Source organism: Acinetobacter sp. YH01024 (assembly GCF_013420195.1).
Classification (GTDB): domain Bacteria; phylum Pseudomonadota; class Gammaproteobacteria; order Pseudomonadales; family Moraxellaceae; genus Acinetobacter; species Acinetobacter amyesii.
In genome coordinates, this window is the sequence record NZ_VOYQ01000004.1 from 1 (window position 1) to 57,671 (window position 57,671).

Genomic DNA, 57,671 nt, shown 5'->3' on the forward strand with positions numbered 1-57,671 from the left:
TAATGGAGAAATCTAATCGGTATGTTATACCTGAGAGAAGAGTGAGGAGTTATCCAAGGGTTGTAAAAGGAAAACCTCAAAAATACCCAAGAAAAAGCCAGTCAATCTCTTAACTGACTGGCATTACTGCATGTGCAGGGCTTTTTTTTATGCTTAATTAACTCTTTTTCGCATTGGCTTTTGGCGCTTTGGCTTGTTCAGCAATCATTTTATCCACGGTTGCCAAAGATTCTTTGGCTTGCGGAATATTTTCTTTGGCTAATGCACTGAATATTTTTTTAGCTTCAGGCAAATTTTGCGGGATGATATTGCCATTTACAAACATATTGCCCACCGCCATCAATGCAGGGACATAACCTTTTTTCGCTAACTCTTGAATGCTATTTAGACCTTGCTGAATAGGCTTTTCATTTTTAGTTTTAAAGCCAGCACTGATATCATAAAGTGCTTTGGCATGAATCGCAGGGTAGTTGCCTTTTTTAATCAGCGGATCAAGTTTACTGAGTGCCAATTTATCTGACTCAGGTTTATTTTCTGCAAAAAGTAAAATGGCATAGTCGATGGAGGCATCTTCAAAACCAGCCGAAGATGCGCGTTCTAAATATTGTTTGGCCTTATTGGTATCTTGTTTTAAACCCAGTGTGCCCGTTGCATAATTTTTACCTAAAACATAGTTAGCAACTGGGTAGCCTTTAGCTGCAGCCTGTTCATAGAGTTGGATGGCTTTTTTCTCATCCTTCGCTACGCCTTGACCTGTTTGAGTAAGATAGCCCAAATTATAAATGGCCTGAGCATTACCTTTTGCTGCAAGCTTGCTTAGTGTTTGGTAGGCGCCATTCATATCTTTGGCCTTGACCATGGCTTCCACTTTAGCAAATTCAGGATCGACGGCATCTGTTTTAGTTTCAGCAAAAGCGAGTTGAGTGCTCATTGCTAAAATGCTTGCGAGTAGGATTTTTTTCATCTTGAAACCTTTTGTAAATCATACACATAATTCCATTTATGTGTTTTGGTGGTTATTTTTGTCGGTTTTTACATCATAGGTAGATTTACGTAAATGTAAAGTGAGGAATTGTGATTTAAAGCGTTTTTATAAAATAATGTTGATTGCCCTTAGCGCTTTAAATGCCATGACTTAATTGCATCAAAAGCCTTTGCAAAAAAGCAGGACTCTGATTTAATCGCGCATTGTTATTTTCTCTGAGGCAGCGCGATGTTTATTAAAGGCATTAAACGCAATTACGATAAAATTAATGCAGATGAATCGATTGCAGATGAAGATAAAATTGATGCGCTTTTGATGAAACTGGGTGCAGAGTTTTTAGTCAGTAAAGAGGATCGTGTTTATATTTTCAAAAAAGGCGATTTGGAAGCTAAATTTGATGCCAAACATGCGCGCGCCTATCATTTTAAAGAATATGTATGCAAAGACATGAATAAGTTGTTTCATGGATTTTGATTAAAATCATGATTTAAAAACGAAGACGTGAGGGGGAATAAAGTTCCTCCTTATTTTTGACTGTTGTGTGCTGCAACAGCATATGTGATTTAAAAAAACCTTTCTTTTCAAAAGTATAATATTTTCTAAAAATATAAATTGAATAAAATAGATACAAGGCATCTATGATGAATACAGATATACATGATTCATTGAGATGTATTTAAATATGATAAAAATAAGCGCCATCTTGATCCTTGGTTTCGTCTGTTCAATGACCAGTTGGGCTCAACAACCCAAGCTTGTACCTCATCCAATCCATTTAAAAAATGGCAAGCAGTTTTCATTAAATTTGCCTGCGCAGTATGAAATTATTCCTGCTGCCGAAGGTCTCAAACGTGTTCGTTTTTTTGCGCAAGCGCCTGATCGCAGAATGTTTGTCACGGATATGTATGATCTAACAGATAATAAAAAAGGTACTGTCTATATATTGGATGATTGGAATGCTGACACAGGTAAATTTGGCAAAATCATTCCTTATCTGACCGGTTTGAGAAATCCAAATTCAGTTCAGTTTTATACCGATGCTCAAGGACAGGATTGGCTTTATTTGGCAGAAACGCACCAACTGACACGGCAAAAATTCAACAGAGGTGAAACTCAGCCTTCGGGTAAGGCTGAGGTTTTAGCGACATTTCCAGATTATGGTTTGAGTTATAAATACGGCGGTTGGCACCTGACTCGGACGATTGCTATTGGTGGGAATGGAAAAGTTTATGTGTCGGTTGGTTCGAGTTGTAACGCCTGTGTAGAAAAAGAAAAAGTGCGAGCATCCGTCATCGAGATGAATCCTGATGGTTCAGAGCAACGGATTTATGCGACAGGTTTGCGTAATGCTGTTGGATTAAAATGGATCGGTAGATTTCTATTTGCGACCAATCAAGGTTCTGATCATTTGGGAAGTAAAAAGCCAGATGAAACTTTTTATGCGTTAAAACAGGATGTCGATTATGGTTGGCCCGCATGTTATTCATGGCAGGGCAAAGTCTTGGCGGATGCTAAATTTAAACGTGCATCTGGCTGTAAAAATGTTCCATCGCCTTATGGATATTTTCCTTCACACTCCTCTGCATTAGGTTTTGATTATTTTGATCATCCAGACACAGATGACACCATCAAAAAATTTTTTTTAGTGGCCTTGCATGGCTCTACCGACGAGGCGATTGGCCATGGCTATCAAATTGCAATTATGCGTAAAGGACAAAAACTTGAAACTTTTATGGATGGCTTTCTCGTTGGTAAAACGGTGCATGGGCGACCTGCTGATATTTATAAGATCGATGAAAAATCTTTTTATTTTTCAGATGATCGAGCAGGGGTGATTTATTATGTGAGGGAAAAAATGAGTGATTAAAAAGCCAAAGTCTTTAGGCTTTGGCTTTGAGTGATTGGATTTTAAAAAATTAATCTTTAATCGTCACGTCGTTTTAGGTATTACCATGAACCCGATGCGCCGCCGCCGCCTGAGCTGCCTCCTGAATCTCGTGAGGAAGATGAGGAAGAACTACTTGAGCTGCTTCCTGATGAAGAACTGCTGCTTGACGATGAAGAGCTGTAACTAGAGGAAGAAGACTGACTTGATTCGCTCGTTTTATTGTAAGGATTTAAAAGCTCATATTGTTCATCCAACATTTTTTGACGTGCTTTTTCTTGTAAATATTGATTATAAAAAGCGGTGAGATAGGTATTTTCAGTCCCTGCTCTGAATCGATATAAAAACACTGCATATCTTAATAAAAGTAAAATAAAACAATTGGTTATGGATGTCAATATAATGAATGATATTTGAGGATAGAATTCGATGAAGTAAAAAATGCCGAAGCCAAATAAAGCAAAAATCTGAAGTGGTAAGCTGTATAAAATAGTTTTAAGTAATCTGTATGGTTCATTGAAGGGAAGAAATATAGTCAACATAAAAGGGGCATAAAGAGGAATAGATGCGCAAAGTAAAAATGCAATTTTTCCAAAATTTAAATAACCAAAAATCAAAAGATGAATAAAAATTTCAAAGATAAGGAGTCCAATAAAAGCACCTGAGGCACCATTAGTACCAAATTTAATAATCACTTTTGTGTAACACCAATAGAGTGGGATACACAATAAGAATGATAGAAATATTCCAGCTATTGTTTTTAGAATGTGATCTATTTTTTGATCTTCGTTTTTAGGTTTACCAAGAGTAATTGATTTATCTAGTAACTTTTTTTGTGTTTCTTTAAAGCCATTAAAATAGTCATTATTTTGGAAATTTGGAGCGAGGGTGTGTCGAATTATGCGCCCAGCTTCTAGATCAGTTAAATCTCCCTCTAAACCATAACCTACCTCGAACCGTATTTTACGATCATCTTTTGCAACCAAAAGTAGTAAGCCGTTATCGAGCTTTTCATTGCCAATTTTAAGTTTATTGAATATCTCAAGTGCATATTGATCAATAGCTTTTCCATTGGTCGAGGGAATCATCAAAATTTTAAAGTCGACATGCTTTTGCTGATAAAGCTGCTCGTTTTGCTTTTTTAACTGGGCAATTTCATCGCGGGAAAGCGAGTTGGTTTGATCGACCACATTGCTATTTTTTAGCTCTTCCAATACCGCTGAATTTATCTCGGCATAAATATTTGGCGATATAAAACAACTGAAGAGAATGAGGCAATTCAATAAGAAAAAGCGAAATGGGAAAGGGATGAGCATTTTTATAAATCTTTATAGTTTGTTGTAATTTTAAATAGTAATCAGAATAAGAGCCAAACAGCTTTTGTAATTTGGCTCTTATTTAAAAATTAAGATGCTTAAGCAGGACGTGCCACATCACCATTTAATGCTTCAGGCAAGGCTAAAACAGTTACATCTAACTCTTCTAAAGCTTCTGGACGAGCAACAACCAATGCTACATAACCATTATCTACAGCCGCGCTATTGACGACTTGTACGCCTTTATTCAGCTGTTCGCCTTGTGCAGGAGCAGTACCCGTGCCTTGAATTGCATGCAACCAAGCTTTTGGTTTGGCTTTAAACCATAAACGTGCAATCACTTCCTGACCCAAATAACAGCCTTTGTCATAGTGGACACCTTCACGCTGATGTAGACGTAACTCTTGTGGTTGGAACACATGTTCAATGGCTTGGTCGATATAGGCCTGACCCGCTTGAATCGCTTGAATTTCCCATGCTGCAACATCCGTCGGTTCCGAAGAAAATGTCGTTTCATCACTGACTAAACTTGGAAAAACTGTACCAGTTTCTTCAAGTTTCATCTTAGAAAATGCACCAAATTTTTTAATATGTTTGGCAAATTCTTCGGCTTGATCTGCCGTAGTGACAATAGAAAAACTTTCAGCACTGTGTTTGGTGAGCCATAAACCAAAGTGAATACGGCCTTTGAGGTCGCAGATTGCAGTATAACGTGTTGCATTTTCTTCAAGGCGTTCAACATGCAAAGTCACTTGCCCTTGTAGAAATTTTTGTGCATCGACACCGTTGAGAGAAAAAGATGTGAATGCCATAGACGTTGTCATGACCAGCCTCAGTATAAATTTTAGATATCATTAATCATGTTATTTTGCAGCAAGCCGCAGTGTTAGGCAAACAAAAAGCCCATATTGATATGGGCTTTTGTACAGCATAGATCGGTCTTAGTGACTGTGTGTCGGCATATCGCTTGCAGTCATATCCATAGTGGAATGATGTGAAGGCGGTTCACTATTACAATCATATTGGTCGCCACAAATACGCACGGTTTCCATCATGCCTTGATCTTCATGGTCTAAAATATGGCAGTGCAGCACGAAGTCGCCTTCAAATTTTTCGTACTTGCTGCGCACAAAGATTTTATAGCCCTGTTTGACGAAGAGCGTATCTTTCCAAACGCCTTTCATTCCATGATATTGCGAGTCAATATTTCCTGCACCATCTTTATCTGAGCTGCCGATGGCACTGACATCGACACCATTTTCATTCAATATTTTCACGACTTGGAATGGATTGACATGGATATGGAAGGGATGACTTGCAACATTACTACTCAACTCCCACTCTTGGGTTTGCCCGATTGGAAGCTTGCGGACATAGCTATGGTGGGTATGGTCTTCATCGTGGTAGGCATCTCCAAAGCTTATCAAGGTGCCTTCATCGGCATGACGAATACCAAATTTAAAGCTGCCATCTGCATTGAACAGAATGTCAAAGTTGGTGATTTGCTTCGCCATTTTTTTGAGCATTTCATCGACTTCAGCAGTCATTAAACTCGCATGAGAGATAAAGGCTGATAAATCACCCTGTTCGAGCTGTGCAATCACTTCTGGTGCCAGTTTCAATTGGGTTGCCTGACTTTTCAAAAAGTTATAAGGCGTTTGCTGCGGTAGTTGGGTTGCTTTTACATTGACCCAACCGAGGAGCTGTGTATTAAGTTTTTCTTCCGGTGCGCGACGCAGTAGCGGACTTGATTCAGGCGCATTAATTTCATCTTCTAGATTCAGCTTGGCATCGTATACACAGTATTTATTGGTGGTCGGGAAAGAGAGCATGGCATCAAAGCGATAACCCGGCTGAAAAATTTCAATCCCTTGCTTTTGGATTTTTCCCATGGTCAAGCCGTCTTGTGCAAGGGTATACAACGGTAATGTTTTCAGCGTTTTAAACTGTGAAGACATCGACTTGCTTTGATACTTTTGACATTCACTAAGGGTTTGCTCTGCGGTAAAGAGCGCAGAATCAGGCAGTTCTTTGATGGTCAAACCAATGGTGTCACGGATACCGCCATGAATCATGCGCCAGCGGTGGTATTGGTTCTGATCCACCTTAATTTCACCAAACATTTTGCCATTGATACTGGTAAAACGATTGTCATCTGCCCATGAGGTCGGTATATCGAGTTTTGAATAATCTTCTAAGCTATAGATACAGGGTGTGCCATTTACTTGGCTTAATTTGCTGTCGCAATCTTCATTGTATTGAATCTGCTGGAACAGCATGATTTTTTCATGGTCATACTGCTGGTTTTTTTGATTTTTCCATAAGATGTCCAAATCTCCAGTCTGCTGAATTTGCCCCTGACGAATGACAGGTTTTCGCTCTCCCTCAATAATCAAAGGGCCAGCCATGCCGCTAGAGACCTGAATCGCGGTTGAACCATGCACATGAGAGTGATACCAAAATGTTCCCGCAGGATGATTCGGTTCGATCTTAAATTCGTAATGAAAATCTTGCTGAGGCTTTAAGCTCAAAAATACGTTGTCACTATTTCCTTGCGGGCTAACCCAAAGACCATGTGTATGTAAATTTGTGGTGTTAAAACAGTTCCCTTGGTTAATATTGGTCACTGGACTTGGACAGGTCTCCGTCGATTCAACAGGGAGATGATTGACCAGATGAATTTTTAAATTGTCACCTTGTTTCGCACGAATTTGTGGGCCGACCAACACATCAGAAACACTGCCATCGCTATTTTTCGAGTTCCAGAGTTCAGGTTTAGTCAGATAGCCTCTGACTTGTAATAGATCATTCTCACCCGTTTCAGGGTCGTATAAGGCTTGGCGTTTATAGGCAATCAGCAGTTCATGTTCACCTTGTGCATTGGCTTTCAAACGTGGTGGATTCGAGACGACAGTCGGTGAGTCTACTTCCTCTTCTTGAATCGTCGAATCTGTTGTCGATTGGTCGTTGTCGCCACAGGCAATGAAGCTGAGACAGCTTAAGAGGCAGCCAGCCCCAATGATGGTTTTAAATTTTGTCATGATCTTTCCCCAAAGCATAATGACGGTAGAACAGTAGTCGCTGATTTTTTAGCTAAGGTTTTGTAAATATTGTGATTATTTTGGTGAATACAGCGAGTTACTGTCCTTGTATGTCGTGCTTTTATTATCTGAGAGAGGGGTGATTCGACGCTATCCCTGCAAATAGGGATAAATTGAGAATTAAGATAAAATAAATAATAAAACCGTGTTTTGATTCATATTATGGCTTTGAGGAGCAATGAGCTAATGAAGTAATTTAATGCCTTGATTATTAAATACTAAAATTGATAAGACTGATTTTTAATCAATTTGGTTGATATTTAGATTAATTATTATGCAGTGCAATTTACCTTAGACTAAAGAATGAGGCAGATTTGCAGCTATTTTTCAAAAAAATTCACATTTAGAGCGAATATTCCAAAGTTAGTGTAACTAAATATTTCAAAAACCCCTATTTTTATATTTAACTCTATGAAATATATGAGATTTGGGAAATGGGTTTTCGGCAGTGTAGTATGCCTATCGAACAAAGATGAATTGTCTATGAAAAAGACAACGCAAAAAAATGAAAGACCGAGGGCAGGAACGCTATGAACAACAACTACCGTAAACCGCTGCAAGGCACCCAGCTAGAATACTTCGATGTACGCCAAGCCGTAGAAGATATTCAGCCAGGCGCATACGCAAAACTCCCATATACATCTAAAGTCCTTGCAGAGCAGTTGGTTCGTAAATGCGACCCTGCAATCTTAGAACAATCTTTAAAAGAACTGATTAATCGCAAACAAGACCACGATTTCCCTTGGTACCCTGCACGTGTGGTGTGCCATGACATCCTAGGTCAAACCGCATTGGTTGACCTTGCAGGCTTGCGTGATGCGATTGCAGACCAAGGCGGCGACCCGTCAAAAGTTAATCCTGTTGTTCCAACGCAGCTGATTGTTGACCATTCTCTAGCTGTAGAGTTTGGCGGTTTTGACCCTGACGCATTTGAGAAAAACCGCGCGATTGAAGACCGCCGCAACGAAGACCGTTTCCATTTCATTGAATGGACCAAAACAGCCTTTGAAAATGTCGATGTGATCCCTGCGGGCAACGGCATCATGCACCAAATCAACTTGGAAAAAATGTCTCCAGTGATTCAAAACCGTGAAGGCGTAGCATTCCCAGATACCTGTGTGGGTACAGACTCACATACGCCGCATACTGATGCCTTGGGCGTGATTTCTGTCGGTGTCGGCGGTCTAGAAGCTGAAAACGTGATGCTGGGACGTGCATCTTGGATGCGTCTGCCAGACATCATTGGTGTAGAACTGGTAGGTCAGCGTCAAGCAGGCATTACCGCAACCGATATCGTATTAGCCCTCACTGAGTTCTTGCGTAAAGAGCGCGTGGTTGGTGCTTATTTAGAGTTCTTCGGTGAAGGCGCAGACAGCATGTCAGTGGGTGACCGTGCAACGATCTCGAACATGACCCCTGAATATGGCGCAACGGCTGCGATGTTCTATATCGACCAAAACACCATTGATTACCTGACTTTGACAGGCCGCGAAGCAGATCAAGTGAAATTGGTTGAAAGCTATGCCAAAGAAATCGGTCTTTGGGCGTCAGATATGACAGCAGCGGAATATCCGCGTGTACTGCGTTTTGATTTGTCGAAAGTGACTCGTAATATTGCAGGTCCATCGAACCCACATGCACGTGTATCGACGGCTGACCTAAAAGCCAAAGGCATTGCAGGCAACTTAGAAGCAGCACGTGCGCAAGAAGCAGAAGGTTTAATTCCAGATGGCGCGGTGATTATTGCTGCCATTACCTCTTGTACCAATACTTCAAACCCACGTAATACTGTGGCTGCAGGTTTGTTAGCACGTAAGGCGAATGAGTTGGGCTTAGTGCGTAAACCTTGGGTGAAATCATCATTTGCACCAGGTTCTAAAGCGGCTGCATTGTATTTGGAAGAAGCAGGCGTACTGAAAGACTTAGAAAAACTTGGTTTTGGTATTGTCGCTTATGCATGTACTACTTGTAACGGTATGTCTGGTGCATTAGACCCAGCGATTCAACAAGAAATTATTGACCGTGATGTGTACGCAACTGCGGTACTTTCTGGTAACCGTAACTTCGATGGTCGTATCCATCCATACGCAAAACAAGCATTCTTGGCTTCTCCACCTTTAGTTGTGGCGTATGCCATTGCAGGGACGATTCGTTTTGATATCGAAACAGATTCACTGGGCAATGACAAAGACGGTAATCCAATTTACCTGAAAGACATTTGGCCGTCTGATGCTGAAATTGATGCATTGGTGAAAGAAGCGGTTAAACCTGAACAGTTTAAGAAAGTGTATATCCCAATGTTTGACTTGGGTGAGCGTGAAAAAGCGGCAAGCCCGTTATACGACTGGCGTCCGCAAAGTACTTATATCCGCCGTCCGCCGTATTGGGAAGGGGCTTTGGCTGCACCGCGTACACTTGCAAATATGCGTCCGCTTGCAATTTTGCCAGACAACATCACCACAGACCATTTGTCACCATCAAATGCAATTATGATGGATTCGGCAGCAGGTGAGTATCTGCATAAAATGGGCGTGCCTGAAGAAGACTTTAACTCATACGCAACTCACCGTGGCGACCATTTAACGGCACAACGTGCAACATTTGCCAACCCGAAATTGTTCAATGAAATGGTGGTTCGATCTGACGGTACGATCAAGCAAGGTTCAAAAGCGCGTGTAGAGCCAGAAGGCGAAGTGATGCGTATGTGGGAAGCGATTGAAACTTATATGAACCGTAAGCAGCCGCTCATCATTATTGCGGGTAAGGACTATGGTCAGGGTTCGAGCCGTGACTGGGCTGCTAAAGGTGTGCGTCTTGCGGGTGTAGAAGTGATCGTGGCAGAAGGTTTTGAACGTATTCACCGTACTAACTTAGTAGGTATGGGCGTGTTACCGCTTGAGTTTAAAGCAGGGACAGACCGTAAAACTTTGAAGCTGGATGGTACTGAGCTTTATAGCGTGATTGGTAATATTGCACCGCGTTCTGACCTGACTTTGGTGGTTGAGCGTTCAACTGCTGATGGTAAAAATGAAATCATTAAAGTGCCTGTGACTTGCCGTTTGGATACCGAAGAAGAAGTGCATGTGTATGAAGCGGGCGGTGTATTGCAGCGTTTTGCACAGGATTTCTTGGAAGGGAATGTGGCTTGATGTAATTCTTTAAATCCTCCCCTTACGGAATATATTCCTCACCTTTGAAAAAGGAGGGAGTTCCCCTTTTTAAAAGATGAGAAGTATTACTTCGCAAGGGGGAGATTAAAGTATTTGATATTGTTTAAAAAAGACCCTACATTGATGTAGGGTTTTTTTGAGTTGGGAATATGAAGTTTACTAAAGAGATAAAAGTTCAATTAGAAAGAATATTTCAAGATTTCAAATTAACAGATCCTTCATCTGAAACTAAATTAGATGAAAAAACAGTAATATCTATTTCTCGTGAAGATTTTCCAGTAGAGTCTATACTCTTATTTACTCTTCATAAAATATGTGGATTTAGAACAATATCCAGATGGGATAAAATGCATTGGGGGATAATTTTTGAATATAAAGGTGCAGTAAATTTAATTAGCTCTCACAAATTTGGTTTAAGATTGTATAGTGAACGAATAGCAGATGTTGAGGCTATTCAGAAAGAATTAATTAATAAATTAAAGAAAAATATTAAGTTTATTGAAAAGAATATTTTGAATCAGTATGCAGAAAATCAAGTTGCATTAAATAATTTTACAATTCCAAATCTTTTCCATAAATTAAGTGGTCAATATTATTATTTTCGCGACCAATCTAAAAAAAATTTTAAAAAAGAAATTGATAACGTTATTAAGAATAAAGACTTTTCTAGCATGTTGAATACATTTTTTGCTAAAAGAGATTTAGAGCAGTACGCAGTGTATAACTCCTTGGCAATGATTGATTCATATTTTAGTCGGTTAGAACATATTTTAGTGCTTGCATTGCCTTTTTCAAAAAATAAGAAGGAATATGATATTAAGAAATTTATTGGTGAGTTTTGGTCTAAAAAATACAGTGAAGTTTTTGACTTAAGTAATCCAAATAGTAAAAGAATACATGATGAACTCACTTTAATTAAAGAGAAGTATAGGAATACTTTTGCTCATGGTGGTTTTGAAAAGAAAGGGCAATCATTTCATTTTCATTTAGAAAATTATGGAGTAGTTCCTGCGACAATGTCAGATTATAAAGATAGTGTTCACTTTAACTTTATACCGCTGAATGAAAGTGAATTTGAAAATATTTGTCTTTTTTTTGATGAAGTAGATAATTTTTTTAAAGAAAACTTAGAGGTTGCATGGATGTTTTGTAATAGTGGCTTAGATCTAGTAATGGATGATAAATCGCTCTCACAACTGCTAAAGAAAGCAGAGGATATAGATGTTTTTGGAGACTGGCTAGATAGTGAGAATGAGCACTTATGTAATTATATCAATGCTAATTATTAACATTAAAAACTCACACTGATTTTTACAAGATATTTATATTTTTGATTGAAAAACACTCAATAAATACCTATCATAAGATATATATCAAAACTGATGGAGTAGCCCTATGACTACCGCAAAAGTTTTTATGACAGGTCGCAGCCAAGCTATTCGCTTACCCAAAGAATTTCGCTTTGAAGGCAAAGAAGTTGAAATCTTCCGCCGTGGTGACGAAGTCATATTGCGTGAAAAACCGGTCACAGCAGATCAATTATTTAAAGTTTTGGCACAAATGCCAGACGACTTTTATGCAGAAACAAGAGTGGATGAACCACCGCAAGAACGAGAAGAGTTCTAATGCCAACACAATATTTATTAGATACCAATATTTGTATTTATATCACCAAGCATCAACCCGAAATTGTCCGTCAGCATTTTGAAAAACATTTACCTGACGGCAATATTTTTATTTCAGTGATTACTTTGGGTGAACTTCGCTTTGGTGCGGAAAAAAGCCAATGGAAAGAAAAAGCTTTCAAAGTGATTGATGAATTAACTTCAATCATTCCTGTTATAGAGTTAGATGAACGAACCGCCGTACACTATGCTCAAATTCGAAAACAGTTAGCGCTTCAGGGGCAAATAATTGGCAATAACGATTTATGGCTAGCTGCTCATGCACGATCAAATAATTGGGTCATGGTCACAAACAATGAAAAAGAATTTCTGCGTGTAGACGAATTGCAAGTAGAGAACTGGCTCAGCAAATCGCTGTAAACCCACCAAAATTTCCTTTCGAAATTATGCTTTGCCTAAATGCCATTATCAATTGTCGAAATGACCAATAGACATTCATCACAAGAGGGTTATACTGAATCTACCATTTCTAAAAACACATGGAGAACAAAAATGGTTACTGCTGGTCAAAAACCCGGAACAGGCTTCTATTTTTGTGTTCAATGCGGACACCGCGTCTACTTAGAAATTGGTACTGATCGTTTACCACCGTGTACCAAATGCCAAGGCAATCAATTTAACAATAAGAATGCCTAAGCTGCAAAACACTAACAGTTATCCGCTGTTTAGAAAGAAAAGCCCTATCACTCGATAGGGCTTTTTGCTAACGTATAACACAGCATATATAAAAACAAATTGTACGTTTGACCATTCGGAGAAGCCCATGGAAACAATATTAGGACTGTGTATTGGTATTGGCTTAAGTGCTGCCTGTGGCTTCCGTGTCTTTGTACCTTTATTGGTGATGAGTGTTGCATCCATTTTAGGACTATTCGAACCAATGAAAGGATTCGAATGGTTGTCTATGCCTGCGGTTTGTATTGGCTTAGCAATTGCGACTGTCTGTGAAATTGCCGCGTACTATATCCCTTGGGTAGACAATGCCCTCGACACCATTTCAACACCTGCAGCCATGATCGCAGGGACCATCGCCACAATGGCAGTAAGCTCAGGTGAAATGTCACAGTTTGCCAGTTGGGCGGCAGCAATTATTGTCGGTGGTGGTACAGCAACAGCAGTACAAATGAGTACCGTCGCAGCGCGTGGCGTATCTACCGCAACCACAGGTGGCGTTGCAAATCCAATCTTATCTACAGGGGAATGGATTGGTGCTGCAGTCTTGTCAGTATTGGCCTTTTTAGTCCCATTTTTCGTGGTGATCTTAGTGATTGCAATCGTGATCTGGTTGGTTCGCCGCATACGCCAAAAACGAACTGTACAGGTCGATACCCCTTTATAAACCAATCAATATTTCACTCTAAAATGAATCCATCTTTTTGTGTGAGTGATCTGCGTTATGTTTAATAAATATAGAAATAAAAATCCGAAACTGAGTATTAGCAAAGTTTGATAAAGATTATAAAAATTATAAGAAGCGCTACTGATACACAGACCATCATACAGTTAGCGACGAGTACTATGGGTTGTCTGATTTGGACGCCGTATTTGTTGATGTCAGTTCGAGTGAAAAATACCTTTACTCAACATTCCAAGCACTCGGCTTAAGCGCAAAAAATGAAATCGAGCAATCCCACCTATCCATCCTAAAAGAGCACATCATTCTGCGTTTAAGTCATCCAAGAGACGGCTAAAAAATCTTTAAAATATGGTTGATTTTTAAACAAAAAAGGCATAATTTTAGTATGTGATTATAAATCACATAATTTTTATATGGATTTATTAATCTTTGAATTTTATAAAAAATAATGAGGGGAATGGTAGATGATTAAATTTATAGTCGATGAAAATGCCTTAACGAATGGCTCGCATTTAATTCACAATGGTTCGCAAGGATGTGTAGACATGCCGCAATTTGACCAGCAAATATTGATTGGTTATTTTGCCAATTTCGAACTCGCTTATAAGCGTGCACGAATGAGCTGGCCAACAGAAAAAGTTGTCGGTTGCGATAAATGCTGTAGTCAAAGCTAGAAATTCAACATGCATTAACCTTGAAATAAAGCTGTATATCCAAGAATAATGGCGCAGAAATTGCTAACTAAAACAGGTAATCGCGTTATTAATAGGATATACAGCATGACCACAGAAACCATCCGTTCTACAAAATATCCAGCAGTGGCACATGCCTATGCAGCATGGCCTTTGATCCTGATCATCATTGGTGGTGCGATTGGACTGGTATATGCCGTGATTGCTTATTTGATCAATCTCAAAATATATGCATCAGACCTCAGTCGAATGAATAAAATTTTGGCCAATTTACTCTGTGGTATGGCGGCATGTAGTGGTTGGTGGTTTAGCGCACAGTGGGTACAAAGCTATTTAGCTCATTGACCAATAATGCATTGAATAGATCATCCATTAAATAACTGATGTTACACACTTAAAAGTAGTTTTGCATTTTTAAAATGATTTTTAATTCTATTCGACGGTGTCTTATATCTAGGGATTGAATAAAAGGATTAGCCTTCGGCTGGAGGTACTCTTACGAAACGTTGTTTCTCATTCGGCAAAATGAGAAGCGAAGCTTCGCAAGGAAACCATCTTGCGGAGCAATGCTCCTCACCGCAAAACTCGCTCATTACCGTCAAATTATTCACAGTATCGCAAAAACATTTTTGATTAAAAATAGCCCTGTCTCAAACACTTGCGGATGACGTTACCGCGTATCGTTCATTTATTTGAAGCAAATTGCGCTTCTGATGTTACTGCGTAACCTCACTTCAATAAGTAGAACAAAGATAGATCTAGATCATTAGTTACTCACTGAGCGGTGTTTTGTGAGTCGTGTTCAACCTAGATGGATGAAGCAAAGGGGATGAATGCTCAGTGGCGATACATTTTAGAATTTGACGCTGTGTTCGGACATTTGGTCTGTTGTGAAAGAAAAATTTCTTATAATTGGGTAAATCTGCAGATAAAAAACGCTGAAATGAGCTGAAAAGATAAAATATCCTGCTAAACCTAAAATGGCTGAAAAAATTTGCTGAATTTGCAGAAAATTAGAAAAACTTAGGAAATTAATCCCGATGCCCTTTGGTTAAAGTATATCTCAAGGGTGTGATAGAGATTGAAAAGAGTAGCATGCTGTCAGTGGTGCAAAACACGCGTACAGTACTCACCCAAAAGGTCTCGATTCAGCTTAGGACGCTATAAACCAGAAGTTTATAGGCTATAAGATCATGACTTACAAAGTGATGATAGTTGAAGTAAACAACATTGTTTTCTCTTATACCACCCCAAAAATTTAAGCCAAAATAAAAAACAATAATTACTCCTTTAATCCACACAAAACAAACCACACCAGTGAAATCAGCACAAGCTCAAAGATCGTCAGGCATCTCTCTTAAAAATAGTCCAAATCTAAGCGGAAATTTAAAAGCAATATTCAATTGCTCGAAAGGGGCATAAACTAAGGATAAAAATACGCTTAGGAGATTTGCCATGAACTTGAGTCATTTAAGCGATTTCTTGCTGTATAGCTTAGTGATTAACTATCTGATTTTAATCATTTGGTTTGTAGTATTTGTCTTTGCTAAAGATTGGATGAAACGCCTGCATGGGCATTGGTTTAAGTTGAGCGATCAGCAGTTTGACGCTATTCATTATGGTGGAATGGCTGTTTATAAAATTGGTATTTTACTTTTGAATTTAACACCCTACATTGCACTGCACTATCTAAAATAGGCTTAAATCATAAAAAATATTGGTGTAAAAGCACAAGCTGCTTGCATTGAATTTAGGCAAAACAGTATGCTCAAAAGAACATAAAATTCAATTGGGCAAGGCAAGAATGAACGGGAAAGTAGAATGCCGTACTTGTTTGGTGTGCAAAAAAAGTTTCCCACTGAAAAATATGATTCCGATGGGAACCGTGCGTAAAGTCATTACAGAAGAAATTGCTCAGGATTTTCCTGAATCCGGTGCTCAGGACTATATTTGCCAAACTGATTTAACCAAATACCGTATGCAATATGTACAGTCAATTTTGAACTCCGAACAAGGCGAAGTCTCCAATTTAGAATATGAAGTGCTGAACAGCATGCAGCAGCATGATCTGATTAGCAAAAATGTTGAAGAAAAGCTGGATCAGCAGTGGAGTTTTGGCGAAAGGCTAGCGGATAAAATTGCAACATTCGGCGGCAGCTGGGCATTTCTTATTTGTTTTACATTGTTTTTAGCGGTGTGGATTTTAGTCAATACGGTAGTGATGGTGAAGCATCCTGCTGATCCTTATCCTTTTATTTTGCTGAATTTGATGTTGTCTTGCCTCGCTGCCATACAAGCGCCCATTATTATGATGAGCCAAAACCGTCAAGAAGCTAAAGACCGCATGCGTTCGGAGAATGATTATCAAGTGAATTTAAAAGCTGAATTAGAAATTCGCCATTTACATGAAAAGATAGATCATTTGTTGATGCATCAATGGGATCGTCTTGCCACGATTCAGGAAATTCAGTTGGATTTACTGTCCGAAATGAGTAAAAAGAAGCAATAGTTTGCTTTGAACAGCATAATTAATTGTTGTTTGAGTACTAAGTTATGGCGGAAATTCTCGTGAAAAGTCATTTATAAGATGGAAAAAATGCTAAAAAACCATAGTTGGGAAAAATATTTTCAATATATCTTTAAATGTGAAAAATATTTTTAAAATAAGCTAAAAACAGTAATTTTCAGGGAAACAATCCCTCATCTATATCACTACTATATATCTCAAGGGTGTTACAGAGATTGAAAAGAGTAGCATGCTGTCAGTGGTGCAAAACACGTGTACAGTACTCACCCAAAAGGTCTCGATTCAGCTTAGGACGCTATAAACCAGAAGTTTATAGGCTATAAGATCATGACTTACAAAGTGATGATAGTTGAAGTAAACAACACTGTTTTCTCTTACACCCTAAAAAATTTTAAAGAATTCAAACGAATAATAAATCCTTCCATCTTTTTCAAAATTCCAAACTTCGCATGTATTCCCAACACACTTTGATCATTGCTGATGTAATAAATATCACGCAGAACAACTCAAACTTAATCTAAGCTTCAGATTGTCCTTTTTCACAAAGTTGTTATGCTTAACTGTCTAAATTTTAAATAATTTTGTTATGGGTTATCTGGATCAATTGATACAGGATTGTCTGCAGGCACAGCAGACTAAAGCTGAGCGTATATTTGAGTTTTCAAGCTTTGATGATCTTGCTCAACATACACTTTATATTTATGTTATAGAGCTAGTCGGTGGCGATATACAGCAGACATATCAAGACTATGCCGCATTTAAGGCATTGAAAACCCATGCCTGTGCCAAGTTAAATCAACCCAATCACATTCTGTATGTTGGATCATCACGAACAGGTATAAAGAGTCGTTTAAAACAGCATTTAGGTTTTGGGCCTAAACGAACCTATGCCTTGCATTTGTCACAGTGGTTTCAGGGCGAATATCGCATCACACTACATCAGTATCCTTCAACCACGAGTGCAAGCATCTTACAGTTACTGGAGGATGATTTATCTCATTCATTAGCACCAGCCTTTGGTAAATTGGGGACCAATAATCGTTAGGGTAGAACCTGATCGGTCAAAGTCGATTGACAGCGAATTAGTCAGTTGTTATTTTGCCGACATTCTCCCAGTACACAGTCTGTCCATGCCTTTAGATCCCAACTTTGTCTATGCGCCGCCTCAAGGTCCTCTACGTATTTTGTATGAAGATGCAGACTTGGTTGTCATCGAAAAACCAGCGGAATTGTTGTCGGTTCCGGGACGTTTGCCTGAGCATCATGACAGTGCCTATCTTCGTGTTTTGGAGCAGTATCCTGCTGCAAAAATTACCCATCGTTTAGACATGGCAACATCAGGCATTTTGATGTTTGCGAAACACCGCGATGCAGAAGTGGCGGTGAGTAAAATGTTCCAAGCGAGGACGGTTCAAAAGCAATATGTGGCTTTGGTTCAAGGCAAACTCGAAGGTGAGGGTAGTGTTGAAGTGCCCCTCATTACGGACTGGGAAAATCGCCCACGACAGATGGTGCATTTTGAATTGGGCAAACCCTCAAAAACCTTGTATCAAGCCATCAGCTATGACGCAAGCAAGGACATTAGCCGAGTATTATTAACACCAGTGACAGGGCGTTCTCATCAGCTACGTGTACACATGATGCATATTGGGCACCCAATTACAGGGGATCAACTGTATCACCCGAATGCAAAACAGAGCTCACTCGGACGGATGGCGTTACATGCTTGCGATCTGGCATTTACCCAGCCTTTAACTCAACAAGCTGTTCATATTCATTGTGCGGCAGAATTTTAAAGCATATTCATGTGAATGCTCATTGTTCATAAAAACTGCTGCATTGAATTAAAACCTTTGGGACTCGTAAAAAGCGCAGAATATCTACAGCTTTAAATAGGTTTTTCTGCTTAAAAATGATTCATGATATACACTATATCCCCAATTCTGGGGATATATAAATAATTTAAATATCTCTATAAAGTATGTGAAAAATTTAGAAATATTGATATTAAATTTCTTTGTAGCTTTTAGTAAATAAACGCCATTTTTAAGGTTTTATTATATTTTCTAATGAATATTGAATGATTACTTTTTTAATATAAAAATATTTTATTAAAATGATTTAAAACAGCATTTTAGTTAAATTGTGTGCAAGTGTGTATTTGGTCAGATAAATACAGTTTTTTGCATTTATTCTGCTAATATGAAATAAATTATTGATTTTAATTTTTATAAATTAGGTTTGTTTTGGGGAATAAACTTAAATTATTGAAGCTTATTTTGAGGATTGGCAAATGATCAATATTGCTTTAATCGTCCTTATCATCCTATTAATTGTGGCTCTCCTTTTTGTTTATAACCGCAAATTGAAAAATGATAAAACCCTACGTTCACTGCAGGAAAACTTCGATCGTGCGCGGTTAAAACTGGCTAAAACAGAGTCGCAGCAAGATGAATTGAATTATGCAATCAGTCAATTACGTATTCAAAACAGTGGGCTAAAAATCCAAGTCGATAAAGTAGCAAAATATCAACATATTGTAGAGATTGAACAATATGTTGAGTATCGAACTTTACAGGCTGATGGTTTGGTAGAAGTCACCAAGGCCAATGCCGATATCATGTTGAATGATATTCGCGCACAGATCGAAGAAGTGCGTCAGTATTTAAGCAAATATCAAGAAAAAGCCAAATCACAAATACAGGAACAAGCCCGTGCCGAGTTAAAGGGTTTATATACTCAAGCGCTGGATCAGCAGTATTTGGAAAACATCAACCGTGCTTTGGAAAACAAAATACGGGGCTATCAGTCAGCATTCTTTTTACCTTTACAGAGTATTTTAGATCAGCTGATGGATGGCATGAATGAATCTGCGGCAAAGCAAAATTTGACTGCGGTGCGCTGCAAAATGATTGATGCGATGGAGCAGCAATCGACTGCAAACTGTAACTATGTCGATGAAGAGCGTCGTTTGGCAGCAATGCAATTATTCACATTGGTGTTTAATAGTCGTGCTGACTTGTATTTGGCTCAATTAAATACCGAAAACTTAGGTGAATTATTGCAGGCTTTGGCGGATGATTTCACCTTGCTCAATGCGCATGGTGTACATTTTAGCCAGGCACAGGTACTCGACAGTTATCTTCAGTTACGCTTAGAAGAATTGAAAATGGCTGCTTTGGTTTTACATCTCAAAGAAACTCAGGCCAATATGGACTTTGCGGTTTAATTTGAATTGTTATCAGAAAGATCGCTTCGGCGGTCTTTTTTTATGATTAAAGAGATTTCGCTAATGCAAATTGCAACAATTATCCGTTAATCTAAGTCAACAGAATAAAATTCATAAACGATAAGGAAACGCACAATGACTCGTGATTTTAAACAATTTCCAGATGATGATAATGGCAATGTGCTGTGGCAGATGCAGCAAGATGGTGATGATTTATCTGTGCCGCACGAAATCGAATATTCAATTGCCTTTTCGAACGAAGCGCAGGCTGAACAGTGTGCATTGTATTTATTGAAAGAAGAGCAAAAAATTTCGTTGTTCCAAGATGAAGAATCAGATCGCGAGGAATGGATTATCACGGTCTATGTCTATATGGAACCTGATTATGAAGATATCGTTGATTTAGAGCAGTGGTTTATTAAAATTGCGGAACAACATTCGGGCGAATATGATGGCTGGGGTTGTATGGCTTATATCTATGAAGATGATGATCTGGAAGAAGATGAAGCACAATTGAGCTAAGTCTCACTATTGCATCTTTAGCAACAAGAACCCAGTCTTTCAACTGGGTTTTTTATTATTTAAATTTTAGAGAAATTGTGTAAAATTTTGATTTTTCAATATTTTTATAAAAAAATCAATATGAATGCAGCTCACAAAACATAACACGGCATTGCGTTAAAGTGATGGGATCAATCTGTAGGATTCGCTATAGTATTGAACAGTAATACACCTTTCTCATACGTCGTAACACTGTTTCGCTTAGATCGTTTCAGTGTGATAAAAATGGACGATAAAGCGAGGGTGAATGCATGTGGATGATTCAGTGAAAACAATGACAAAAGGACATCATCATGAGTAATACTGTTCGATTACATCGTGTTTTTAGTGCACCTGTAGAGCGCGTTTATCGTGCCTTTGTGGAGCCAGATGCTTTGGTGAAATGGATGGCACCGTATGGATTTACCGCCCATGTGGAACATTCGGATGTGCGTGTAGGTGGCTCGTACCGCATGTCGTTTCAAAATTTTTCAACCGGAACCACACACGCTTTTCATGGTGATTATCATGAAGTCGTGCCGAATCATTTACTGCGCTATACAGACCAATTTGATATGCCAGAGTTAGCCGGTGAAATCGAGGTCACTGTTGAGTTTAAAGCGGTATCAGTAGGAACCGAAGTGACGATTGTACAGGCAGGGTTGCCGAGCGTTATTCCACCTGATGCCTGTTATTTGGGTTGGCAGGAGTCTTTACAGTTGCTGGCTTTTTTAGTGAATCCAGCGATGCCCGATGAATAATTTGAAGAATGATCGAAAAACTGTAAATAGATGATGGAGGGCTTAATGACCGTACATATTAAACGTATTTATGATGAGATAAGCCCAGATGACGGTAAACGCATATTGGTCGATCGCTTGTGGCCGCGTGGTATCAGTAAAGTGAGCGCAGAGCTAGATTTGTGGCCGAAGGCATTGACGCCATCGACAGATTTACGTCGTTGGTATCATCAAGACGAGGCAATGGCTTCTCGTTGGGACGAGTTTAAACAGCGCTATTTGCAAGAAATACAGCCGCATCAAGCCGAGTTAGAACAACTGCGCGCATGGGAAAAAGAGGAGCCGCTGACCTTACTCACAGCGGCCAAACATATGGATAAAAATCATGCGCATATCTTAAAAGCGTTGATATTAAACACCTCATTAGAGATCTAAAATTTAAACCGATTAGTGCTGTGGCGTTGTGTTATTTAAATCGTCATAACTTCACTAAACCATACGATATTTATGGTTTTTAAGTTTATGAAATACATAAAAATGTTATATTAAGTTTTTATGGATTTTTGCGTCCATCTTTTTTGAGGTCTTTTATGTCTTTACCCAATTGTCCCCAATGTAATTCTGAATATACCTATAATGATGGTGACTTACTGATTTGTCCTGAATGCTCACACGAATGGCGTGAAGGCGAAAGCGCTGCTGATGAGCAGGTGCTGATTAAAGATGCCAATGGCAATGTATTGACCGATGGTGACACGGTTACTGTGGTGAAAGACCTTAAAATTAAAGGTTCATCTTCAGTGGTGAAAGTGGGCACCAAAGTTAAAAATATCCGTCTTTTAGCCGATGCAACAGATGGTCATGACATTGATTGTAAAATTGATGGTATAGGAGCAATGAAACTCAAATCTGAATACGTGAAAAAAGTTTAAGTTTCGTTTTTGTTCGCTCCAAAGCAACTTTCAATTATCCTAAGCGAAGGCCACACTTGGCTTGGGATGTCTACTTAAACATGAAATAGATAACTAATCCGCTATAGATTTTACTTTTCAGCCTGCATAATAGACGCATTACGGGTTTGAAATGTCTTTACTATGCCGCATATTCATTTGGAATATTCCAATAACCTTGAGCTGGAGCCTCGTCCTTTACTTAAAGCGCTGAACGCTGCCTTATTTGAATCAGGTCATGTCAGTGCCATCAATGATATTAAGAGCCGTGCTGTCGCTCAGCAAGATTTTGTTGTGGGTTTGGATGAACACGCCCAACATGCGTATATGCATGCCAAAGTTTCATTATTGACGGGTCGAACGATCGAAGTGCAAAAGCAAATTTCATTGTTGTTATTGGACGTGTTGAAACAACATGTCACAGCTTCAGCAGTAGAAGTGCAACTTTGTGTTGAAATTTTAGAAATGAATAAAGCGACCTATTCGAAGCAGATCGTCAGTCCTTAAGGCCTTTATTCATGCGTTGAGTAATGCGCCTCTATTCACAAATACAGCATGATGAAAGAATGATGAAATCCGACTTCGGTCGGATTATTTTTTATTGGAATTATTTATTGAAAATCATTTTCTTAGTGATTAAATTTTAAGCCTTTACTCTGATCAAAAAAGACATTGAAAAATGTGACCGAGTTCATTTATATTCTGTAGATCAGGTTGAATTTCCAACAACAAATCCTGATCGAATAATAGATAAAACAATGAAAATGAAGGGGTAACATATGTCGGGATGGTACGAGATCAGTCATTCTAATGATCAGCAGTTTCGTTTTGTATTAAAAGCAGGGAACGGTGAAATCATTTTAACGAGTGAATTATATAAAGCGAAAGCATCAGCCCAAAACGGGATTGAGTCTGTACAAAAGAACAGTTCAGATGACAGTCGTTTTGAACGACTGACGGCCAAAAATGGCAAACCATATTTTAATTTGAAAGCGGCAAACCATCAAATTATTGGGACCAGCCAATTTTATGCCAGTGAGCAATCACGCGATAAAGGCATTGAATCAGTTAAAACCAATGGTGCAAGTACCCAAATTAAAGATCTAACTGCTTAAATTTGAAACAACCTGATCGAGACAGTCAACGCGGGATAAACAAAACCTGAAGGCTCGTCAAAATCACAAGATCAAAAGCAATATGGTTCTCAAATAAGCGCTGTTGGGTTGGATGCTCTTAAATCTAGATCAGGCTTATTTGACGGTACAAGGAAGTACCACAACTTCACTGGCTAGAGTGGTGAACGATGAATAAGCAGAATCATATTTTGTATTATGGGCTCATTACGATTTTGATCATCGTCATGGGTTGGATGATTGCGTCTCCGTATTGGGTGTTGTATCAAATACGTCAAGCCTATGAGCACAATCAACCTGAAAAAATTGCTCAATATATCGATTTTGCGGCAGTCAAATCGAGTCTAAAACCACAAGTTGAAGACCTCATTCAACAGAAAACTGGGCTACAGCATTTACCCGAATTTGCCCAGTCTTGGGGTGGGCAGCTCAGCACAGTCCTCAGTGCAACGCTAGTCGACAGTCTGGTCAATCCAACCAGTATCATGCTGCTTTTACAAGGCAAAGCATTAAAAGAGTCGATCCAACTACCAGAAATAACCAAACTGACCAATCCGAGCATGATTAGCCCAGGGATTGAACTATTCACGCATGCTGAAAATAAGGTCGCAGAACAACCTTATGCGTCAACACTATCCAAAAATGACGAAACTGCAACCGCTGTTGCTTTAAAGCAAAGCCAGCCACTTGAACCCAAAGCCAGCTATAGCGCTTGGAATCGATTTGATCTGTATGTGCCGCTCCAAGGCCTAAGCGAAGAAAAATATACCGTATTTAGTATGCAACGCCGCGGTTGGAGCTGGAAGATCGTTAAAATTCAACTTCCAAACGCCGCCCAGAACAATGCTTCATAAAAAATAAAATAAATAGGTGCCAGAGATGCAAGATAAAATCAAAATAGTTGGTGACCAACAGGCCGCTGACGAAATTCTGCAATTTTTAGCCAATTGGGATGAGGTCATCTGCCAATTGAAAATTGAAAATATTGCTGAATCCTGCGCAGCAGATGTGTACTTTTTTGATGCCAGTTGTGAAATGCGTGGCTTAATGGCATATCAAAAAATGTGGGAATTTTATCGGGAGTATTTTCGTGAAGGCTTAAAGGTATTTAGGCGGGAATTGGTCATCCATGCAGATCCTGATATTGCCTTTCTGCACTGTTATTCCAAAATTGATGATCAGAGCGGAATACCAACGCCGGGGATCTCGTGGTGTCGTAATACCATTGGGATGAAAAAAACGCAGTCTCAATGGAAGATCGTTCATCAACATATTTCTGTTCCCGTGGATATTGTGACTCATCAAAGTAAAGTGATTACCTTTTAATTCCTCTCGAAACGCAGTATGAAAAACAGAGCTATAAAGCTCTGTTTTTTTCTTTGCAAATCATTACATGAAATGCGTATGCAGCCCTAAAACTTCAGCCTAAATTAAAAAATAATGACCATCGTTCAGGATAAGAAAATGGATCATAAAAATAATAAATTAGCGCAAGAATTTGAATCATCACCATCAGGTCAAAAGCAAGGCTTGCAAGACCTGAACGCATCGAAGCAAATGCCCCCTGCAGATTTACATAAAGTGATTCGAATCACGGCAGGATTTATCATCGGCAGTTTGCTGATTGCCGCCTTATATCTTGGCAAAGATATTTTTATTCCATTGGCACTCGCAATTTTATTGGCTTTTTTAGTTGATCCTTTGGTGATGAAACTACGCGGTTGGGGACTTCCGCAGATGCCATCTATATTTATTGTGGTTGGTTTGGCTTTGGCGATTTTATCCGGCGCGGCCTCTTATTTGGGTTATCAACTGGGGCAATTAAGCCAAGAATTACCGCAATATCAGGGCACGATTCAAAAGAAAATGGATTCTATTCGTCAATTTGCACGCGGCCCGAGTGTTTGGGATGGCGCAAAAACCACCATAGATACCGTTGAAAATTCGATAGATGATGTGGTGCCAGAAGAGAAAAATCCTAAAGTGCAACAAGTGAAAGTGGTGGGGCAACAACAAACCACGGCTGAAGCGGTCATGGCTTGGAGCGAGCGGGTGCTCAATCCCTTGGCAACTGCGGGTATTGTTTTTTTGTTTGTGATTCTGATTTTGGTTAATCGGAAAGATTTGCATGATCGTTTCCTTAAGCTGCTGGGCGGTAATTTAAATATTGGAACTGACGCACTAGATGAAGCGGCCAATCGTATCGGTAAATATTTACGTATGCAGCTGATGGTGAATGTGACCTACGGTATTCCGATGGCTTTGGGACTTTGGTTTATTGGGGTGCCGGCAGCAATTATGTGGGGAATGGTGGCGATTGTGATGCGCTTTGTTCCCTATGTCGGCCCGATGATTTCTGCGATTTTCCCCATTGCACTGGCTTTTGCGGTAGATCCCACATGGAATATGGTGCTGTGGACAGTCGGCTTAATCCTGCTCTTAGAGTTGGTCAGTAATAATATTATTGAGCCTTGGTTGTATGGGGAAAGTACTGGACTTTCAACTTTAGCCATTATCATCGCAGCCATGTTTTGGACGGCGGTGTGGGGGCCAATTGGTTTAATTTTATCGACGCCTTTAACCGCGTGTTTATTGGTGCTTTCAAGCTATGTACCATCCTTAGGTTTTATTAAAACCCTGATCGGTAGTACGCCTGCATTGGCACCGCATGAGCGCTTCTATCAAAGATTAGTCGCTGATGATGTGCAAGATGCCATGGATGTTGCACAGACTTTTATTGCTGAAAAGTTACCGAAGGATGCGACGGATGAAATCAAGGCACGGCGGGTTAATGCGTTTTATGCCAAAGTCGCGATTCCAGCCATACGGATTTTTTCGAGAGGCCACAACACCGAGGCCAGTGCTGAACATCGACTACGTTTACATCAGGGATTAAAACTGTTTACTCATAGTTTTCAACGGGCATATCCAGTTGCACAGCAGGATCAGAAAGCAGCGGTGTTATGTATCGGGGCACGTTGGGAAATTGATGTTCAAGTATCGGCTATGTTGGCGCATAGCCTAAGCTTAAGCAGTATTCCGGCTCAGGCTTTTAGCGACGTATTGATACAAAATCAGCATCAAAGTATAGATGATATCCAAGAGGATATTCAGATCGTATGTATTTCGATTTTCCATACGGCACCAGAAGCTCAAATTCGCCTTTTAAGCCATGTTTTTAAGGCACAGTTTCCAGATAAAAAACTGATTTTTGCACTGTGGAGCTGTGATGAGATATCCCAATTAGATGCGATCAAAGAAAATTTCACCGTCGATGCAGTGGTCAATAATATGAATGACTTGTTATTAACCATTGAAGCTTTTCAATTGAAGCAGGGTGAATCTTGGTTGGATGAGCCTGATCCTAGCGTTGAAGCACAGCGCTTAAAAGCATTAGAAGAACTGAATGTTTTGGATGATCGGAATTTACCGATTTATGAACAATATATTGAAGAAGCCCGACAAGCCTTCGATGTGAAATATGCACAAATCTCTTGGGTCAAGCAAGACTGGGTCTATACCCCAGGTAGCCCTTTGGCTCAGGCTACCGAGCAACCGATGCAGGTGCGCCAGTCCAAGCAAGACTCGATCTGCAGCCATTTGGTGTATCAAAATGAACGCTTGATTATTGAAGACCTACAACGTGACCCACGCTTTGCGCATTTACCTGAATTGATGCATAACCGCATTCGCTTTTATGCAGGCGTTGCACTTAGAGACCGTAATGGGGTGGCCCTGGGAAGTTTCTGTGTTTTAGATCGGCAGCCGAATCAAATGACCGATGATGATATGAGTCTTTTAAAAGGCCTAGCGGCAGATTTGATGAATACGCTCAGTGATGAAAATGCGAAACGAAAAAAATGTGAAGAGATACAGCAACTGAATGATTCATCTCTATAAATTTAAATCATGTAGCAGATCCATTTAAACTGGAGTTTCAGTGAAAAGCATTCTAAGATGGCTCTAATATAATTATTCGAGCCAAAGACATGAACAAAAATAATGTCATCTGGCAACTTTTATTGGGCTACGTTGCTGCATTGGGTTGTAGTGTGAGTTTTGCTCAAATTCAAGGAAATTATTTTTCACATAAGGATTGGGAAATCGCTTGTGATAATACGGGGACTTGTCGCGTTGCAGGTTATCAGGCGGAGGGCAATCAGCCCGCTATTTCTGTATTATTACAACGTGCTGCGGGCGCTCAAGCGCAAGTCAGCGCACGAGTGAAACTCGATCCTGAAACGTTAAGTGCGGCAAATAAACCACTTCAACTTTACACTTTAGGTAAAAATCAGGGAACTGTGCAGCTTGATGCCAAAACTGCGGAAGGTCAGTTAAGTGCAGCTCAAACTCAAAAACTGATTCAAGCCTTACAAGCCAACCAACCAATTGTGTGGAAAGGCAACAACAAAACATGGTTATTGTCTGTGCAGGGCGCTAGTGCAGTTTTACTCCGTATGGATGATTTTCAAAAGCGCATAGGGACAAATTCGGCATTATTGCGTAAAGCCAATAGTAGTTCGGCCAATGTACTCAAACCGAAAAGTATTCCGAAAGTGAATATTCAAAATTACAGTAAGGGCTTACAAACACGGTATGCCGTCAATGCGCCCACAGCCAAACAATTGTTTGGATTGATAAAGAAGAAAACGACAGTAGAAGATTGTCCTCAACTCTTTGATGCAAATTTCTTAGAGGATGATCGGGTCGTGGTGTTTCCAATCAATGGGAAAAATGCCTTGGTCGAAGTGCCATGTTGGCGTGGGGCATATAACAGTGGTAATGGCTATTGGCTGATGGATCGAAATTTAAAGCAAATCAAACAATCCGTGACCTTTTCCGGAAGTGGTTTTAGCGAAGGGCAGATTTTCTCCAATCAACGTGGACGAGGCATTGGCGACTGTCATAGTACGGGGGAGTGGTCATGGAATGGTCAGCGTTTTATCCAAACCTATATGGCAAAAACCACACAGTGCAAAGGATTTGCTGGTGGTGCGTGGGAAATTCCAACCTTGGTCTATCGCGTTCAACTCGACTCTTAATTTGAAAAAGCCCTGATATTCAGGGCTTTAAATGATGCAGCGTTTTATTCTATCGGGTTTAAATAAATAACCGAGTACTTTAAAAACGTTTTGGAATTTTCTGTCCTCCGACAACTGGTGATTCAGCGATTTTCAACACACCAAATAGCCATGTTTCGGCATGATGAACAGCCGTTTTGAGCTCATCACCTAAGGCTAAACGCCCTGCAATAAAACTCGCCAATGAACAGCCCGAACCATGATATTCCCCATCCAGTCGTGGACAACGGGTTTCAGAGACTAATTCACCCTGAACGTACAACGAGTTTTGGATATAGTCAGGCGTATTTTCATGCCCACCTTTTACTAATACCGCTTGAGCACCCATCGCAAAAAGTTGCGCAGTTGCTTTAGAAATATCCTCTTCACCTGTGAGCGCACGTAATTCTACGGTATTGGGTGTAAGCACAGTGGCAAGTGGAATCAGTTCTGCAAAGGCTTTGACCAAAGTTGCTTGATCGCCCAAAGAACCACCACTATTGGCAACTAAAACGGGGTCGAGAACATAATGATATTCGGGATGTTCACGTAAAAACTCAGCGAGAGCCGCGATATTTTCAGTCGTTCCTAACATTCCTGATTTTACACAGCGAATAGGGAGGTCACCGACGACGGCATGTGCTTGAGCCAGCAATAACTCACGAGAGGTCGCTTCAAACGAATACACTTGTTGTGAGTTTTGAACGGTTAATGCTGTACACGCAATGGCAGCATGTGCGCCACTTTGACCAATGGCTTCAATGTCCGCTTGCAGTCCTGCACCACCTGAAGGGTCAAGACCTGAAAAGCACAGTACAGTAGGGCGCACAATGATGTCCTTATTACACAAAATTTGCGATAGTATAGGCAACTTTGAGCGAACACTCGATAGTATTTTTGCAGAAGTGAATGGATAAGGTACAAGCTGTGATTAAGAATATATTGATCGATCTCGATGGAACATTAACAGATCCAAAAGTTGGCATTACTACTTCAGCACGCTATGGACTGGCGAAAATTGGACATCCCATTTCGGATGAGACCAATATCGATTGGATCATTGGGCCACCTTTGAAAGCCTCTTTGGCCAAAATCCTCAATGTCGATGTGCATAATGTACTTGCAGATCAGGCTTTACTAGGCTATCGCGAGCGCTTTGCAGTGACTGGCTTATTTGAAAATAAAGTCTATCCTGCCGTTGCCGACACTCTAGCAACTTTACAACAGCAAGGCTTTCACTTGTACGTCGCTACAGCAAAGCCGACGGTCTATGCCCGCCAAATTTTAGAACATTTTGATTTGGCAAAATATTTTACTGTGATCTATGGCAGTGAACTGAACGGTGAGCGAACCAACAAAGGCGATTTAATTGAATACATTTTGCAGCAAGAACAGTTGGATGCGAAGGAATGTGTGATGGTGGGAGACCGTGAGTACGATATTTTAGGCGCGCGCCGTAATGCTGTGCCGAGTATTGCTGTGAGCTATGGTTATGGTAGTACAGAAGAAATTCAAATGGCTGCACCAGCGCTAGTAATTGACGGTTTTAACGATTTGATTTCGAGTATTGAGCAATTGCAGCAGCAGAAAGTGTCGTAGTTGCACCGAACCTAATGAATGATGCTGATTATTTAAAGATAATCAGCAAAATGAGCAAGATCACCCCACAGAAAAGCCATTTGAGCAAAGGAGACTCATCATTTTTGATGGTTTCTGCTTCGAGTGCGATACCATGTTTGTCGTAAACAAATACAAAATGTGCATTTGCGCTTAGAGCCATTTCTTGAATGGCTTGTAGCTCGAGTGCGCTGACTTCTTCACTTAAGCGTTCTTTTAACTGAATAAAAATAACCGGCTGTCCAAACTCATACCACTTGAAGTGGATCTGTTGTATGAGTTGGTTGAAGCACTGTTCTGCAACATGATAGTTTCGGACAAAACTTCCACGTTCTATAAAAGCCAGAGGGCAGTTTTGTTCAGCTACAATTTGATGATCACGCGTTAAAACTTGCATTTGATCATAATGAATCTGTACCCAAACTGCGTCAGGAAAAGACGCTAATTTTTCTTCTAACATTACTTTTAGGTTTCATTATTATTTTAGTGGATAGCAGTATGTCATTAAAATTTAGAGAAAAATATAGCTGAGATATAAAAAACACATCGATCTATCGAGTTTTTATCTTAAAACGTCTTTCGCAGTTTTGTCACTTTGAATTTTTAACTTCTACAATTGAAATATCTAAATCTTAAGTGTGTTTTTAAAGCCATTATCCTTTTTCTAGAAAACTGTTTCTCATCTGATTTATGTAATCGATCTTGTAACTGTTTCAGGCTTTTGAAAAAATTCAGACAGAAAACAATAAAGCTGAATGCTATGTCCAAATCATTTTTATTCCCTAGTCAGTGGCTCAAACCTTTGCACCCACGTGATCCACATGAGCATCATCGTGTCGCGACCTCTTTAGAATTGCTTTTTGACTTGATCTTTGTCGTGGCGATCGCAACAGCAGGGCAGCAACTGCATCATGCCATTGTTGAAAATCATTTAGCTCAGGGTTTAACGCTGTATGGCATGGTGTTTTTTGCCTTGTGGTGGGCGTGGATGAACTTTAGTTGGTTTGCTTCGGCGTATGATAATGATGATGCGCTCTATCGAATCTTAACTTTTGTTCAGATTATTGGCTCTTTGGTCATTGCTGCTGGTATTCCAAGCGCTTTTCAAAAGCAGGATTTTGACGTAATTGTGATTGGTTATGCCATTATGCGTCTCGGCTTAGTTACGCAGTGGTTTCGCGTTGCAAAGCATGATCTGTCCCGTCGGAAAACTGCATTACGCTATGCTTTTGGCATCATACTGGTACAAGTCGGGTGGCTGTTCTTTCATTTTTCACCGCTGCATTTCACCGTTTATCTTTTCATTTTGCTCGCAATTGCTGAACTGTCTGTGCCAGTTTTTGCAGAAGCTGCAAGCCGTACACCGTGGCATGCGCATCATATTGCAGAGCGATATTCACTGCTCACCATTATCGTTTTAGGCGAATCTATTGTCGGCTGTTCGATTGCGATGACTGATGCATTAACGAATCAACGTTTTAGTACTGAACTGATCTTTTTGATGGTAGGCGGCCTGATGATGATGTTCACCATGTGGTGGTCTTATTTTGATACCAGTATTGCAGAGCGTCTAAATAGCCGAAAAATGGCATTTACTTGGGGTTATGGACATTTCTTTGTCTTTATTAGTATTGCGGCGATTGGTGCTAGTTTAGCTGCCGCAGTCGATGTGGTTTCGCATGAGGCACTGATTAGTTCTGAAAAAGAAAGCTACTTTGTGGCGATCAGCCTCGTGATTTATACGACAAGTTTATATTTACTCCATGAATTGCATCATCAAAGTGGCTTTAGAAAACTTTTATATCCTTTAACCGTGGTGATTGTTTTGTGTATTCCGTTGTTTATTACTCCTGCGGGTTATGCAATATTTGCGATGGCAGTGGTATATGCATTGAGATTGATGTTTACAAAATGCTATTTGGCAAGATAAGTTAATGATATGATATTCATCAATAATTCGTTATATTGCTGATGAAAATAACGTCCAAGAATCATCAAATAAAGATAAAACATAGAGGATTATATGAAAGGGCAAATACTAGATTTTTCTGTTCAAAATAATACAGGCATCATCAGCGGAGATGATCAGAATCGTTATCAATTTTCTGGAAGCGATTGGAAAGGGCAAACTGTTCCTGCTCGTGGACAATTTGTTGATTTTGAGACAAGTGGAATGGGTTACGCAACCGATATTTACTTAGTCGCTGTGCCGAATGCTTTAGGCACGCAATACGGTCAAAAGAGTCGAATTGTTGCTGCACTCTTAGCATTCTTCCTTGGTGGATTTGGTATCCATAAATTCTATTTGGGTCGTATTGGATGGGGGATTGTGTATCTACTATTCTGTTGGACCTTTATTCCATCCATTGTTGCTTTTATTGAATTTATTATTTATCTATGCACTTCAGATGAAGATTTTGCACGTAAATATGGCTAAATTTTTGTGTTAAAAGATAAGGCGCATTGTGCGCCTTATTTTATTGTTGCAGATCTCTAGCGGGTTGCCCCCATTGGTTGTTCTCGGCTTTGGTGTCTGTAGCCCACCAGATAATCAGTGGGATGATCCCAATGATTGTGAGCATTAAAAGTTGCCACCAACCTGAACGTCCTGTGTCATGTAGTCGACGTGCGCCAACAGCTAAGCTAGGAATGAGTAAAACGATATTAGTAATATTTTCTAGCCAAGGTTCACTGCCAATAACGAAATCGCAAACAGAGGCAAGTATAATGACCAATATACAAAATAGCCAAAAGAACCAGAACTCTTTACGTCGAGCACGTCCTTCAAATTCAGCAAACTTTTTCAGTGGTTTGAATGACCACGCGAAAAAGTCATAGTTTTCCTCTTCTTCACTGTAGTTTGTTCGCGTATTGGTGGAAAAACTTTGTTGGCGTAATGCAATATAGACTTGAATCGCTTGCCCACTTTCATCCAAAGCAAAATCAACCTGTTCTCCACGTGTAGGTGGTCTTTGACCTCGCCATTCATGACCAGCAAATTGATAGTGTTTTCCATCTTCAGCACTAATCACCCCAGTATTAGTTTGAATCGAAAAATCTAGTATTTGTCCTTTCATATTTTTCCTGAGTTAATGTGCTGTTGATAGGGTGGCTACATAAATAGTAGCCACGATTTTTTATTTATTTTGCAGGTTGTCCCCATTGGTTTACTTCAGGTTTAGTTTCCGTTGCAAGCCAAATTAGGACTAAAATCGGTCCAACGAGTGGAATCATTTGTATTAACCAATACCAACCGGATTTATTAATATCATGTAAACGACGTACTGCAACAGAAAGGGACGGAATAACCATTGCTAAGATGAAAATACCTGTGAATATTCCTCTGGTTCTAAGCACTGAATCGACAATCAGAGTAATAATCATTGCGATAAGATAGACCAAAACAAAAAACCAATATTCTTTACGGCGTGCACGTCCAGTAAAGTTGGCATAATTTTTTAGACATTTGACAAACCAATCAATCATGTTGAATTTTGATTCAGCTTGGTCTTGGTTTGAAATTTTATCGAGGTGCTGTGAAATTTGTTGAATAGGATTACTGCTGCCAAGAGCATTGAATACTTGAACAGCTTGACCTTCTGGACTGATATCGAAATCTACATGATCGCCACGTTTAGGTGAGTTCTGGCCACGCCATTCTGCACCTGTAAACTCATAACGGTTTTGATCATCTCCACTGATGATGCCTGAATTGGTTTGTACTGAATAATCTAATATCTGACCTTTCATTCTGTCCTCTTTTTTTATGTGATTTTTATTAATTGATGTATTTTTATACCGTTTTATATTAGCAGAATATGAATTAAATTAAATGCATAGATTTGCTTGGGTGAATGAAATTCTTCATAAAAAAAGCGGAACACTTGGTTCCGCTTTTGATATTTCGCTGAAAAATTTATTACCAGCTTAACGCACCACCAGTTTGGTAGTCAGTTACGCGAGTTTCAAAGAAGTTCTTCTCTTTACGTAAGTCCATCATTTCTGACATCCACTGGAATGGGTTATTAACACCAGCAAATTGTTCAGGCAAGCCCAATTGGCTCAAACGACGGTTACAGATGAACTTCAAGTATTCTTCCATCATGCCTGCATTCATACCCAATACACCGCGTGGCATCGTGTCACGTGCATATTCGATTTCAAGCATTGTGCCTTCAAGAATCATTTGAATGATTTCTTCTTGGAACTCAGCAGTCCATAGGTGAGGGTTCTCGATCTTGATTTGGTTGATCATGTCGATACCAAAGTTCAAGTGCATAGATTCATCACGTAAGATGTATTGGAATTGCTCAGCAACACCATTCATCTTGTTACGACGACCCATAGACAAGATTTGGCTGAAACCACAGTAGAAGAAGATACCTTCAAGTACGCAGTAGAACGCGATCAAGTTGCGAAGCAAGATTTGGTCGTTTTCAGGTGTACCTGTTTTGAACGTAGGATCACTTAAAGATTGTGTATATTTCAGACCCCAAGCTGCTTTACGAGCCACTGAAGGAATCTCACGGTACATGTTGAAGACTTCGCCTTCGTCCATGCCTAAAGATTCGATACAGTATTGGTAAGCGTGCGTGTGAATCGCTTCTTCAAATGATTGACGTAAGATGTACTGACGGCATTCAGGGTTGGTGATGTGACGGTAGATTGCAAGAACCAAGTTGTTTGCAACCAATGAATCCGCAGTCGAGAAGAAACCTAAAGAACGCATAACAATGGTACGTTCATCTTCGGTTAAGCCATTTTCAGACTTCCAAAGTGCGATGTCATGGTTCATGTTCACTTCTTGCGGCATCCAGTGGTTTGCACAACCGTCTAGATATTTTTGCCAAGCCCATTCGTATTTGAATGGTACAAGTTGGTTTAAGTCAGCGCGGCAGTTGATCATCGCTTTATCGTCAACTTGAACACGCTGAGCACCCATTTCTAGCTCCTCTAAGCCAGGTGCAACGTCTAGATTTTCTAGAGCGTTAGATGCTCTTGCCAACGGATCGGTTGGATCTGTTGGTCGATTTGTACTGGTTCGAGCGGGTTGTGCAGCTGCCAAATTCGGCGATGAGTGCTGTGCATTAGATACCACTTGCGAATCAGTCGTTTTTTGCGGTTCGACGGGCGCAGGCTGGTGAGCTTGTGCAGCTTGTTTCGGTTCATCATCTTCGAAATCGTCCCAACTTAGGATAGACATATCAATTCTCACAAATTATACGCTTCACTTATTTACAAAGCATGAATGAGTGTGTGAAAAACAATCAAGCATTTGTAAAGTTAGGCGATTTAGTTATTTAATAAATTTGGGAGCTATTGTAGTTTTTATTGGCCTAATTTGATAGATGAAATAGTTGTTTAATTAACCATTGAGGTAGTAATTGTCATCTAATTTTTTGATTTTAATAATATTAATATTTGTTAATAATTAATTGAAAAAAACAATAAAAATCATTTGGTTATATATTTTAAATACGATTAAAAACCTCGGAATTAGAGGCCTTGTTTTAAATGTAGACTGTGATGAAATGGTCTGTTTTATCAGTTTTTGAACACTTAGCAGGTTTTTTTAAATTTAAATAAATGGACAAAAATATTATTTATTTTGATTACGCGATTTATATGCCTTGAACCAGAAATAGGCGATCGGGACATAAAAAGTCAAAATAAAGGAAACCACCAAGGCAATTAACCCTAACTGATAGTTATGCGTCATATGTGGCATGGTGGTGTCCTTGATTGTTAAATATTAAATCCTCCCCAAACCCCTCCTTTAATAAAGGAGGGGATTTCCGTGAATTATTTTGTTTTCACGGAAGTCCCCCTTTGGAAAAGGGGGATTTAGGGGGATTAGAAATATAATTTGTTGAATTATATTTCCTTGTGAGATTTAGCAACTTGAGTCACTAATGTCTCTTCAATATCTTGAGCTTGAATATCTGAGGAGTGTCCAGCGCTTCCACTTGTCATTAAGTAACAAACTAGAAGTACTCGGTATATAACTCTTTCAGACTCTTCAATAACTACACGCACTTTCTTCCGAAAATCTTTCAACTTCTTCGACATGTTCGCTCCTAAACGGAATCAATCAATACGAAGTAGCAAGAGTGAGTTCTTATGCTAACCACTCATAAGAATCAACCATTGCTAGATCGCAATGATGAGATAAATCCCGGTTGATTCCTAATTCAGTTAACTTACTGACAAGCCTCACAATCAGGGTTGTCAATTGAACATGCTTGTGGCACTGGCGCTGCATTTGCAAAACCGTCTTCCTCTGCAGGAACTTCTGGTTTTGCTTCAGGTGCTGCGACCGCGGCAACAGGAGCTGCTACAGTTGCAGGTTTAACTGCATTTAACGCACCTGTGTTAATGGTTGATTTCTCAGCAGAAGTCGCACCCAATGCACGTAGGTAGTAAGTGGTTTTTAGACCACGTAACCATGCCATTTTGTACGTCATATCAAGTTTCTTACCGTTTGCACCAGAGATGTAAAGGTTAAGAGACTGAGCTTGGTCGATCCATTTTTGACGACGTGATGCAGCATCAACAATCCAACGTGGCTCAACTTCGAACGCAGTCGCGAAGATTGCTTTAAGCTCTTCAGGAATACGTGCAATTTTTTGAACCGAACCTTCGAAGTGTTTCAGGTCGTTCACCATTACAGAATCCCAAAGACCGCGATCTTTTAACGCACGTACTAGGTACGGGTTGATCACTGTGAATTCACCAGAAAGGTTAGATTTCACATACAAGTTTTGGAATGTTGGTTCGATTGATTGCGATACGCCACAAATGTTCGAAATGGTTGCAGTCGGTGCAATCGCCATCACGTTTGAGTTACGCATACCGTCTTTTTGAACTTTAGTACGTAAAGTATCCCAGTCCAAACGTGTTGTACGGTCAACTTCGAACATACGGTCAGGACGTGCTTTTTGTACGATATCTAAAGAGTCAATTGGCAAGATACCTTGATCCCAAAGTGAACCTTTAAATGTCTCGTAAGTACCACGTTCAAGTGCCAAGTCGCTAGACGTTTGGATTGCGTAGTAAGAAATCACTTCCATAGATTCGTCAGCGAACTCAACCGCAGCATCAGAACCATAAGCCAATTTCATTTCGTATAAAGCATCTTGGAAGCCCATGATACCCATACCCACTGGACGGTGTTTCAAGTTCGAGTTACGAGCTTGAGGAACAGCGTAGTAGTTGATGTCAATCACGTTGTCGAGCATACGAACAGCAGTTTTTACTGTACGAGCAAGTTTTTCACGATCTAACACACCGCCTTGAACGTGTTGTACAAGGTTGATTGAACCTAAGTTACATACTGCGATTTCATCTTCGTTAGTGTTCAGCGTAATTTCTGTACACAAGTTAGAAGAGTGAACTACACCCACGTGTTGTTGTGGTGAACGTAAGTTACATACGTCTTTGAATGTGATCCAAGGGTGGCCAGTTTCAAACAACATAGACAACATTTTGCGCCATAAGTCTTTCGCACGGACTTTCTTATGTAGCATGTTGGTTTCTTTCGCAATGCCTTCGTAGTAAGCATAGCGTTCAGCAAATTCTGCACCTGTTAGGTCATGCAAATCAGGTGTTTCAGATGGTGTGAACAGTGTCCATTCAGCATCTTCGAATACACGTTGCATAAACAAATCAGGAACCCAGTTCGCTGTGTTCATGTCGTGTGTACGACGACGATCATCACCCGTGTTCTTACGAAGTTCTAGGAATTCTTCGATGTCCAAGTGCCAAGTTTCAAGGTATGCACATACTGCACCTTTACGTTTACCACCTTGGTTAACTGCAACAGCAGTATCGTTGGCAACTTTAAGGAACGGTACAACACCTTGTGACTTACCATTCGTACCTTTGATGTACGAGTTAAGCGCACGAACAGGCGTCCAGTCATTACCTAAACCACCCGCCCATTTAGACAACATTGCGTTATCACGCATTGCGCCATAAATGTTGTAAAGGTCATCTGAAATCGTTGTTAAGTAACAGCTAGATAACTGTGGACGTAAAGTACCCGAGTTAAATAGAGTAGGCGTAGACGCCATGTAATCGAAGCTAGACAATAAGTTATAGAATTCGATTGCACGTTCTTCACGGTTGTCTTCGTTCAATGAAAGACCCATTGAAACACGCATGAAGAATAATTGTGGTAATTCGAAACGTACGCCATCTGAGTGGATGAAGTAACGGTCAAATAAGGTTTGTAGACCTAAATAAGTAAATTGGTTTGAGCGTTCTGGTTGAATCGCAGCAGCCAATTTTGCAAGGTCAAAGTTAAGTAGTTCTGGAGAAAGAAGATCAAGCTCGATACCTTTCTTCAAGAAAGTTTCTAAAGCGTCGCCTTCATTCGTGTCAGTATCTAAACCTAAGAACTCTAAACCTGTAGCAACAAGGTCATTACGCAATAAACGCGCAGTCACATATGTATAGTTTGGTTCTTGTTCGATACGTGTACGAGTAGCCATCATCATGGTCGTTGAGATGTCTGACTCTTTTACGCCGTTATAAAGGTTTTTTACAGTCTCATCGATAATCGCTCGAACATCGATGCCTTCTAAACCTTCAGCTGCTTTAACAATATTTGCCTCAAGCGCGCCAAGATCAAGCGGTTTAAGCTGACCGTTTGAACCTGTCACTTGTAAAGTAGGGTGGTGGTGAGCACCAGTTTGTTTACGAGCTTCGGCACGTTGTTCGCGGTAAATCACGTAAGAGCGAGCAACTTTTTGCTCACCTGTACGCATAAGCGCAAGTTCAACCTGATCCTGAATTTCTTCAATATGAATGGTACCGCCAGAAGGTAAACGACGGTTAAAGGTATTCAATACCATCTCAGTTAATTGAGAGATACGGTCATGAATACGGCTGGAGTCAGCGCTTTGCTGGCCTTCAACGGCCAAGAACGCTTTACCAATCGCCACAGAGATTTTTTCTGCATCAAAAGGTGCAACGTCACCGGTGCGTTTAATCACCTGAATTTGACCAGGGGTTGAATTCGTTACGCTCATGCTAGCATAGCTCCATTTGTCATCTATTTTTATGTTAGGACCGTTTGAACTGGGCAATTTTTATGCCACAGTGTTTGAGGTTTAAACACAAGACCTAGTGGTTTAAAAATTTATTGAACACAAGATACGGGAAAATTCAGGGTATATCAATATTGACATTTTACTAAATGCTTTGAACTTTTCTGGCAGAAATCCATCTCAAAAAATCCCTATTTTTTATCTTTGTTATATATGCCTTATCCGACAAGGGCATAGCATAGCAAAGTCGAAAAAGAGTGCTTATAGATAACATTGTGGATAACTTCAGAAAGCCTAAAAAGTTGTGAATTAATCAGTCAGTTTTTATTCGATGAAAATGTATCCAAATTTATAATTGTTGCTATTGTGAGCAATAGGTCATGGAAATGATTGGTAAATACGGCTGCAAAAATGTAGCAGGTTAAAATTTATTACAAAATACGATATTGATGTATCAGTTTGGTGAATGCCATCTTGTTTACAATGTAAACGTGTGTATATTGCAAACTATGTTTAAGCGTATCTATCGGATTTCAAATAGGATACGCCCAATCAAATAAGGGGCAATCAATGAGCCAAGAAGAAAAGTTACCTAAAATTTTAATTGTTGAAGACGATGAGCGTCTTGCTCGTTTAACTCAAGAATACTTAATCCGTAACGGACTTGAAGTTGGGGTAGAACCAGACGGTAATCGTGCGATTCGCCGTATTATCGCTGAACAACCAGATATGGTATTACTCGACGTGATGCTTCCGGGTGCAGATGGTTTAACCATTTGTCGTGAAGTTCGTCCACACTACCATCAACCAATTTTAATGTTGACTGCACGTACCGAAGACATGGACCAAGTGTTGGGTCTAGAAATGGGTGCAGATGACTATGTTGCAAAACCTGTTCAACCTCGCGTTTTACTTGCGCGTATTCGTGCATTATTACGTCGTACAGACAAAGCACCAGAAGATGAGGTTGCACAGCGCATCGAATTTGATGATCTTGTAATTGATAATGGTGGTCGTTCTGTCACACTCAATAATGAGTTGGTTGACTTTACTAGTGCGGAATATGACCTTTTATGGTTGTTGGCATCTAATGCGGGTCGCATTCTTTCTCGTGAAGATATCTTTGAGCGTCTTCGTGGTATTGAATACGATGGTCAAGACCGTTCAATCGACGTGCGTATCTCGCGAATTCGTCCAAAAATTGGCGATGATCCAGAAAACCCGAAACGCATTAAGACAGTACGTAGTAAAGGTTATTTATTCGTAAAAGAAACCAACGGCATTTAATGTAAAATACCGTCCCTCAGTTTGGCAAAGTAGGACACTTTTACGTGTTTAAACACAGTATATTTTTGCGCGTTTATGCGGGGCTACTGATTTTAGTCTTTTTAGTCGCTACATTTGGCTATTTGCTGGTGCAAATCATTAACTACCAGCGCGCGCAAGAATATCGTGAATCGCTTACTGACGGTTTGGCTTTCATTATAAGTGAAGGTATTGCACGTCAGCCAAATGAACAACAAAAGTCAGATTGGGTGTCAGATGCATCCGATCTACTTGAGTTGCCTATTTATTATGTAAAAGCTAATCAGGTTGATTTAACCCGAGCGGAAACCAAACGTATAGAAGAGCGTAAAGCTGTAGTGCGTTGGGACGCACAAACCACAGCAGCTTATATTATTATTGGCTTAAAAGATGACCCTTCACATCTACTGTATATAAAAGCTGATAATATTTCAGAACGCCAAATGAAAGCATTGCCTGTATTTATACTGGATTATTTGGTGTATTACCCTGGTCAAGAAAAACAATATCTTGAAAAAATCCAGCACCATTTTTCATATCCAATTTCAATTCAAAATGTTCAGAGTTTACCTTTAGATTCTGAGCAAATCGGCCGACTGCGCTTAGATCACAGCATTATTTTGTATCGTGATAGTGCGACGGAGCGCGGCACGACCATTTCGATCGTATCGCCAATTCCAAGCTCAACTTCAGAAGTCTTGGTCATGGGGCCGGTACCGCTATTTAATTGGATGCCTTTTCAGTTGGCAGCTGGTATTACGCTACTGAGCTTGTTTGTCTTGAGCTTGGGTGTTTATGGCCTATTGGTGCCGATGCAACGTAAGCTGCGTGCTGTAAATTATGCGTTAAATAAAATGAAGGGCGGGGACTTATCTGTACGTCTGCCTGTCGAAAGTACCGATGAATTTGGTACTTTAGCATCGAGCTATAACTCCATGTCAGATCATATTGAGCGTTTAATTGAAGCACAGCGTGAGTTGATGCGCGCGGTATCGCATGAATTGCGAACACCTGTGGCGCGAATTCGCTTTGGTGTAGAAATGATGGCGGATGAAGATGACTACGACTACCGTCAGCAGCAAGTTGAACAAATCGACAAAGATATCGAAGCGCTTAATACCTTGATTGATGAAATCATGACTTATGCCAAGCTCGAACAAGGCATGCCATCTTTAGAGTTTGAAGATGTCAGCTTGTTTGAAGTTTTAGATCAGGTCTTGATTGAAACCGAAGCCTTAAAGACAGGGAAAACCTTGGAATTGCAAGCACCACCAATTGGAGTGATTGTGGAAACCGAGCGTCGCTATTTACATCGCGTTGTACAAAACTTAGTGGGCAACGCAGTGCGTTATTGTGATGATAAAGTGCTGATCAGTGGTGGTGTGAATGATGAAGGCATGGCCTATATCTGTGTTGAAGATGATGGCCCTGGTATTCCGGAAGAGGATCGTAAGCGTATTTTTGATGCCTTTGCACGCTTAGATGATAGTCGTACCCGTGCTTCAGGGGGCTATGGTTTAGGTTTATCGATTGTCAGCCGTATTGCTTACTGGTTTGGTGGAACAGTTGGTATTGATGAAAGTCCAACTTTAGGTGGGGCGCGTTTTACCATGACATGGCCTGCGACACGTTTTAAGAAAAATAAACCGAAGCTAGATGGTAAAGAGCTTAGTGCCAATGACAGCTAAGCGAGCTAAGAAATCTAGCTCAGCTGCATTTAGCGAATGATACATATAAAAAAGCCATTCAATTTGAATGGCTTTTTGATATCAGGTTTTTACTTATTCGGTAATCGTTGCATCAGGTTCAATAATGGGTTTGCCATTTTTCAGAGCAGAAAGGGCATCTGTATTGAAATCGATGAGTAAAGAGTTGTTTTTTGCATCGATAGAATAATTGCTAATGAGTTTTTGGTCGCCGTTTAGGGTTTCAAGTTTATATTCATCTGCAATATTCATAATCCCGTTAAGGTTGGTGGTTGCAGAAGCTAAATCTTGACGTAATAATTCATAGATATCACGTAAATCAAAAATGGCATTTTGAGCATCAGGGTGCTTATCTAAGTAGTTTTTAATATGGTGAATCACCAATTGCGCAGATAGAAAATAATCAGGTTTATGCGTAAATTCTAAAGTCATTATTGTCTCTCCGTTGTGATTGCTTTTTGTGTTTTAACTACAAATATCACACTCTTTATAGGTCGTGTCAAAGAATTGCAAAAAAGCCACAAGAAGCTAAAAAAATGTCTTTTTACATAGAACCAATACAGCTGGCTTTTCATTTGAAGAAAAGATCAAAAGCAAAAGAAGTGAATAAAGAAACAACAAAGTTGAGGTGGGGGAGTATTTATTTAATAAATGACACAGTTGATAAAAATACGCCAATTTGAACGTGTATGCTGAGAAATGAAGGGTTTGTTGATGAAACTGAACAGTCATAATTTTCTGATAAAATCACATAAATGTAATAATTAATAAAAAAATGCAATCTAATCTAATTAAGCGATTAATCCTAATTTTAAGGGAGTAAACCCAATTTAAATGCTGAAATGATTAAAAAATCATCCTAAAGACGAATACCGATAAGCTAGCAAGAAGCCTCCTCAATCAGGTACAATTGGCGGGATTAATTTTGTGTTTGGTGTATTTGAAGGCCAATACATACATTCTTTGTTAATAAATAGGCCTGCCAGGAGTTATCCCCGCATGAGTGCCATTACTCCATACGATTGGGCAATTATTGCCTTCGTGATCGGCGTTACATTCCTTTGCGTCTTTATGCTGACCGTCCCTTTACTCCTTGGGGGTAAATCATGGGGTCGTGCTAAGCAAGAGCAGTTTGAGTCAGGTGTAGTAGGTGCTGGTGGTGCACGTATTCGCTTGTCTGCGAAATTCTATTTAGTTGCAATTTTCTTCGTCGTGTTTGATATCGAAGCACTTTATCTATATGCATGGTCTACTTCTGTTCGTGAAGCAGGCTGGTTTGGTTTTACTACCGTGGTTATTTTTGTGGTCGATTTATTGATTGCTTTAATTTACGCGGTAAAAGTAGGTGCATTAGATTGGGCGCCTTCTGATAAGCGTAAAGCTGCAGGTAAAGCGTTGAAAATTGGTTCACCAAATATGGACATCGCAGAAATCACACGCTTTAACTCTATTGAAGAGTTGGTTATGGACCCTACAGGTCAAATTCCAGCGCAATCATCTGGTCGTGTGAAATCTAAGTCACCGACTGCATCATCTGACAAGGAGTAAGACGGGATGAAATATACATTAACCCGTGCGAATCCGGATGCTGATCAATATCCACTTCAAGAGCGTCAAATCGTTACCGATCCGCTTGAAGAAGAAGTGAATAAAAATGTGTTCATGACTCGTTTAGAGGATGTTGCACATACAGCAGTAAACTGGGGTCGTAAAAACTCAGTTTGGCCGTTTAACTTTGGTACATCTTGCTGCTACGTAGAGTATGCAACGACTTTAACAGGCGTGCATGACTTGTCACGTTTCGGTGCCGAGGTTATTCGTGCTTCACCACGTCAGGCTGACTTGATGATTGTTGCAGGTACATGCTTCATGAAAATGGCGCCTGTAATTCAACGTTTGTACGAGCAAATGCTTGAGCCTAAATGGGTAATCTCAATGGGCGCATGTGCAAACTCTGGTGGTATGTACGACATTTATTCAGTTGTACAAGGTGTGGATAAAATCATCCCTGTCGATGTGTATATCCCGGGTTGCCCACCACGTCCTGAAGCTTTAATTCAGGCATTGATGTTATTGCAAGACCAGATTCAACTTGAGCGCCGTCCTTTATCGGCCGTGATTGGTGATGATCTTAAGCCAGTGTATAAGCCAAAGATGATGCCAGAACGTGACCGTAAGAACGCACAGCGTATTGCAGTGAAAAACTTACGCTCAATGGATGAAATTAAATAATCACTGCGACGAAATATTGATACACCCGGACTGGGTGTAATTGTCGTTTTGATTGACTGAATTTGTATTAAATAGGAAGCCAAGCCAATGGCTGAAACTGACATTGCTATGCCAGAATCAACTCCAGTTGATTCCCGCCCTGCATTTGCAATTGTAGAAGAGCTCAAAACCAAATTTGGTGAGAACTTCTACGTGCAAACGACTTTTGAAGACTTTCCAACAGTCTGGGTTGAGCGCGCACGTGTACAAGAAGTTTTAATGTTCTTGCGTACGGTGTCACGTCCATACGTGATGCTGTTTGACTTGTCTGCGGTTGATGAGCGTTTACGTACACACCGCGATGGTCTGCCTGCATCTGACTTCACTGTGTTCTATCACTTGTTATCGTTAGAGCGTAACAGTGATATTCGTATCAAGGTTGCATTAGCTGAGAATGATGTAAACATTCCAACGGCAACCAATATTTGGCCGAATGCCAACTGGTACGAGCGTGAAGCTTACGACATGTTTGGTATCAACTTCGAAGGGCATCCAATGCTCCGTCGTATCTTGTTGCCAACATATTGGGAAGGTCACCCGTTACGTAAAGAATATTCTGCACGTGCGACTGAATACACGCCTTATCGCCAAAACCAAGCGAAACAGGATTACGAACAAGAACATCTTCGTTTCGTACCTGAAGATTGGGGTATGAAGCGTGGGAACGATGATGAAGACTTCATGTTCCTAAACTTGGGTCCTAACCATCCATCTGCGCACGGTGCCTTCCGTGTAATCTTGCAGTTGGACGGTGAAGAAGTGAAAGACTGTGTTCCTGACATCGGCTATCACCACCGTGGAGTGGAAAAAATGGCTGAGCGTCAAACATGGCACTCATTCATTCCATATACAGACCGTGTTGACTACTTAGGTGGTTGTGCGCAAAACATGCCTTACGTTCTTGGCGTAGAGCAAATGGCAGGGATTACCGTTCCTGATCGTGCACAATGTATCCGTGTCATGATGTCTGAATTGTTCCGTATCAATAACCACTTATTGTTCATTGGTACTGCGATTCAGGATGCCGGCGGTATGACCCCAGTATTCTATATGTTCGCTGACCGTCAAAAAATCTATGACGCGATCGAAGCGATCACGGGTTACCGTATGCACCCAGCATGGTTCCGTATCGGTGGTACAGCGCACGACTTGCCAAACAACTGGCAGCACCTCATTCGCGAAATCCTAGATTGGATGCCGAAGCGTATGAACGAGTACTACACTGCGGCACTGAAAAACTCAGTGTTTATCGGTCGTACCCGTAATGTTGCTCAGTATGATGCTAAATCTGCATTGGCTTGGGGTGTAACGGGTACTGGTCTACGTGCTACAGGTATTGATTTCGATGTTCGTAAATACCGTCCTTATAGCGGCTACGAAAACTACGACTTCGATGTGCCTTTAGAGTACGAAGGCGATGCTTATGCACGTGTTCTTGTTCACTTCCGTGAAATTGAAGAATCGCTGAAAATCATCAAGCAATGTTTAGACAACATGCCTTCTGGTGCATACAAAGCAGACCATCCACTGGCTGTTCCACCACCAAAAGATAAAACTTTACAAGACATCGAAACATTGATTACGCACTTCTTGAGCGTGTCATGGGGTCCTGTAATGCCAGCAGGCGAAAGCTCTGTAATGGCGGAAGTGGTAAAAGGTGCGTCGAACTACTACTTGACTTCAGATAAGTCAACGATGAGTTACCGTACACGTATCCGTACACCAACCTTCACGCACTTACAGCAAATGCCTTCTGTGATTAACGGCAGCTTAATGTCTGACTTAATCATTTATTTAGCGACAATTGACGTCGTAATGGCTGACGTGGATCGCTAAGGGGTAATCGCATTATGATGATTTTGACTGACAAAAAACCACGTGTGAATGTTGAAGGGATTTTAACTGCGGAAGAAATCCACGATATCGAACATCACATTGGTCACTATCCGTACCCACGCGCAGCATGTCTTGATGCTTTGAAGTGTGTACAACGCCGTAATGGCTGGGTAGATGATGCACAGATGAATGCTATTGCTCAATTGCTTAGCATGAGCCTTGCAGACCTAGAAGGTGTTGCTACTTTCTATAACCGTATTTACCGTCAACCAGTTGGTCGCCACGTAATTTTATTATGTGACTCGATTGCTTGCTTCTTGATGGGTGCGGAAACACTTGCTGAAGCATTCCAGCGTGAATTAGGCATTTCATTTGGTCAAACGACTGCAGATGGTCGCTTTACTTTATTGCCAATTTGCTGCCTAGGTAACTGTGACAAAGGTCCGACGTTAATGATTGACGAAGACACTCACGGTCTAGTTGAAGTGACTTCAATTAAACAGTTATTGGAGAAGTATGTATGAATACTGAACCAAAACCAATTTATGGCGACGGTAACCCAGAAACTCACCCACTCACATGGCGTTTGAGCAAACAGGAACACGTTCGCAGTGCAGATGATTACGAAGCACTTGAAGGGTATGCAGGCTTTAAGAAAGCTGTTGGCATGCAACCGAAAGAAGTGCTTGAAGTGATTAAAGCTGCGACTGTAAAAGGTCGTGGTGGTGCGGGCTTCCCTGCAGGGATCAAATGGTCGCTTATGGCGCCAAATGATAACTCAGGCCCTCGTTACCTCATCTGTAATGCCGATGAAATGGAACCAGGTACCTTTAAAGACCGTCTGTTGATGGAAAAACTTCCTCATCAGTTGATCGAAGGTATGTTGATTGCTGCTTATACATTAGAAGCAACACAGGGTTATATCTTCATCCGTGGTGAATACATCGAAGCGGCTCAATACTTAAATGAAGCATTGGACCAAATTCGTGCCAAAGGTTACTTGGGTGAAAACATCTTAGGTACAGGTTGGAACTTCGAGTTACACGTGCATACTGGTGCGGGTCGTTATATCTGTGGTGAAGAAACTGCATTGATTAACTCGCTTGAAGGTCGCCGTGCGAACCCTCGTACTAAACCGCCATTCCCACAAGTTGCAGGTGCTTGGGGTCGTCCTACGATTGTTAACAACGTAGAGACTTACAACAACTTACCCGCAATTATGCTTCGTGGTCCTGAATGGTATATCGGTTTATCTGAAGGTAAGTCGAAAGATCCAGGTACTAAAATTTATGGCGCTTCAGGCAAAGTAAAATTCCCAGGTCTTTGGGAACTTCCATTTGGTACAACTGCGCGTGAAGTGATTGAAGATCATGCCGGTGGTATGCGTGATGGTTTAAAACTCAAAGCATGGTTACCGGGTGGTGCTTCTACAGACTTCCTTGCTGCTGAACACATTGACCTTCCTATGGATGCTGAAAGCATCATGAAAGCAGGTTCACGTTTAGGTACCTGTTTGCTCATGGTGGTTGATGAAACTCAGTGTATGGTTTCTGCGACACGTAACTTAGAAGAATTCTTTGCGCGTGAATCTTGCGGTTGGTGTACACCATGCCGTGATGGCTTACCTTGGGCGGTTAAAGCGCTTAAAGCCTTGGAAGATGGCACAGGTAAGAAAGAAGATATCGATCACTTACAAGAACTGACTCGTAAGCTTTGGATTGGTAAAACTTTCTGTGCGCATGCTCCAGGTGCGATGGAACCGTTAATGGGCGCACTCAAACATTTCCGTGGCGAGTTTGAAGCTAAAGTCGTAAATGCGGCAGCTCAAACTAGCAACGTAGAACAAGCTTAAGGAATTCGACTATGGCTACAATTCATGTCGATGGAAAATCGTATGAAGTCAACGGCTCAGAGAACTTGCTACAAGCATGTCTTAGCCTTGGCATCGACATCCCATACTTTTGTTGGCATCCATCCTTAGGTTCTGTCGGTTCTTGCCGTCAATGTGCTGTGACTCAATACGCGAATCCTGAAGATACTCGCGGTCGTTTAGTTATGTCATGTATGACGCCTGCATCTGACAATACCTACATCTCGATTGAAGATGACGAAGCAAAAAATTTCCGTGCTTCTGTTGTTGAATTCTTGATGACCAACCACCCACACGACTGCCCAGTCTGTGAAGAGGGTGGTCATTGTCATTTACAAGATATGACTGTAATGACTCAGCATGACCGTCGTCGTTACCGCTTCACAAAACGTACGCATTACAACCAAGAGCTAGGCTCTTTCATTTCTCATGAAATGAACCGTTGTATTGCGTGCTACCGTTGTGTGCGTTACTACAAAGATTATGCAGGTGGTACAGACTTTGGTGTGTATGCAAACGCTTCGCGTGTTTACTTTGGTCGTCCAGAATCAGGTACTTTAGAATCTGAATTCTCTGGTAACTTGACTGAAGTGTGCCCAACAGGTGTATTCACAGATAAAACTCACTCTGAACGCTATAACCGTAAATGGGACATGCAGTATGCGCCAAGCGTATGCCAAGGCTGTTCTTCAGGTTGTAACATCTCTCCAGGTGAACGTTATGGCGAACTACGTCGTGTAGAAAACCGCTTTAACGGTGACGTGAACCAATACTTCCTTTGCGATAAAGGTCGTTTCGGTACAGGTTATGTGAACCGTGAAGATCGTCCACGTCAACCACAATTCCGTTCTGGTGCAAATGTAACTACAGTTTCTGTAGACCAAGCATTGGATACCGTAATTGAAAATATCCAAGGCAAAAAAGTATTGGGTATCGGTTCACCACGTGCATCACTTGAATCAAACTTCGCGCTTCGCGAACTTGTAGGTCAAGACAACTTCTCAACGGGTATGTCTCAAAAAGAGCAAAAACTTGTTGAACTTGCAGCTTCTATTATGCAAACCGAAGGTGTTTATAACCCTGGTATGCGTGAAATCGAAAGCTACGATGCTGTGTTGATTTTGGGTGAAGATCTGACTCAAACTGCGCCTCGTATGGCTCTATCTGTTCGCCAAGCTGCGAAAAATAAAGCCAAAGAAATGGCTGCAGAGCGCCGTACGCAAGAGTGGTTGGCTGAACCTGTACAACGTATTGCTCAAGATGCCAAATCTCCGATTTACATCCTTGCTGCAACTCAAACACGTTTAGCTGATGTTGCAACAGGTGAAGTTGTTGCATCACCTAACGACATTGCACGTTTAGGTTTTGCGGTCGCTGCTGCTGTCAAAGGTGAAGTGATCTTAGGTTTGGATGACGATGCAAAAGCATTTGCACAAACCATTGCTGACACTTTAAAAGCTGCGAAAAAACCATTAATCATCTCTGGTACAAGCTTGCAAGACCCATCAATCATGGAAGCTGCTGCACAAGTTGCACAGAACCTTGGTAATGCGGGCTTAACATTGACTGTTCCTGAAGTGAACTCAATGGGCTTAGCGATCTTTGGTGGTCAAAGCTTAGAACAAGCATTTGCACAAGATTACGATACCGTGATCGTGGTGGAAAATGACCTTTATCGTCGTTTACCAGCCGCTCAGGTGAATGCTGCACTTTCTGGTAAAGAAGTGATTGTACTTGATCATTCTGAAACTGAAACTGTGAAGAAAGCCAACATCGTACTTTCTGCTGCTTCATTTGCTGAAGGTGACGGTACTGTTGTCTCTCAAGAAGGCCGTGCACAACGTTTCTACCAAGTGTATGACCCAAGCTACTATAAACCTGAACTTGCGATCAAAGAATCTTGGCGCTGGTTACATGCCATTGAAACTGGCGTGAAAGGCAAAGCCATTTCTTGGACACTTCTTGATGACGTGATCGAGTCAGTAGCGAAAAACGTTCCTGCACTTGAAGCGATTCAAGATGTCGCACCAGATGCTGGCTTCCGTGTACATGGTCTGAAAGTGGCACGTGAACCACGTCGTTACTCAGGTCGTACAGCGATGCGCGCACCACTTTCTATTCATGAACCAAAACAACCAGTCGATAAAGACTCTGCGTTGACGTTCTCTATGGAAGGTTATGTAGGTAACCAAACTCCAGCTTCACTTGTACCATTTGCTTGGTCTGCAGGTTGGAACTCTCCACAAGCTTGGAACAAATTCCAAGACAACGTGGGTGGTCACTTAAAAGGTGGTGATGCAGGCGTTCGTTTATTCGATCGTTTAGCGAAACGTCCAGCACGTACTTTCGTTGCACCTGCACCTGTTGCGGTTAATGGTGAAAGCTTCCGTCTTGTACCGATGCATCACATCTTCGCTTCTGGTGAATTTACAGTGAAAACACCTGCGATGGAATCACGTATTCCTGAAGCAATGTTTGCTGTGGGTGAGCAAGATGCAGTACGCTTAAATATTCAAGATGGTCAACGTATCGCTGTGAAAGCAGGGGATGCAGAAATCATCCTTCCAGTTCAAGTGATTGAATACTTACCTACAGGTTATATCGGTTACCCAGTGGGTCTAGCACCTACAGTATCGCTTGCAGAACCTGTTTCAGTCGCGGTAGGAGTGTAATTCATGGAACAAGAATTAATCCGTCAAACGCCGCTGTGGGCTGAAAACTGGCCAATCGCCTATTCAGTTCTTCAAGCAATTGTGATCTTACTGGTTGTGGTATTGATTGCTGCGTTGATGTCTTTTATTGAACGTCGTTTACTCGGCTTGTGGCAAGACCGTTACGGTCCGAACCGTGTAGGTCCGGGCGGTATGTTCCAGATTGTTGCCGACATGCTGAAAATCATGTTCAAAGAAGACTGGACACCAAAATTTGCTGACAAATTGACTTTCCGTATGGCTCCAGCAGTTGCGATGGCAACTGCGGTGCTATCGTTCATGGTTATTCCTGTTTCACCTTATCTAGGTGTTTCAGACATGAGCATCGGTCTATTGTTCTTTATGGCAATGGCTGGTATTGCGGTATACGCAGTATTGTTCGGTGGTTGGTCATCAAATAACAAATACGCATTACTTGGTGGTTTACGTTCTGCCGCTCAAACCATTTCTTATGAAGTGTTCTTGGGTATTTCACTGATGGGTGTGGTTGCGATTGCAGGCTCATTCAACATGCGTGAAATTGTTGAAGCTCAACGTGATGTTTGGTTTGTTATTCCTCAGTTCTTAGGTTTCTTGATCTTCGTGGTTGCGGGTGTTGCGGTAACTCACCGTCATCCATTTGACCAACCAGAAGCAGAACAAGAATTGGCGGAAGGTTACCATGTCGAATACGGCGGTATGAAATGGGGTATGTTCTTCGTTGCCGAATACGTCAACGTCGTACTGATCTCTGCATTAATCGTGACTTTATTCTTCGGTGGTTGGTTAGCGCCTTTCAACCTAGATATTCCATTCATTCCAGCTGCGTTCTGGTTCATTATTAAAACAGCATTCTTTGTCATGATGTTTGTCTTGGCTCGTGGTTCTTTAATGCGTCCACGTTATGACCAAGTCATGAACTTTGGTTGGAAAATTTGCTTGCCATTGGCGTTGGTTAACCTTCTGGTAACTGGTGCTGTGATTCTGATGAATCAGGCCTAAGACAGCAGGGAGAATAAAATGTTTAAATTTCTAGCTGGATTTGGGTCAATTGTACGTTCGTTGTGGATGGTATTCTCACACGCGACACGTAAACGTGACACCATTTTATATCCAGAGGTTAAAGCGGAAGACATCGTACCACCACGTTTCCGTGGTCGTATCGTGTTAACGCGTGACCCTGATGGTGAAGAGCGCTGCGTTGCATGTAACCTTTGTGCGGTTGCATGTCCAGTCGGCTGTATTTCACTACAAAAAGCTGAAAAAGAAGATGGTCGTTGGTATCCGGAATTTTTCCGTATCAACTTCTCACGTTGTATTTTCTGCGGTATGTGTGAAGAAGCATGTCCTACGACTGCGATTCAAATGACACCTGACTTTGAGTTAGGTGAGTATGTTCGTCAGGACTTAGTATATGAGAAAGAAAACCTTCTTATCTCAGGTCCTGGTAAATACCCAGACTATAACTTCTACCGCGTAACAGGTATGGCTGTTGCTGGTAAAGATAAAGGTCAGGCTCAACGCGAAAGCACACCAGTTGATGTACGGAGTCTATTACCATGATGTGGCCATTTTATTTGATGGCGCTTGTGGCCATCGTCTCTACCGTTCGTGTTGTAACTAACACGAACCCAGTACATGCTTTATTAAGCTTGATTATCTCTTTACTTGCAGTTGCAGGTATCTTCATGATCGTGGGTGCGCCGTTTGCCGGTGCCCTCGAAATTATCGTTTACGCTGGCGCAATCATGGTGCTATTCGTATTCGTCGTGATGATGCTGAATCTTGGTCAAAATACTGTTGAACAAGAAAGCAAATGGCTGACTTCTTCAGCGTGGGCATATCCTGCGTTGATGAGCTTCCTGATGGGTCTAATCCTTGTTTGGATGTTGAAGTCAGACTACACAACTGCTGGCACTGTCATGGGTGCTCAAGTTGTCGGTCCGAAAGAAGTGGGTACTTCACTCTTTACTCAGTACTTATTGCTGGTTGAAGTTGCTGCGATGTTATTGCTTGGCGCACTTGTCGCTGCATTCCATCTTGGCAAACGTGAGCCAGGTGCAGAAGAGGACAAAGAATAATGGGCAACATCCCTTTAGAACATGGTTTGATCGTTGCAACCATTCTTTTTGCACTGGGTTTTTACGGTGTGATGGTTCGACGCAACCTACTATTTATTTTAATGAGCCTTGAAATCATGATGAACGCTGCTGCTTTAGCGTTCGTTTTGGCAGGAAGCGCATGGGCACAGCCAGATGGTCAAGTGATGTTTATCTTGATCTTAACGCTTGCTGCAGCAGAGGCGTGTATCGGTCTTGCGATCGTCCTTCAGTTCTATCATCGCTTCCATCATCTGGATGTGGATGCTGCTAGTGAGATGCGCGGATGAGTTATTTATATTTAACAGTACTTTTCCCGCTAATTGGTTTTATCCTGTTGGCGGCAGGTCGTAAAAACCTTCCTGAATCAGTTGCTGCAATTATTGGTGCAGGTTCAGTGGGTCTTTCAGCTTTATTTGCATTAATTGCCGGTATCGACTTTGTTAATAATGGTTCAGTTGCAACAACTCAGCATCTTTGGACTTGGTTCAGTGCAGGTAACTTAGCACCGGGCTTCACGCTTCATTTAGATGGCTTATCATTATTGATGATGGGCATGATCACAGGTGTGGGTTTCTTAATTCACATCTTTGCAACATGGTACATGCGTGGCGAAGAAGACTTTGCACGTTTCTTCTCATACTTCAACCTATTCGTGGCAAGCATGCTGCTTTTAGTGTTGGGTGACAACTTAGCGTTGTTATTCCTCGGTTGGGAAGGTGTAGGTCTATGTTCATACCTATTAATTGGTTACTACTACCAAACACCTGCAAACGGTTTTGCTGCAATTAAAGCATTCACTGTGACACGTGTGGGTGACGTATTCTTACTGATTGCATTGTTCTTGATCTACCAACAATTCGGCACTTTAAACATTGCAGAAGTTGTGGCTGCTGCGCCAACAGTTTTGGCTCAGAGTTCTTCGATTGCAATTTGGACTGCATTGATGTTGTTCTTGGGTGCTGCAGGTAAATCTGCTCAGATCCCATTACAAACATGGTTAGCAGATGCGATGGCTGGTCCTACACCAGTATCTGCATTGATCCACGCAGCAACAATGGTAACAGCAGGTGTTTACCTATGTAGCCGTATGTTCAGCGTGTTTGAACAAGCGCCAGAAGTGATGATGTTCATCTCAATCACAGGTGCGGTGACATTGTTAGTTGCAGGCTTTGCTGCATTGGTACAAACAGACATCAAACGTATTCTTGCTTACTCAACTATGAGTCAGTTGGGTTATATGTTTATGGCTGTAGGTGCTGAAGCTTACCAAGCTGGTCTATTCCACATGCTGACTCACGCATTCTTCAAGGCATTATTATTCTTGTCTTCTGGTGCAGTGATTTTGGCTTACCATCACGAACAAAACATCTTCAAGATGGGTGGTCTATTCCACAAAAACAAATTCTTGTTTGCTTGTTTCGCGATTGGTGGCGGTGCATTGGCTGCGATTCCATTCATCACGATCGGCTTCTTCTCGAAAGATGCGATTCTTGGTGCGGTATGGGTGAAAGGTCAAGCGATTGCAGTTTATGACTGCTTGTACTGGACTGGTGTAGCAGGTGCGTTCTTAACTTCAATTTATACATTCCGTCTTATTTGGGTTGTATTCTTTGGTAAAGAAAACACGCCTTACCACGAAATCAAAGGTGTTACTTACTGGGGTCCATTGGCGATTCTTGCAGTGCTTTCAACTGGTTTAGCTTATGTATTAAAAGCACCAGTAACGAATATTTTAAATGCTGCACAAATCCCAGCGTTTAATATTCCAGAAGCACTAGAACACGGTATGCATAGCGCTGAATACACAGCTGTTGGTATTGCACTTGCAGGTCTTGCAGTTGGTGTGGTGTTATTTGCCTTTGCTTATGGTGCAGTGAAATCGTTCGCGAAAACTTCACTGGGCGCGGGTCTTGCAAATATCTGTCGTAATGCACTTGGTTTCGATGCTTTGTATAACATTGTTTTCGTTAAGCCTTATTTGCTACTGGCTAAAATCTTTGGTCGTGATCCAATTGACGGCTTATGGCTTGTATTGCCTGCACTTGTTAAAGGCGGTAATAGCTTTACAAGTTCACGTCAAACAGGTTCATTGCGTGAATACGCATCTAGTATGGCATTCGGTACGTTTGCATTACTATTGATCCTGGTCGTGATTCAGGTCGTGGGGAAATAAAATGGAAACTCCAAACAATTTAATTCTACCCGCTCTGATCCTTATTCCGTTCATTGCAGGTTTTGTATGCTGGCTTGTCGATAAACTCGACAAGCACTTACCACGCTATATTGCCTTAATTGGTATGCTATTAACGTTGGTGTTAACCGTCGTTTTATGGCAAAGCGGTACTTATAACTACGAGTTGGGTACACAAGCTCCACAGTGGGCTGCTCAATTTAACCTACCGTGGATTACCACTTTAGGGATTAACATTCACCTTGCGGTGGATGGTCTTTCACTGCTTATGGTGGGTTTAACTGCATTACTGGGTGTACTTGCGGTCGGCTGTTCATGGGGTGAGATTCAAAAGAACGTTGGTTTCTTCCACTTAAACCTACTTTGGTCTTTAGGTGGTGTGATCGGTGTATTCTTAGCGATTGACATGTTCCTATTCTTCTTCTTCTGGGAGATGATGCTAGTACCAATCTACTTCTTGATCGCACTTTGGGGTCATAAAGGGGCAGAAGGTAAGTCACGCGTTTACGCTGCAACTAAATTCTTTATCTATACTCAGGTTGCGGGTCTGATCATGTTGATCGGTATCTTGGGTCTAGTGGTTGTTGGCTTCCAACTTCACGGTCAAATCAGCTTTAACTACGACTTCTTGATGAGTGTTGCACACACTGTTGAGGCAAAAGCTCCAGCACTTGCGTATGCATTCATGATCTGTATGTTTATTGGTTTTGCGGTAAAACTTCCAGTTTTCCCATTACACGGCTGGTTACCAGATGCACATGCGCAAGCACCTACAGCGGGTTCTGTCGACCTTGCAGGTATCTTGATTAAAACTGCGGCTTATGGTCTTTTACGTTTCGTTATTCCATTCTTCCCAGTAGCATCTGCTCAGTTTGCTGACATCGCGATCATTCTTGGTCTAATCGGTATTTTCTACGGTGCATGGTGTGCATTCCAACAAACAGACATGAAACGTCTGCTTGCGTACACATCTATTTCGCACATGGGCTTCGTACTTCTTGCCTTGTATGCAGGTAACATCCTGACATTCCAAGGCTTGATGATTATGATGCTGGCTCACGGTCTATCTTCTGCTGCATTGTTCATTATGTGTGGTCAGGTTTATGAACGTCTGCATACACGTGACATGCGTTTGATGGGCGGTATCCGTGGTCAGTTCCAATACCTTTCATTCTTCTTAATGTTCTTTGTTGCGGCACTTGTAGGTATTCCGGGTCTAGGTAACTTCATCGGTGAATTCCTGATCTTGATGGGTTCTTATGACAAGTTCCCTGTGTACACAATCCTTGCTGCAGTAAGCTTAGTATTTGCCGGTCTTTACGGTTTAATCCTGATCCACAAAGCATTGTTTGGTACACCAAACGAAGAACAAAAACAGCATTACGCAAATCCGTTGAAAGACTTAAATGCGCGTGAAGTTGTGATTCTTTTAATCTGTGCTCTTGGTCTAGTATGGCTTGGTCTATTCCCACAAACTTTCCTTGATATTTCAAATTCAAGCATGGCGTGGATTGCAAATAGCTATATCCCAGTTCAAGAAGTCGTTGATGTTGTGCAGCAGATTGCTGTACAACCTGAAAATGTGGAGATGCAATAAGCCATGGACTTCACAATGTCATTTTCTGAGCTTATGCCATTAGCTCCTGTGATGATCGTGGCTTTAACTGCGATCGTCGTGATGTTGCTAATTGCAATCAAGCGTAACCACAATTTAGTTGCAACGACTTCCGTTATCGGTCTGAACCTTGCAGCCTTTTATATTATTTTTGTTTTCGTTGCAGGGCAGTATGCACCTGCAAACGTAATGAATTTGTTCATCGTAGATCCATTTACGATGTTGTACCAATTCGTGATTTTGATTGCAGCACTTGCTTGCTGCACATTGTCACATGCGTATATCGAAACCTATAAAGATAACCGTGAAGAACTTTATATCTTGATGCTGTGCTCTGTAACGGGTGCATTGTTAATGGTTGCAAGTTCGCACTATGCGTCTTTCTTTATCAGCCTTGAACTAATGTCGATTCCTGTATACGGCCTATTGGCTTATACACACCAACGTTCACAGTCGCTTGAAGCGGGTGTGAAATACTTGGTGCTTTCAGCAACTGCTTCTGCGATGTTGTTGATGGGTATGGCTTATGTATATGCGTACACAGGTACAATGGCATTCGTTGCTGAACCAGGCAAAATGTTCACAACATTCAGCCAACCGGGTGTAGTCCTTGGTCTTGCACTGATTGTTTTTGCTGTTGCATTTAAATTGTCTCTTGCGCCATTCCACAAATGGACACCAGACGTGTATGCAGGTGCGCCAGCGCCAATCGCGACATTCTTAGCGACTGTGGCTAAAGTGGCAATGATCGGTCTATTCGTTCGTTACTTCTTGGCTTCTGGCTTAATCCTTTCTGACAGCTTCATCACGATCGTGACCATCATTGCAGTATTGTCTATCCTTGCGGGTAACTTACTAGCAGTACGTCAAGTGAACTTGAAACGTATCCTTGCATACTCTTCAATCGCTCACTTTGGTTACTTACTTGTTGCGATTGTCAGTGCACGTAATACTGACTTTGTTCAAGTACAAGGCTTTGCAACATTCAGCAGCGTCAACGTCTATGTGATTACTTATGTATTAACAACGATTGGTGCGTTCGGTGTTG

General features: G+C 41.0%; 57 protein-coding genes (1 of these 57 running past the window's edge). 44 read left to right on the forward strand and 13 right to left on the reverse strand.

The genetic code is table 11. From position 1 onward, the window contains the following. Positions 1-157: 157 nt before the first annotated feature. Entirely contained in the window at positions 158-964 is an 807-nt protein-coding gene (locus FTT88_RS03030; RefSeq protein ID WP_180004718.1) for a tetratricopeptide repeat protein, read from the reverse strand. A gap of 249 nt (positions 965-1,213) precedes the next feature. Here FTT88_RS03030 and FTT88_RS03035 point away from each other — a divergent pair, with 249 nt between their 5' ends. Together FTT88_RS03035 and FTT88_RS03040 are read left to right on the forward strand one after the other, a co-directional pair. After that, complete coding sequence (locus FTT88_RS03035) at positions 1,214-1,459, forward strand: hypothetical protein (protein ID WP_078191141.1); 246 nt, start codon at positions 1,214-1,216, stop codon at positions 1,457-1,459. A 208-nt stretch (positions 1,460-1,667) separates the two neighbouring features. Continuing rightward, on the forward strand, positions 1,668-2,852 hold the full coding sequence (locus FTT88_RS03040; RefSeq protein ID WP_180004719.1) for a sorbosone dehydrogenase family protein: 1,185 nt from the start codon (positions 1,668-1,670) through the stop codon (positions 2,850-2,852). Between the two features lie 80 nt (positions 2,853-2,932). On the opposite strand, the gene FTT88_RS03045 is transcribed toward FTT88_RS03040, so the two are convergent. From FTT88_RS03045 to FTT88_RS03055, 3 genes are all read right to left on the reverse strand, one after another. Continuing rightward, on the reverse strand, positions 2,933-4,186 hold the full coding sequence (locus tag FTT88_RS03045; RefSeq protein ID WP_180004720.1) for a YgcG family protein: 1,254 nt from the start codon (positions 4,184-4,186) through the stop codon (positions 2,933-2,935). 98 nt (positions 4,187-4,284) lie between these two features. After that, complete coding sequence (locus tag FTT88_RS03050; RefSeq protein WP_257220772.1) at positions 4,285-5,010, reverse strand: folate-binding protein YgfZ; 726 nt, start codon at positions 5,008-5,010, stop codon at positions 4,285-4,287. 117 nt (positions 5,011-5,127) lie between these two features. Beyond that, a complete protein-coding gene (locus FTT88_RS03055) occupies positions 5,128-7,227 on the reverse strand; it encodes a multicopper oxidase family protein (protein ID WP_180004721.1) in 2,100 nt (699 codons plus the stop codon). A gap of 590 nt (positions 7,228-7,817) precedes the next feature. Between FTT88_RS03055 and acnD the strand changes: the two genes are divergently transcribed. From acnD to FTT88_RS03175, 24 genes are all read left to right on the forward strand, one after another. After that, positions 7,818-10,436, forward strand: a complete 2,619-nt coding sequence (gene acnD, locus FTT88_RS03060; RefSeq protein WP_180004722.1) for a Fe/S-dependent 2-methylisocitrate dehydratase AcnD — start codon at positions 7,818-7,820, stop codon at positions 10,434-10,436. 170 nt (positions 10,437-10,606) lie between these two features. Further along, complete coding sequence (locus FTT88_RS17265; protein ID WP_257223070.1) at positions 10,607-11,746, forward strand: hypothetical protein; 1,140 nt, start codon at positions 10,607-10,609, stop codon at positions 11,744-11,746. A gap of 106 nt (positions 11,747-11,852) precedes the next feature. Beyond that, a complete protein-coding gene (locus tag FTT88_RS03070; RefSeq protein WP_078191134.1) occupies positions 11,853-12,083 on the forward strand; it encodes an antitoxin in 231 nt (76 codons plus the stop codon). Continuing rightward, on the forward strand, positions 12,083-12,502 hold the full coding sequence (locus FTT88_RS03075; protein ID WP_180004723.1) for a type II toxin-antitoxin system VapC family toxin: 420 nt from the start codon (positions 12,083-12,085) through the stop codon (positions 12,500-12,502). The genes FTT88_RS03070 and FTT88_RS03075 overlap by 1 nt, the downstream gene beginning before the upstream one ends. Before the next feature lie 60 nt (positions 12,503-12,562). After that, positions 12,563-12,778 carry a hypothetical protein gene (locus FTT88_RS03080; RefSeq protein WP_111884814.1) on the forward strand — a complete coding sequence of 72 codons (216 nt, stop codon included), beginning with the start codon at positions 12,563-12,565 and terminating at the stop codon, positions 12,776-12,778. A gap of 127 nt (positions 12,779-12,905) precedes the next feature. Continuing rightward, positions 12,906-13,481, forward strand: coding sequence for a DUF4126 domain-containing protein (locus FTT88_RS03085; RefSeq protein WP_111884815.1), 576 nt, complete (start codon positions 12,906-12,908; stop codon positions 13,479-13,481). A 107-nt stretch (positions 13,482-13,588) separates the two neighbouring features. After that, positions 13,589-13,747, forward strand: coding sequence for a DUF2569 family protein (locus FTT88_RS17490; protein WP_168378547.1), 159 nt, complete (start codon positions 13,589-13,591; stop codon positions 13,745-13,747). A 216-nt stretch (positions 13,748-13,963) separates the two neighbouring features. Next, positions 13,964-14,173, forward strand: coding sequence for a hypothetical protein (locus FTT88_RS03095; protein WP_180004724.1), 210 nt, complete (start codon positions 13,964-13,966; stop codon positions 14,171-14,173). Positions 14,174-14,278: 105 nt separating this feature from the next. Then, the gene (locus tag FTT88_RS03100) at positions 14,279-14,536 is read left to right on the forward strand and encodes a hypothetical protein (RefSeq protein WP_180004725.1); all 258 of its coding nucleotides are present in this window, start codon (positions 14,279-14,281) and stop codon (positions 14,534-14,536) included. Positions 14,537-15,646: 1,110 nt separating this feature from the next. Then, positions 15,647-15,889 (forward strand): DUF6868 family protein, encoded by a 243-nt coding sequence (locus FTT88_RS03105; protein ID WP_180004726.1) that lies wholly within the window; start codon positions 15,647-15,649, stop codon positions 15,887-15,889. 106 nt (positions 15,890-15,995) lie between these two features. Then, entirely contained in the window at positions 15,996-16,700 is a 705-nt protein-coding gene (locus FTT88_RS03110; RefSeq protein ID WP_180004727.1) for a DUF1003 domain-containing protein, read from the forward strand. 604 nt (positions 16,701-17,304) lie between these two features. Beyond that, positions 17,305-17,763, forward strand: a complete 459-nt coding sequence (locus FTT88_RS03115; RefSeq protein WP_180004728.1) for a GIY-YIG nuclease family protein — start codon at positions 17,305-17,307, stop codon at positions 17,761-17,763. Between the two features lie 85 nt (positions 17,764-17,848). After that, positions 17,849-18,514, forward strand: coding sequence for a pseudouridine synthase (locus tag FTT88_RS03120; protein ID WP_078191125.1), 666 nt, complete (start codon positions 17,849-17,851; stop codon positions 18,512-18,514). 497 nt (positions 18,515-19,011) lie between these two features. Further along, a complete protein-coding gene (locus FTT88_RS03125; RefSeq protein ID WP_180004729.1) occupies positions 19,012-19,947 on the forward strand; it encodes a hypothetical protein in 936 nt (311 codons plus the stop codon). A 135-nt stretch (positions 19,948-20,082) separates the two neighbouring features. After that, entirely contained in the window at positions 20,083-20,469 is a 387-nt protein-coding gene (locus FTT88_RS03130) for a ribonuclease E inhibitor RraB (protein WP_180004730.1), read from the forward strand. A gap of 332 nt (positions 20,470-20,801) precedes the next feature. Next, the gene (locus FTT88_RS03135) at positions 20,802-21,248 is read left to right on the forward strand and encodes an SRPBCC family protein (RefSeq protein WP_180004731.1); all 447 of its coding nucleotides are present in this window, start codon (positions 20,802-20,804) and stop codon (positions 21,246-21,248) included. A gap of 45 nt (positions 21,249-21,293) precedes the next feature. After that, complete coding sequence (locus tag FTT88_RS03140) at positions 21,294-21,662, forward strand: DUF488 domain-containing protein (protein WP_180004732.1); 369 nt, start codon at positions 21,294-21,296, stop codon at positions 21,660-21,662. Between the two features lie 155 nt (positions 21,663-21,817). After that, positions 21,818-22,159 (forward strand): zinc ribbon domain-containing protein YjdM, encoded by a 342-nt coding sequence (locus FTT88_RS03145; protein WP_078192316.1) that lies wholly within the window; start codon positions 21,818-21,820, stop codon positions 22,157-22,159. Between the two features lie 162 nt (positions 22,160-22,321). Then, positions 22,322-22,684 (forward strand): 5-carboxymethyl-2-hydroxymuconate Delta-isomerase, encoded by a 363-nt coding sequence (locus FTT88_RS03150; RefSeq protein ID WP_180004733.1) that lies wholly within the window; start codon positions 22,322-22,324, stop codon positions 22,682-22,684. Between the two features lie 272 nt (positions 22,685-22,956). Further along, on the forward strand, positions 22,957-23,292 hold the full coding sequence (locus FTT88_RS03155; RefSeq protein WP_168378556.1) for a YegP family protein: 336 nt from the start codon (positions 22,957-22,959) through the stop codon (positions 23,290-23,292). A gap of 188 nt (positions 23,293-23,480) precedes the next feature. Beyond that, positions 23,481-24,164 carry a DUF2939 domain-containing protein gene (locus tag FTT88_RS03160; RefSeq protein WP_180004734.1) on the forward strand — a complete coding sequence of 228 codons (684 nt, stop codon included), beginning with the start codon at positions 23,481-23,483 and terminating at the stop codon, positions 24,162-24,164. Between the two features lie 25 nt (positions 24,165-24,189). Further along, positions 24,190-24,636, forward strand: a complete 447-nt coding sequence (locus FTT88_RS03165) for a nuclear transport factor 2 family protein (RefSeq protein WP_218946117.1) — start codon at positions 24,190-24,192, stop codon at positions 24,634-24,636. A gap of 138 nt (positions 24,637-24,774) precedes the next feature. Continuing rightward, positions 24,775-27,210 (forward strand): AI-2E family transporter, encoded by a 2,436-nt coding sequence (locus FTT88_RS03170; protein ID WP_257223072.1) that lies wholly within the window; start codon positions 24,775-24,777, stop codon positions 27,208-27,210. Between the two features lie 89 nt (positions 27,211-27,299). Further along, the gene (locus tag FTT88_RS03175; protein WP_180004735.1) at positions 27,300-28,352 is read left to right on the forward strand and encodes a DUF1176 domain-containing protein; all 1,053 of its coding nucleotides are present in this window, start codon (positions 27,300-27,302) and stop codon (positions 28,350-28,352) included. 79 nt (positions 28,353-28,431) lie between these two features. On the opposite strand, the gene FTT88_RS03180 is transcribed toward FTT88_RS03175, so the two are convergent. Beyond that, positions 28,432-29,199 (reverse strand): hydroxymethylpyrimidine/phosphomethylpyrimidine kinase, encoded by a 768-nt coding sequence (locus FTT88_RS03180; protein WP_078191115.1) that lies wholly within the window; start codon positions 29,197-29,199, stop codon positions 28,432-28,434. Positions 29,200-29,297: 98 nt separating this feature from the next. On the opposite strand from FTT88_RS03180, the gene FTT88_RS03185 reads away from it, so the two are divergent. Then, positions 29,298-29,969 carry an HAD-IA family hydrolase gene (locus tag FTT88_RS03185; RefSeq protein WP_180004759.1) on the forward strand — a complete coding sequence of 224 codons (672 nt, stop codon included), beginning with the start codon at positions 29,298-29,300 and terminating at the stop codon, positions 29,967-29,969. A 28-nt stretch (positions 29,970-29,997) separates the two neighbouring features. Here FTT88_RS03185 and FTT88_RS03190 read toward each other — a convergent pair whose 3' ends face one another. Further along, positions 29,998-30,447: a hypothetical protein gene (locus tag FTT88_RS03190; protein WP_180004736.1), complete on the reverse strand. Its 450-nt coding sequence runs from the start codon at positions 30,445-30,447 to the stop codon at positions 29,998-30,000. 300 nt (positions 30,448-30,747) lie between these two features. On the opposite strand from FTT88_RS03190, the gene FTT88_RS03195 reads away from it, so the two are divergent. Both FTT88_RS03195 and FTT88_RS17275 read left to right on the forward strand, forming a co-directional pair. Further along, complete coding sequence (locus FTT88_RS03195; protein WP_180004737.1) at positions 30,748-31,917, forward strand: low temperature requirement protein A; 1,170 nt, start codon at positions 30,748-30,750, stop codon at positions 31,915-31,917. A 93-nt stretch (positions 31,918-32,010) separates the two neighbouring features. Continuing rightward, positions 32,011-32,424 carry a TM2 domain-containing protein gene (locus FTT88_RS17275; protein ID WP_228144741.1) on the forward strand — a complete coding sequence of 138 codons (414 nt, stop codon included), beginning with the start codon at positions 32,011-32,013 and terminating at the stop codon, positions 32,422-32,424. 40 nt (positions 32,425-32,464) lie between these two features. On the opposite strand, the gene FTT88_RS03205 is transcribed toward FTT88_RS17275, so the two are convergent. From FTT88_RS03205 to FTT88_RS03225, 6 genes are all read right to left on the reverse strand, one after another. Beyond that, positions 32,465-33,064 (reverse strand): DUF805 domain-containing protein, encoded by a 600-nt coding sequence (locus FTT88_RS03205; protein ID WP_180004738.1) that lies wholly within the window; start codon positions 33,062-33,064, stop codon positions 32,465-32,467. A gap of 64 nt (positions 33,065-33,128) precedes the next feature. Continuing rightward, positions 33,129-33,737, reverse strand: a complete 609-nt coding sequence (locus tag FTT88_RS03210; protein WP_180004739.1) for a DUF805 domain-containing protein — start codon at positions 33,735-33,737, stop codon at positions 33,129-33,131. Between the two features lie 169 nt (positions 33,738-33,906). Next, on the reverse strand, positions 33,907-35,190 hold the full coding sequence (locus tag FTT88_RS03215; protein WP_078191110.1) for a ribonucleotide-diphosphate reductase subunit beta: 1,284 nt from the start codon (positions 35,188-35,190) through the stop codon (positions 33,907-33,909). A 396-nt stretch (positions 35,191-35,586) separates the two neighbouring features. After that, positions 35,587-35,715 carry a hypothetical protein gene (locus tag FTT88_RS17280; RefSeq protein WP_257220656.1) on the reverse strand — a complete coding sequence of 43 codons (129 nt, stop codon included), beginning with the start codon at positions 35,713-35,715 and terminating at the stop codon, positions 35,587-35,589. Between the two features lie 146 nt (positions 35,716-35,861). Then, complete coding sequence (locus FTT88_RS03220; protein ID WP_180004740.1) at positions 35,862-36,056, reverse strand: hypothetical protein; 195 nt, start codon at positions 36,054-36,056, stop codon at positions 35,862-35,864. Positions 36,057-36,187: 131 nt separating this feature from the next. Continuing rightward, on the reverse strand, positions 36,188-39,019 hold the full coding sequence (locus FTT88_RS03225; RefSeq protein WP_180004741.1) for a ribonucleoside-diphosphate reductase subunit alpha: 2,832 nt from the start codon (positions 39,017-39,019) through the stop codon (positions 36,188-36,190). Between the two features lie 588 nt (positions 39,020-39,607). Between FTT88_RS03225 and bfmR the strand changes: the two genes are divergently transcribed. Both bfmR and bfmS read left to right on the forward strand, forming a co-directional pair. Further along, positions 39,608-40,324, forward strand: coding sequence for a response regulator transcription factor BfmR (gene bfmR / locus FTT88_RS03230; protein WP_067764711.1), 717 nt, complete (start codon positions 39,608-39,610; stop codon positions 40,322-40,324). 44 nt (positions 40,325-40,368) lie between these two features. Then, on the forward strand, positions 40,369-42,030 hold the full coding sequence (bfmS, locus tag FTT88_RS03235; RefSeq protein WP_180004742.1) for a sensor histidine kinase BfmS: 1,662 nt from the start codon (positions 40,369-40,371) through the stop codon (positions 42,028-42,030). A 93-nt stretch (positions 42,031-42,123) separates the two neighbouring features. Here bfmS and FTT88_RS03240 read toward each other — a convergent pair whose 3' ends face one another. Beyond that, entirely contained in the window at positions 42,124-42,480 is a 357-nt protein-coding gene (locus FTT88_RS03240) for a hypothetical protein (RefSeq protein WP_078191107.1), read from the reverse strand. Between the two features lie 567 nt (positions 42,481-43,047). Here FTT88_RS03240 and ndhC point away from each other — a divergent pair. The 13 genes from ndhC to nuoN all read left to right on the forward strand — a co-directional run. Then, positions 43,048-43,596 carry an NADH-quinone oxidoreductase subunit A gene (ndhC, locus tag FTT88_RS03245; RefSeq protein ID WP_078191106.1) on the forward strand — a complete coding sequence of 183 codons (549 nt, stop codon included), beginning with the start codon at positions 43,048-43,050 and terminating at the stop codon, positions 43,594-43,596. Positions 43,597-43,602: 6 nt separating this feature from the next. Then, the gene (locus FTT88_RS03250; RefSeq protein WP_078191105.1) at positions 43,603-44,280 is read left to right on the forward strand and encodes an NADH-quinone oxidoreductase subunit B family protein; all 678 of its coding nucleotides are present in this window, start codon (positions 43,603-43,605) and stop codon (positions 44,278-44,280) included. Positions 44,281-44,367: 87 nt separating this feature from the next. After that, positions 44,368-46,155, forward strand: coding sequence for an NADH-quinone oxidoreductase subunit C/D (nuoC, locus tag FTT88_RS03255; protein ID WP_078191104.1), 1,788 nt, complete (start codon positions 44,368-44,370; stop codon positions 46,153-46,155). 14 nt (positions 46,156-46,169) lie between these two features. After that, positions 46,170-46,679, forward strand: a complete 510-nt coding sequence (gene nuoE, locus FTT88_RS03260) for an NADH-quinone oxidoreductase subunit NuoE (protein WP_078191103.1) — start codon at positions 46,170-46,172, stop codon at positions 46,677-46,679. Continuing rightward, positions 46,676-48,007 carry an NADH-quinone oxidoreductase subunit NuoF gene (nuoF, locus tag FTT88_RS03265; RefSeq protein ID WP_111884890.1) on the forward strand — a complete coding sequence of 444 codons (1,332 nt, stop codon included), beginning with the start codon at positions 46,676-46,678 and terminating at the stop codon, positions 48,005-48,007. Before nuoE ends, nuoF begins: the two co-directional genes overlap by 4 nt. Positions 48,008-48,018: 11 nt before the next feature. After that, positions 48,019-50,697 carry an NADH-quinone oxidoreductase subunit NuoG gene (gene nuoG / locus FTT88_RS03270; protein ID WP_180173668.1) on the forward strand — a complete coding sequence of 893 codons (2,679 nt, stop codon included), beginning with the start codon at positions 48,019-48,021 and terminating at the stop codon, positions 50,695-50,697. A 3-nt stretch (positions 50,698-50,700) separates the two neighbouring features. After that, positions 50,701-51,717 carry an NADH-quinone oxidoreductase subunit NuoH gene (gene nuoH, locus FTT88_RS03275; RefSeq protein WP_078191100.1) on the forward strand — a complete coding sequence of 339 codons (1,017 nt, stop codon included), beginning with the start codon at positions 50,701-50,703 and terminating at the stop codon, positions 51,715-51,717. A gap of 18 nt (positions 51,718-51,735) precedes the next feature. After that, a complete protein-coding gene (gene nuoI, locus FTT88_RS03280; protein WP_078191099.1) occupies positions 51,736-52,278 on the forward strand; it encodes an NADH-quinone oxidoreductase subunit NuoI in 543 nt (180 codons plus the stop codon). Continuing rightward, positions 52,278-52,796 (forward strand): NADH-quinone oxidoreductase subunit J, encoded by a 519-nt coding sequence (gene nuoJ, locus FTT88_RS03285; protein ID WP_171262661.1) that lies wholly within the window; start codon positions 52,278-52,280, stop codon positions 52,794-52,796. Before nuoI ends, nuoJ begins: the two co-directional genes overlap by 1 nt. Further along, positions 52,796-53,104, forward strand: coding sequence for an NADH-quinone oxidoreductase subunit NuoK (gene nuoK, locus FTT88_RS03290; protein ID WP_067665227.1), 309 nt, complete (start codon positions 52,796-52,798; stop codon positions 53,102-53,104). The genes nuoJ and nuoK overlap by 1 nt, the downstream gene beginning before the upstream one ends. Then, positions 53,101-54,990 (forward strand): NADH-quinone oxidoreductase subunit L, encoded by a 1,890-nt coding sequence (gene nuoL / locus FTT88_RS03295; protein WP_078191097.1) that lies wholly within the window; start codon positions 53,101-53,103, stop codon positions 54,988-54,990. Before nuoK ends, nuoL begins: the two co-directional genes overlap by 4 nt. 1 nt (position 54,991) lies before the next feature. Continuing rightward, a complete protein-coding gene (gene nuoM, locus FTT88_RS03300; protein WP_078191096.1) occupies positions 54,992-56,605 on the forward strand; it encodes an NADH-quinone oxidoreductase subunit M in 1,614 nt (537 codons plus the stop codon). A 3-nt stretch (positions 56,606-56,608) separates the two neighbouring features. After that, a protein-coding gene (gene nuoN, locus FTT88_RS03305) for an NADH-quinone oxidoreductase subunit NuoN (RefSeq protein ID WP_180004744.1) crosses the window boundary here: on the forward strand, positions 56,609-57,671 show its 5' portion. It continues 482 nt past the right edge of the window; only the first 1,063 of its 1,545 coding nucleotides appear in the window; the start codon lies at positions 56,609-56,611; its stop codon lies beyond the right edge, outside the window.

Excerpts from the sequence above, each read along its gene's own strand:
- FTT88_RS03030 (WP_180004718.1), bottom strand. The coding sequence starts at position 964 with ATGAAAAAAATCCTACTCGCAAGCATTTTAGCAATGAGCACTCAACTC.
- FTT88_RS03035 (WP_078191141.1), top strand. The coding sequence starts at position 1,214 with ATGTTTATTAAAGGCATTAAACGCAATTACGATAAAATTAATGCAGAT.
- FTT88_RS03040 (WP_180004719.1), top strand. The coding sequence starts at position 1,668 with ATGATAAAAATAAGCGCCATCTTGATCCTTGGTTTCGTCTGTTCAATG.
- FTT88_RS03045 (WP_180004720.1), bottom strand. The coding sequence starts at position 4,186 with ATGCTCATCCCTTTCCCATTTCGCTTTTTCTTATTGAATTGCCTCATT.
- FTT88_RS03050 (WP_257220772.1), bottom strand. The coding sequence starts at position 5,010 with ATGACAACGTCTATGGCATTCACATCTTTTTCTCTCAACGGTGTCGAT.
- FTT88_RS03055 (WP_180004721.1), bottom strand. The coding sequence starts at position 7,227 with ATGACAAAATTTAAAACCATCATTGGGGCTGGCTGCCTCTTAAGCTGT.
- acnD (WP_180004722.1), top strand. The coding sequence starts at position 7,818 with ATGAACAACAACTACCGTAAACCGCTGCAAGGCACCCAGCTAGAATAC.
- FTT88_RS17265 (WP_257223070.1), top strand. The coding sequence starts at position 10,607 with ATGAAGTTTACTAAAGAGATAAAAGTTCAATTAGAAAGAATATTTCAA.
- FTT88_RS03070 (WP_078191134.1), top strand. The coding sequence starts at position 11,853 with ATGACTACCGCAAAAGTTTTTATGACAGGTCGCAGCCAAGCTATTCGC.
- FTT88_RS03075 (WP_180004723.1), top strand. The coding sequence starts at position 12,083 with ATGCCAACACAATATTTATTAGATACCAATATTTGTATTTATATCACC.
- FTT88_RS03080 (WP_111884814.1), top strand. The coding sequence starts at position 12,563 with ATGACCAATAGACATTCATCACAAGAGGGTTATACTGAATCTACCATT.
- FTT88_RS03085 (WP_111884815.1), top strand. The coding sequence starts at position 12,906 with ATGGAAACAATATTAGGACTGTGTATTGGTATTGGCTTAAGTGCTGCC.
- FTT88_RS03095 (WP_180004724.1), top strand. The coding sequence starts at position 13,964 with ATGATTAAATTTATAGTCGATGAAAATGCCTTAACGAATGGCTCGCAT.
- FTT88_RS03100 (WP_180004725.1), top strand. The coding sequence starts at position 14,279 with ATGACCACAGAAACCATCCGTTCTACAAAATATCCAGCAGTGGCACAT.
- FTT88_RS03105 (WP_180004726.1), top strand. The coding sequence starts at position 15,647 with ATGAACTTGAGTCATTTAAGCGATTTCTTGCTGTATAGCTTAGTGATT.
- FTT88_RS03110 (WP_180004727.1), top strand. The coding sequence starts at position 15,996 with ATGAACGGGAAAGTAGAATGCCGTACTTGTTTGGTGTGCAAAAAAAGT.
- FTT88_RS03115 (WP_180004728.1), top strand. The coding sequence starts at position 17,305 with ATGGGTTATCTGGATCAATTGATACAGGATTGTCTGCAGGCACAGCAG.
- FTT88_RS03120 (WP_078191125.1), top strand. The coding sequence starts at position 17,849 with ATGCCTTTAGATCCCAACTTTGTCTATGCGCCGCCTCAAGGTCCTCTA.
- FTT88_RS03125 (WP_180004729.1), top strand. The coding sequence starts at position 19,012 with ATGATCAATATTGCTTTAATCGTCCTTATCATCCTATTAATTGTGGCT.
- FTT88_RS03130 (WP_180004730.1), top strand. The coding sequence starts at position 20,083 with ATGACTCGTGATTTTAAACAATTTCCAGATGATGATAATGGCAATGTG.
- FTT88_RS03135 (WP_180004731.1), top strand. The coding sequence starts at position 20,802 with ATGAGTAATACTGTTCGATTACATCGTGTTTTTAGTGCACCTGTAGAG.
- FTT88_RS03140 (WP_180004732.1), top strand. The coding sequence starts at position 21,294 with ATGACCGTACATATTAAACGTATTTATGATGAGATAAGCCCAGATGAC.
- FTT88_RS03145 (WP_078192316.1), top strand. The coding sequence starts at position 21,818 with ATGTCTTTACCCAATTGTCCCCAATGTAATTCTGAATATACCTATAAT.
- FTT88_RS03150 (WP_180004733.1), top strand. The coding sequence starts at position 22,322 with ATGCCGCATATTCATTTGGAATATTCCAATAACCTTGAGCTGGAGCCT.
- FTT88_RS03155 (WP_168378556.1), top strand. The coding sequence starts at position 22,957 with ATGTCGGGATGGTACGAGATCAGTCATTCTAATGATCAGCAGTTTCGT.
- FTT88_RS03160 (WP_180004734.1), top strand. The coding sequence starts at position 23,481 with ATGAATAAGCAGAATCATATTTTGTATTATGGGCTCATTACGATTTTG.
- FTT88_RS03165 (WP_218946117.1), top strand. The coding sequence starts at position 24,190 with ATGCAAGATAAAATCAAAATAGTTGGTGACCAACAGGCCGCTGACGAA.
- FTT88_RS03170 (WP_257223072.1), top strand. The coding sequence starts at position 24,775 with ATGGATCATAAAAATAATAAATTAGCGCAAGAATTTGAATCATCACCA.
- FTT88_RS03175 (WP_180004735.1), top strand. The coding sequence starts at position 27,300 with ATGAACAAAAATAATGTCATCTGGCAACTTTTATTGGGCTACGTTGCT.
- FTT88_RS03190 (WP_180004736.1), bottom strand. The coding sequence starts at position 30,447 with ATGTTAGAAGAAAAATTAGCGTCTTTTCCTGACGCAGTTTGGGTACAG.
- FTT88_RS03195 (WP_180004737.1), top strand. The coding sequence starts at position 30,748 with ATGTCCAAATCATTTTTATTCCCTAGTCAGTGGCTCAAACCTTTGCAC.
- FTT88_RS17275 (WP_228144741.1), top strand. The coding sequence starts at position 32,011 with ATGAAAGGGCAAATACTAGATTTTTCTGTTCAAAATAATACAGGCATC.
- FTT88_RS03205 (WP_180004738.1), bottom strand. The coding sequence starts at position 33,064 with ATGAAAGGACAAATACTAGATTTTTCGATTCAAACTAATACTGGGGTG.
- FTT88_RS03210 (WP_180004739.1), bottom strand. The coding sequence starts at position 33,737 with ATGAAAGGTCAGATATTAGATTATTCAGTACAAACCAATTCAGGCATC.
- FTT88_RS03215 (WP_078191110.1), bottom strand. The coding sequence starts at position 35,190 with ATGTCTATCCTAAGTTGGGACGATTTCGAAGATGATGAACCGAAACAA.
- FTT88_RS17280 (WP_257220656.1), bottom strand. The coding sequence starts at position 35,715 with ATGCCACATATGACGCATAACTATCAGTTAGGGTTAATTGCCTTGGTG.
- FTT88_RS03220 (WP_180004740.1), bottom strand. The coding sequence starts at position 36,056 with ATGTCGAAGAAGTTGAAAGATTTTCGGAAGAAAGTGCGTGTAGTTATT.
- FTT88_RS03225 (WP_180004741.1), bottom strand. The coding sequence starts at position 39,019 with ATGAGCGTAACGAATTCAACCCCTGGTCAAATTCAGGTGATTAAACGC.
- bfmR (WP_067764711.1), top strand. The coding sequence starts at position 39,608 with ATGAGCCAAGAAGAAAAGTTACCTAAAATTTTAATTGTTGAAGACGAT.
- FTT88_RS03240 (WP_078191107.1), bottom strand. The coding sequence starts at position 42,480 with ATGACTTTAGAATTTACGCATAAACCTGATTATTTTCTATCTGCGCAA.
- ndhC (WP_078191106.1), top strand. The coding sequence starts at position 43,048 with ATGAGTGCCATTACTCCATACGATTGGGCAATTATTGCCTTCGTGATC.
- FTT88_RS03250 (WP_078191105.1), top strand. The coding sequence starts at position 43,603 with ATGAAATATACATTAACCCGTGCGAATCCGGATGCTGATCAATATCCA.
- nuoC (WP_078191104.1), top strand. The coding sequence starts at position 44,368 with ATGGCTGAAACTGACATTGCTATGCCAGAATCAACTCCAGTTGATTCC.
- nuoE (WP_078191103.1), top strand. The coding sequence starts at position 46,170 with ATGATGATTTTGACTGACAAAAAACCACGTGTGAATGTTGAAGGGATT.
- nuoF (WP_111884890.1), top strand. The coding sequence starts at position 46,676 with ATGAATACTGAACCAAAACCAATTTATGGCGACGGTAACCCAGAAACT.
- nuoG (WP_180173668.1), top strand. The coding sequence starts at position 48,019 with ATGGCTACAATTCATGTCGATGGAAAATCGTATGAAGTCAACGGCTCA.
- nuoH (WP_078191100.1), top strand. The coding sequence starts at position 50,701 with ATGGAACAAGAATTAATCCGTCAAACGCCGCTGTGGGCTGAAAACTGG.
- nuoI (WP_078191099.1), top strand. The coding sequence starts at position 51,736 with ATGTTTAAATTTCTAGCTGGATTTGGGTCAATTGTACGTTCGTTGTGG.
- nuoJ (WP_171262661.1), top strand. The coding sequence starts at position 52,278 with ATGTGGCCATTTTATTTGATGGCGCTTGTGGCCATCGTCTCTACCGTT.
- nuoK (WP_067665227.1), top strand. The coding sequence starts at position 52,796 with ATGGGCAACATCCCTTTAGAACATGGTTTGATCGTTGCAACCATTCTT.
- nuoL (WP_078191097.1), top strand. The coding sequence starts at position 53,101 with ATGAGTTATTTATATTTAACAGTACTTTTCCCGCTAATTGGTTTTATC.
- nuoM (WP_078191096.1), top strand. The coding sequence starts at position 54,992 with ATGGAAACTCCAAACAATTTAATTCTACCCGCTCTGATCCTTATTCCG.